Genomic DNA, 49,624 nt, shown 5'->3' with positions numbered 1-49,624 from the left:
GTGGAGGCGATGCGGACCGGCTTCTTCGACTCGCCCGAGGGCGAGCGCATCATCCGCGAGGACATGCCCCGCTTCATCGGCCTCACCTGGGGCTACGACGTCGCGGAGTACGTCCAGAAGGCTTGAGTCCGAGCCAAGACTACGTCTTGGCTCGGGTGAGGACGCGAGAGTGCAGCGTGTGTGCTACGCGCGACCGGTCTGCCGCGGCCGGCGAAGCCGGCGCGGCAGACGAAATGCGCGCGATGGGTTGCGACGCGATGACGGCCTCGGCTTCCTAGCGCCGGCGGACGACGGGCGGCTGGGGCTTCGATCGCTCGGAGAGGTAATCTTCCCAGTCGACCTCGGCGTGCCGCTTGTCGAAGTACCGGCGGAGCGTGTCGCGCTCGCCGACGGGCTCGAGCAGCGGCACGCCGTAGCCGCACGAGGACTGCACGCGCTCGATGGCGATGTCGATCAGCTGTCGCGTGTGCGGTCCGACCCGTTCGCCGAGCCGGGCGGCGAGCGCCGTGAACTCGGGCGTGTGGCGCGCAACCACGCGGCCGCGGCCGTAGATGCGCAGGATCAGGGGCTTCGAGTCGAAGCTGCAGAACATGACGGTGATGCGCCCGTGCTCGGCGACGTGGGTCGCCGTCTGGTTGCCGCTGCCAGGAAGGTCGACGTACGCCAGGCGGTCGGGAGCGAGCACCGCGATCGAATCGTAGCCCTTGGGCGACACGTTCGGGTGTGCGCCGTCGGTCGCGGTCGAGACGAAGAAGAGGAGCTGTCGCTCGATGAACGCGACGTGCTCCGGTTCGAGGCGGTCGAAGAAGGTGGCCATGGATCGCTCAGCCCGCCGTCGCGAGCTGCTTCGATATGAACGCGCGCATCCGGTCGATGCAACGGTCGGCCGGATCGCCCGGAAAATTCGCGAAGCTGTGACCGAGGCCGGGGAACACCTCCAGCTCCGCCGCACCGCCGGCGCGACGGTACGCGTCGACGAACCGCCGGCTCATGTCGAGTGTGACGTTCTCGTCGAGCTCGGGGTGCGCGAGCCAGATCGGCGGCAGCGTCTCGGCCTCGCCGTCCTCGACCACGCGGAGCGCGCTCGCGCGGTGCATCGTCGCCTCGTCGCCGAAGAACCCGTCATGCGCCTCGATCAGCCGGTCGGGTTGGAAGAACGGCTCGCGACGCGACTCCGGCGACTCGTCGCGCCGCCCGAGCAGGTATCGGTAGCGCGCCAGGGGATCGAGGATCGGCCACAGGGGCAGGGCGTACGCCACGTGCGCATCGACGCCGGCGGGCGCGTCGACCGGTGTCGCGCCGAAGTCCGCCGCCCGGGGCCGGAGCGCCGCCAGCATCGCAAGGTGGCCTCCGCTCGAGCCGCCGATGACGCCGACCCGATCCGGTCGCGCCCCGAGCTCGGCGGCGTGCGCCTTCGTCCACCGGATCCCCGCCACGACGTCCGCCACGGCGGCCGGGAAGGGGTGGGCGGGACCCATGCGGAAGTCGAGCGCGACCACGACCAGCCCCGACGCCGCGAGCGCGTGGTCTAAGTAGGCGTCGACGGTGCGGTCGAAGTACGACCAGGCGCCGCCGTGGACGTCGACCAGCGCGAACGAGGGCTCCGCCCTGGCCGGCCGGTAGATGCGCGCCAGCAGCGAGACGTCGCCGACGCGGGCGTAGGCGAGGTCCTGGAAAGTGACTTCGTAGCCCACCGGTTGCGCTGCTAGCGACTCGGCCCCGGACCCGTCAAGCTCGTGCTGGACGTGGCTTTGCGCCCCCCCGCTGGGCGCTAAAGGTCCGGCCCGAGTCGGCCGAGATTGGGGATGGAGCATATCGCATGGCGGAGTTGACGAGCGGGCAGCAGGCGCTTCTGCGCTTTCTCGTGCGCCAGAGCGTGGTGACCGCCGAGCACGCCGCCAAGGCCGAAGAGCTCTGCCGCAACGAGGGACTCGCGGTGCCGGAGGCCCTCGAGCGCCAGGGCGTCATGAACGACCGCGAGCTGGCCGAGCGGCTCGCCCCCGCCCTGCGACTGCGCCTGGTGGACCTCGTCGCCAGCACGCTCGATCCGACCGTCACCCGGCTCGTGAAGGAGAGCCTCGCGACGCGCTACGAGATCGTTCCGGTGCGCGTCGACGGCAACCGGCTCGACGTCGCGACGGCGAATCCGCTCGATCTCGAGGCCATCAAGGCCGTCGAGTTCGCGACCGGCAAGCGCGTCCAGTTCGTGCTCGCGAGTCGCACCGAGGTCCGCGACGCGATCGCGCACACCTACCGCCTGGAGGAGTCGCTCGAGCAGTTCCTCCAGAACGTTCCCGATCCCGAGATCGCCGTCTCGGAGCTGCAGGACGACGGGAAGGACATGCGCATGCTCGCCGCCGACGCCGAGCTGCCACCGGTCGTGAAGTTGACCGACCTCCTATTCGTCGAGGGCGTGAAGGCCGGCGCCAGCGACGTGCACGTCGAGCCCATGGCCGACGGCGTCGTGGTCCGCTACCGCATCGACGGCATCCTCGAGGAGGGGTTCCACTTCCCGAAGTGGGTACAGAACCCGCTCGTCGCGCGCCTGAAGGTGCTCGCGCGGATGGACATCACGGAGCGGCGCGTGCCCCAGGACGGCCGCATCCAGGTGCTCTACCAGAATCGGACGGTCGACTTCCGCGTCTCGACGCTGCCCATGCAGCACGGCGAGAAGGTCACGCTGCGCATCCTCGATGCCGCGCGCGCGCTCATCAGCCTCGATCGGCTCGGCTTCGCGCCGCAGGACCAGCAGCGCCTGCGCGAGGCGTCCTCGAAGCCGCAGGGCATGATCCTGGTCACGGGGCCGACGGGCAGCGGCAAGACGACGACCCTCTACGCGCTGATCCGCGCCATCCGCTCCACGACGACGAACATCATCACGATCGAGAACCCGGTCGAGTACCAGCTGAAGGGCATCAACCAGGTCGACATCAACGAGAAGCAGGGCCTGACGTTCGCGAGCGTCATCCGCTCGGTGCTGCGCCAGGATCCGGACGTCATCCTGGTCGGCGAGATCCGCGACCAGGAGACGGCCCGAGTCGCCTTCCAGGCCGCGCAGACGGGCCATCTCGTGCTCTCGACGCTGCACACGAACGACGCGGCGGCGACCATCACGCGGCTGCTCGACCTCGGCATCGAGCCGTACGTCATCGCGTCGTCGGTCAACCTGATCATGGCCCAGCGGCTCGCCCGCCGCGTCTGCCAGAGCTGTGCGCTCGGCTGCGACGCCTCGGACGAGCTGGCGGCGATGCTGCGCGTGCCGAAGCAGCACCCGGGCTACCGGCGCGGTGAGGGCTGCGGGGCCTGCCGGCACAGCGGCTACGCGAGCCGGGTCGGCATCTACGAGGTCGTGCCGATCGGCGGGACGATCGCGCGGATGATCGAGGCCGGCGCGCTCGAGAGCCAGGTGCGCCAGCAGGCGCGCGTCGAGGGGTACAGCACCCTCACGGACGACGCGATCCAGAAGCTGACGAGCGGCGTCACCACCAGCGAAGAGATCCTCCGCGTCGTGCAGATCGCCGCCAGCGAGTCGGTGTGCCGCGCCTGCCAGAAGACGTTCCCCGAAGGGCAGTCGAAGTGTCCCCACTGCGGCGCCGCGGCCGGCGCGCCCGAGACCACCACGAGCCCGCCCGCGCCGACGGCCGCGTCCGTCGTCGTGGAGGCCGTCCCGGTGCCCCTGGCGACGAGCCCGATGCGGACATTCAAGGCGCTCGTCGTCGACGACAACGCCGACATCCGCAACATCGTCCGTATCGTGCTGCAGTCGGCGAACCTCGGACTGCAGGTGGTCACGGCACAGGACGGCATCGAGGCCATCGAGCTGGCGGAGCAGCACCGGCCCGACGTCGTGGTCCTCGACGTCTCGATGCCGGTGATGGACGGCTTCGAAGTCTGCCGGCGGCTGCGCTCGGATGCGCGCACGGCATTCGTGCCGATCCTCATGCTGACGGCCAACGGCGACGAGATGCACGTGACCGCCGGCTTCGGCGCCGGCGCCGATGACTACGTCGTGAAGCCCTTCAAGCGCGAGGAGCTCGTCGCGCGCGTCCGCCGCATGCTGGAGCGCACCTTCGGCAAGGACTCCGTTCCGGCCGCACCGGCGGCCGCGTCCGTCGACGTCGCGACGCCCTCGGCCTAGTAGAGCCCTGCGCCGTCAGGCGGGGCAGAGACGCTTCACGGCCGCGACGAAGCGGCGCGCGTCGAGCGGCTTCAGGATGAACGCCGTCGCGCCGGCGCGCCGCGCCGCGTCCTCGACGTTCTCCATGATGCCCGTGAGCGCCAGGATGGGGATGCGTGCCGTTCGTTCGTGCTTGCGGATCAGCGCCGCGACCGACCAGCCGTCCATGCCGGGCATGCGGAGGTCGAGGACGATGACCGCGGGTCGGACCTTCTCGAGGAGCGAGATCGCTTCCTCGCCCGAGTTCGCGAGCGCGCGATCGAAGCCCGCCTGCTCGAGTACGGCGTCGCACATCTTGAGGACGTCGGCGTCGTCGTCGACGACCATGATGAGCGGCCGCTTGCTCGGTGGGGTGCGGCGGGCTGGGGGGGCCTGATCCATCGTCCGGGTGCCCATAGAATATCTCCAAAGGTTGTCCACCGAAAGCGAGGGGCGTATCGGAGCCGGGTGCCCCCGGACGCACGGCTCGCCGCCGCCTTCGCCGAGGAGGAGCTCGACGGCCTGCGCCTGGCCGTGCGCGTCCGGCTCGTCGGCTGCGCCGTCATCGCGGCGTGGACGCTGATCGAAAACCGCTACCCGGGCGCCTTCTACTACTTCGGCATCGCGGTCGCCTTCGCGCTCCTGGGGCTCGTGCCGCTCTGGCTCCGCCGGGCCGGCGTCGCCGGGAGCTGGCCGCTCTACGTCTTCCCGCTGCTCGACGTCGGCCTGTTCACGCTGGCGGTCCTGCTCCCGAACCCGCTCGAGCCGAACGACCTGCCGCCGCAGGTGCGCCTGCGCTTCGGCAACGAGCTGTATCTGTTCCTGCTCATCATGGCGACGGTCTTCTCATACCGCCCGCTCGCCGTGCTGTGGTGCGGGATTGCCGCCGCCCTCGTGTGGTCGATCGGTGTCCTGCGGCTGCTCGCCCTGCCGGGCTCGGTCGGCTACCTGCCGGCGGCGCGCCGGCGGGCGATGACCTCCGAGGAGGTCCTGGCCTTCGTCCTGGATCCGCATCGGGTGGACGTGGGCCTGTGGGGGCGTCTCGTGGTGCTGCTGCTCGTGCTCGCGGGCGGCCTCGCGATCGTGGTTCGGCGATCGCGCCGCCTGGTCGCCCGCCAGGTCGAGACCGAGCGGGCCCGCGCGAACCTGGCGCGCTACTTCTCGCCGAACCTGGTCGACGAGCTCGCGCTCTCGGACGACCCGCTGCGGACGACGCGGCAGCAGGACGTGGCGGTGCTGTTCGTCGACATCGTCGGCTTCACGGGCCTGGCATCGGCCGCCGCGCCCGACGCGGTGATCGGCCTCCTGCGCGACTTCCACCGGCGCATGGTGGCCGCCGTGTTCGCGCACGGCGGTACGGTGGACAAGTATCTCGGCGACGGTCTCATGGTGACGTTCGGGACGCCGCGACCCGCGGCCGACGCCGCGGCGCGCGCGCTCGCGTGCGCGCGGGCGATGCTCGACGCCGTGCACGCGTGGAGCCACGAGCGCAGCGCCCGCGGCGAAGCGCCGATCCGCGTCGGCATCGGGGCGCACTACGGCCCCGTCGTGCTGGGCGACATCGGCGATGAGCGCCACCTCGAGTTCGCCGTGGTGGGCGACACGGTGAACGTCGCGAGCCGGCTGCAGGAGCTCACGCGCACGCTCGGCGTGGCGATGGTGGCGAGCGACGCGCTGGTCGCGAGCGCGCGACGCGCCGGCGACGCGGCGACGGGCCTCGTCCCGCACGGCACCGTCGACGTGCGCGGCCGCGCCGGATCGCTCAGCGTGTGGGTGGCCCCAGCCCCCGGTTGAGGAACGCCGTCACCTGGGTGACGTAGCCGTCGGGATCGAGCTTGTACGACTGGCAGTGCGTTCCCCATCGGCCGTTCTGCCACCGCAGGGGATGGTCGGCGGGCGGGGCGGGTGTGATCCACGTCTCCGAGCGGGGCATCACCGAGGCGAGCGCCCAGCTCTCGGTCGGGGCGGCGATCGGATCGGCCTCGTTGTGGATCAGCAGGATCGGGCGCGGCGTCACGCGCCGGGCGGCTTCGACCGTCTTGCCGCGATCGAGCCCGACGCCGTGGACGTGCGCGGCGCTCCACAGGACGGGCCCCACGAGGAATTCCGGCAGGTTGCTCGACGCTCGCACGAAGCTCGGCGCGACGTCCCAGGCGTCGGCGAACACGCTGTCGGTCACGAGCACGCGCAGGCGCGAATCGCGCGCGGCCGCTTGCACGAGCGTCGCGCCGCCCATCGAGCAGCCGAGCCCCACGACCGGCAGGCCGGGTGCGATCCTGGCGAGCAGATCGACCGCCCCGACGACGTCGTACGCCTCGAGGTCGCCGAAGGTGACGCCCTCGGGCGTCGTGTCGGATTCGCCGTAGTTGCGCAGGTCGAAGGCGAGCACACCGAAGCCGTGGGCGGCGAGATCACGCGCCAGCGCAAGCCCGTTCTGGAAGGGCTGGGTGCGGTTGTCGTCGCCGCCGCCGTGTACGAGGATCATGGCGGCGCGGGCGTTCGCGACCGGCATCCACCAGCCGCGCAACGTGATCGGGCGGTCGGGCGGCGCGAACGTCACGGCTTCGTAGCGCAGGCCGTAGTCGGCCGGCGTCTCGGTCAGCGGCAGGTGCGCGGCGTTGGGGCGCATGCCGAACGGCGCCAGCAGCACGAAGGCGACGACGACGGCGACGGCGACCGCGCCCGCCCGCGCGCTCCACCTCAGCACGTGAGGACGACCTTCCCGACGTTCTGTCGCTCCTGCATGAAGCGATGCGCCTTGGCGGCGTCGACGAGCGGGAAGGTCTTTCCGACGATGGGCTTGATGCGGCCGGCGTCGTAGTCGGCGAGCAGCCCGATCATCTCCCGGCGCAGCATGCCCATGTGGTCCCAGAGATGGCCGAGGTTGACGCCGATGACGGCCTTGTTGTCGTTCATGAGCTTGATCGGGTGGAACCACGGGAGCTGCGCGACGGCGAGCAGCGCCCGCAGGCGCGACGGCGCCATGCCGCTCGACGCCTGCGAGAGGCCGAAGCAGACGAGCCGCCCGAGCGGCGCCAGGCAGCGATAGCTCTTGCGAAACGCGCCGATCGCGTCGAGCGCGATGTCGACGCCACGTCCGCCCGTCACGCGCTTCACGCCCTGCTCGAAGTCCTCGGTGCGGTAGTCGATGCAATGCGCGACACCCATCTCCTTCAAGGTGGCGTGCTTCGCCGCCGAGGCCGTCCCGATGACTTCGGCGCCGGCGATGCGACAGAGCTGGATCGCCGCCATGCCGACGCCGCCAGCGGCGGCGTGCACGAGGACGCGCTCGCCTTCCTTCACGTTGCCGAAGTAGCGCAGCATGAGGATCGCCGTGAGATAGTTCACCGGGATCGCCGCGGCCTCCTCGAACGCCATGGCGGCCGGCATCGAGAAGACCTGCGGCGCGGGCACCGCGATCGCATCGGCGTAGCCGCCGAAGCGCGTGAGAGCGAAGACGCGATCCCCGACCTTGGCGGTGTGCACGTCGGGGCCCGCCTGCTCGACGACGCCCGCGACCTCGTAGCCGACGACGCAGGGTGGCGGCGGTGCGTCCGGATACACGCCGAGCCGCGCCGCGACGTCCGCGAAGTTGATGCCGGCGGCGCGGACGCGAACCAGCACCTGGTCGGCTTTCGGGACCGGATCGGGACCCTCGCGAACCTCGAGAACCTCTGGCGGTCCGGGGCGCGGGATCCAGACCGCTCGCATTGGCGGGCCCTAGCGCGGCGCGCGGACGCGTGTCAATGCGCGGCCGGCGGACGGTTGCGCCCCGTGATCGGGTGTGGTCCGGTTCGGGCATGAATTTCGCCCTCATCAACGAGGCCATCGCCGGCGCGTTTCCCGAGCGCGAGTGCATCGTGACGCCGACGCGCCGTCTCACCTACGGCGAGGTCGCCGATCGCGTCCGCCGTCTCGCGAACCTGCTGCACGGGCGCGGGCTCGGCTGCCGCACCGAGCGCAGCTCGGTCGCCAATCACGAGTCGGGGCAGGATCATCTCGGCATCTACATGCTGAACTGCCCCGAGTACCTGGAGACGATGCTCGCCGCATACCGCGCCCGCGTGGCGCCGTTCAACGTGAACTACCGCTACGTCGACGAGGAGCTGCTCTACCTCTTGCACGACTCCGACTGTACGGCGCTCGTCTACCAGGCGCGCTACGCGCCGACCCTGGCGCGCCTGCGCGACCGGCTCCCGAAGCTGCGTTTGCTCCTGCAGGTGGCCGACGAGTCGGGGAACGCGCTCCTGCCCGGTGCGCTCGACTACGAGGCGGCGCTCGCGCAGTCGCCGTCCACGCCACCGCCGGTCGCGCCGTCGTCGGACGACCTCTACATCCTCTACACCGGAGGCACGACCGGTGCGCCGAAGGGCGTCCTGTGGCGCCAGGAGGACATCTACCACGCGGCCATGTCGGGCGGGCCGCCGGGAATGGACGGCGTCACCTCCTACGAGGCGATCGTCGAGCAGGCGCGCTCGAACGGCGGCTTCATGCGCGTCATGGCGACGCCGCCACTCATGCACGGCGCGGCACAGTGGGTGTCGTTCGGCGCGCTCAATCAGGGCGGCTGCGTCGTCCTGCAGGGCCGGCCCGAGAAGCTCGACCCCGCCGACGTCCTCGGCCTGGTCGAGCGCGAGCGCTGCAACATGATGACGCTGGTCGGCGACGCCTTCGCTCGCCCGATCCTCGATCACCTGAAGACGAAGGACTACGACCTCTCGCGCCTGTTCGTGATCGGCTCGGGCGGCGCGATCCTCTCGCCGCACTGGAAGCAGGCGCTGCTGGAGCGCGTGCCGCACGCCGTCGTCGTCGACGGCTTCGGTGCCTCCGAGACCGGCGCGCAGGGCTCGCAGGCGACGCGCGCGGGCGACCAGGCCCAGACCGGGCAGTTCGCCATGTCGACCACCGTCGTGCTGAAGGACGATCTCTCCGGGCTGCTCGAGCCCGGGAGCACCGAGACGGGATGGCTCGCCAAGCCCGGCCGCGTCCCGCTCGGCTACTACAAGGACGCCGCCAAGACGGCGAAGACGTTCCCGGTGATCGACGGCGTTCGCTACGCCGTGCCCGGCGACCACGCACAGGTGCGGCCCGACGGCACGCTCGTCGTCCTCGGGCGCGGCTCGGTGTGCATCAACTCGGGCGGCGAGAAGATCTACCCCGAGGAGGTCGAGCAGGTCCTGCGCAAACACCCCGGTGTCGCCGACGCCGTCGTGGTCGGCACCCCCGACGAGCGCTTCGGCGAGCAGGTGTCGGCGGTGGTGCAGCCGCGTGCGGGCGTGGCCATCGACGACGCGGAACTCACGAGCTTCGCCGCCCAGCATCTGGCGCGCTACAAGCTGCCGCGCACGATCGTGCTCGTCGACGAGATGGTGCGGAGCCCCTCCGGCAAGCCCGACTATCGCTGGGCCAAGTCGTACGCGACGGCGGCCAGGACGTAGCCCGCGCGGTTGTCTCGACCACGGCCGACCGTTACCGTCCCGCCGATGCCCGCCCGCAAGAATCCCGCCGACATCGTGCTGCGCGCGCGCCTGCGCGAGGTCGTCCACTTCCCCGATCTGACGGAGCGGCTCGCGCTGCGCCTCTCGTCGATCGCCGCCTACACCGCGCAGGCGCACTTCGGCATCTGGCACAAGAAGCTCGGCTCGCCGGACTTCACGAGGCCCGACGCCGTCTTCACGCCGCTCGTCCACGTGGAGCTCGAGGCGACCGACGTGCGCGTGAACCCGCGCGTGCCCTTCCACGTCCACGGCGAGACCTTCCTCGCCAAGACCGTCGGCGCCGACGGTGCGGTTCGCCACCTCGTGCGCGAGGGGCGGCACACCGTGCTGCGCCCCGACGGGACGGTGGTGGCGCGGGCTCGCCTGATGAACGTCTTCACGCGCTACGACGCCGATCCGGCGCGGCGGCGCGTGACGGAGCTGCCGGCCGAGATGGGCATCGGCACCGCGCCGTCGCGGGTCACGACGCTCCCCGAGATCGAGACGCTGGTGCCGGCGGACCGGGCGCCCGACTTCGTCGAGAACCGGACGAGCGCCTGGCACTACGGGCAGACCGATGCCAACCGCCACGTGAACGGGATCGAGTACCTGCGTGCGATGGAGCTGTACGTGGCGGACGTGCTCCACGGCGCCGGCCACGACCTGCGGCGCCTCTACTTCGCGCGCGCGCGGATCGTGTACCGCAAGCCCTGCTTCCGCGGCGAGGGCTACCGCCGGATGGCATGGTTCCGCGGCGAGGCTCCGCTCGCCGTCGCGGGCACGTTCATCAAGGCTGACGACCCGGCGGACGCGCGTCCCGCCGTCGCCGTCGAGCTGACCCTCGGCCAGCACGACGCCGCCTGAGAAAAGCCGGGCTTCTGCTGGAGAGTCGCGCGCGCAACCGATACCTTCGGGGGCCATGCATCGTCTCGTCCTCTTTGTCGTCCTCGTCCTCGCCCTCGCTCCGTCCCTCGACCTGCCCGCGCTGGCGAAGCCGGCCGCCTGTCCGGAGGGCCGCTTCCTGCTGCCCGACGGCGTGACGCTGCTTTCGGACTCGCCCGGGACCCGTCGTCAGGGTATTTCGCTCGGCGCCGGCACGATCGAGCTCGACGACGGCTGTGGCCCGACCGGCGCGAAGGTGAAGGCGACACGCCGGGCCACCCGGGTCCTGGCGCGATGGCGGACGTGCGGCGATCGCAAGCGCGTGGCGCTGAAGGGCGCGATCGCGTCGCCTGCATGCAGCACCCTCACCGGCAGGGTGAAGGCCCGCAAGACGCCCGCCATCACGTTCGAGGCCGTGCGCTCGACCTGTGGCGACGACTACGCCGACCTCGAGGCGGGGGAGAGCTGCGACCTCGCGAGCGACGAGCCCACGCTCGATCTGCTCGACGCCGCCCACGACGCCATCGCCGCCGGGGCCACCGACGTCCCGCTCAGCGCCGACGGGACGCTCCGCTTCGTTCGCACGACGACGGCGACGGGCGGCATCGACGAGATCGTCCGCGGATCGGTCACGCTGGCGCGCTGGGTGCACGACGGCGACACCACCACCAGCTGGGCCGACCAGGACGGCGACGGTACGCCCGAGGTCTCGATCGACGCGCAGCGGGCGCCGGTGCGGTCGGCGCTCATCCGCACCGACTTCGACGACGACGGAGTCGTCGACCGGACCGTGTCGCTCGCCCAGGTGGGCGCCGACGGCCTGCAGGTGGACGTCACCGTCACCGGCCAGAGCCCGGTCGGCTTCAGCGCGCCGCTCGTGCAGGCGGCGGGTGGACCCGGTGCCACCGACGCGGTTTCCGTCACGGGCGAGAACTGCACCTCGGACGAGCTCGCCAGCGCCGAGGACGCGCTGGTCGACAGCGTGATCGACGGCTTCAAGTGCCTGCGCCGCCTGGGCCTCGGCTGGGTGACCAAGCGGATCGAGGGGAAGATCGCGAAGGACGGGATCGTCTTTCGATGCGGGGCCAGCGGCGATTGCGCGCAGGTGGACCTGCTGGACGGCTTCACCGGCGGTCTCCTTCCGACCGCGATCGGCGTCAACCTGGGCGCGAGCTTCTTCACGGGCGCCGGAACCTGCAGCGATCCGTCGATGGTGCTCTTCCACGAGCTCCTTCACGTGGGCTTCGGCGAGGCGCACAGCCCGACCCTCGACCGCGAGACGTTCGAAGGGCTGGCGACCGACCGCGTCTACTCGTGCACCGATCTCTGCTACCGCCCGGGCCAGGCGACGAAAAACGAGTGCGCTACCTGTCTCAACGTCGACCGCTGCGATCCGAAGTGCGACCGATACGCCGACCTCGGGACCGACCCGCCCTGCGTCGGCTCGATCACGATCACGTCGGCGACCTGTCCGGCGACGTCGTGCACGTGCTGCGCCATGTGCCCGCCCGGGGCGAAGCTGACGGAAACCCTCACCGGCGAGGCGAACGGACCGGAAGGAACGTACGTGCGAGTGAACGTCTCGTCGCTGCTCGGCGGGCAGCTCACGTGCAGTTCGTGGAGCAGCGCGCCGTGTCCCAGCGCCGATGCGGGTCTGCTCTGCTGCCAGCGGCAGACCGGCGAGCCCCCGACGACCACGTTCGTCGGGACGCTCCCACTTACGCTGAACAACTGCGTCTGCCCGCTGTTCCCGCCGACGGAGGTGGGCTCGCTCACGGCCCAGCTCGTCGATCTGAACAACCAGGCCTTCAAGGAGGCGACCAGCCCGATCGTCTGTCCGTGACCGGCTACGGATTCGCCGGCGACGGCTCGACGAGCCGCCAGCGCAGCGGGCTCGCGCCGGGAGCGTCGATGACGTCGTCGACGCGCAGCTCGATCACACGCTGGGCGCACGGGAACGTCCGCGCGCGCTCCGGATCCCAGTCGATCGTCGCCGTCCCCGTCATCTGCAGGACGTCGCCGTTCTCGAAGTCGACGAACAGGGCGCCGGCGTGCGGATACGCCTCGATGTTGCCGAGCGACATGAACATCATGTTGCCCTGGTAGTCGGGCCAGAGGAGCGTCCGCTCGTCGATCGTGCGGACGAAACCGGGCCGGCCTCCGCGATGCGAGACGTCCGTGCCCGCATCGGGGCTGGCCGTCGCCAGGAAGAACGTGTCCGCCCGCTCGATGCGGGTGCGTTGCGCGGCCGAGAGGGTGGCGGTGCGCGTCACGCGCGACGCGTCTGACTGAGCCTCGGAGACCCCGACCGGCTCGCGCACCTGGATGTACTTGGGACAGTTCCCGAGGGCCTGCACGACCGCGACCTCGATGCTGCCGCCAGGCGCGATGGTCGCGGTGCCGTTCACCCGATAGCGGCGTCGCGTGACGAGATCGATGGCGAGCAGGCCCACCTGCGCGTTCGCGCGCAGGTTCTCGCCGAGCGGGTCGCCGGGCGCCGGCGCCGCGTCGATGCGCACCGTGCGCGGATCGACGGTCGTGACGAAGCCCGGCGGGCCGACGAGCTGTGAGGCCCACGGGCGTGCCGCGGCGTCGAGCGAGCCGACGTAGAGCGAGTAGCGCTGCGCGAGAAAGTGCGCGGCGGCGGGCGGAACCTCGTCGTCGATGCCGCGCCCGACCTTCTCGGCGCCGTAGCGGACCCCGACCCGCTCCTGCACCGCGATCTCGCCTGGGTGAAAGCGTTTCGTCATGAGGCGACTCCTCGTACCCCGCGCGCTGGAGCAGATGGAAGCCCCGGCTCACGTTGGCGTCGCGTTCAAGGGCGGGCAGGGGGAACGTCCACCGCGACACCGGCGGCCTCGTTGACGTAGTTGATGAAGACGTCGAGCGCGACGGCGGCGATGAGCTCGGCGATCTCGGCGTCGCGGCACCCGGCGTCACGCACGCGCGCAAACGTGGCGTCCGTCACGTCCCCGTGGCCCATGGCGAGGGCCGCTGCGAAGTCGAGGGCGGCCGCCGTCGTCCCCTCCTCGGGTAACCGCCCTCCTCGGGTAACCGGTACCCACATCGGCATCCGGGAGCCCCGCCGTCGCTCGGGGGGTCGATCAGTGCAGTGGGTACTCCAAAGCCAACTCACTGATTTCTCGAGTGTGCTGACAGCGAAATATCGTTGCACAACGATTAGTCGTCTTGACCTCAGGGTGGTTCTACGCCAAACGTCGGCGCGGTGAGGCCCGAGTCCCTCCAGACGGTCAGCGTCGCCGTCGCACAGGAGCGGCAGTTGGACGTCGTGCTCGAGCGCATCGTCAAGGTGCTCGCCGCGCAGGAGGGCGTCGCCCTGGCTCGGGTCTGGCTCATCGACGACGGGGACGTCTGCGCGGCGTGCCGGATGCGTCCCGAGTGCCCGGATCAGACACGATGCCTTCACCTCGCCGCCAGCGCCGGCAACCCGTTCGACCCGACCCAGCGATGGGATCGGCTCGACGGCGACTTCCGGCGCTTCCCGCTCGGTGTCCGCAAGGTCGGGAAGGTGGGCGCGACCGGCACCGGGATCCTGCTCCACGACATGTCGGAGCGCTCGACCTGGATCGCGCACCCGGACTGGGCGCGCCGTGAGGGGATCCGGAGCTTCGCCGCGCAGCCGCTGGTCTTCCGGAGCGAGGTCGTCGGCGTGTTGGCGGTCTTCAGCCGCTCGCGGGTCGACGCGGCGGCGTTCGCGTGGCTGCGCGCCTTCGCCGACCACGCCGCGGTGGCGATCGCGAACGCGCGCGCGTTCGAGGAGATCCTGCACCTGCGGGCTCGGCTCGAGGTCGAGAACGCCTGCCTGCGCGAGGACGCGAAGGGGGCGCTCGGCGGGGGCGACATCGTGGGGACGAGCCCGGCGCTCTCGAAGGTCCTCGCGCAGGTCGACCTGGTCGCGCCCGCGGACGCGACCGTGCTCGTGCTCGGCGAGTCCGGCAGCGGCAAGGAGCTGGTTGCGCATCGCGTGCACGAGCGGAGCCGCCGTGCCGCGGGGCCCTTCATCAGGGTCAATTGCGCCGCCATCCCGCGCGATCTCTTCGAGATCGAGTTCTTCGGCCACGCGAAGGGCGCCTTCACGGGCGCCGTGAAGGACCGGGTAGGCCGCTTCGAGGCCGCCGACGGCGGCACCATCTTCCTCGACGAGATCGGCGAGATCCCGCTCGAGCTGCAGGGAAAGCTGCTCCGCGTGCTGCAGGAGGGCGAGCTCGAGCGCGTGGGCGAGGCACGCAGCCGGCGCGTCGACGTGCGCGTCGTCGCGGCGACCAACCGCCACCTCGCCCGCGACGTCGCCGCCGGCCGCTTTCGCGAGGATCTCTACTTCCGGCTGAGCGTGTTCCCGATCGTGGTGCCGCCGCTGCGCGATCGTCCGGCCGACGTGGCGCCGCTCGCCGAGCACTTCCTGCGGGGTGCGTGTGCGCGCCTGGGCCGCCCGGCGCTCCGGTTCTCGGCCCGCGACCTCAGGGCGCTCGAACGCTACCCGTGGCCCGGCAACGTCAGGGAGCTGGCGAGCGTGGTCGAGCGGGCGGCGATCCTCGGCCGCGACGGCCGACCCCGTATCGAGCTCGACCCCGCTGCGCCGCGACCCGCATCGTCCGGCCCACCGTCACCGGACGAGGAGGTCATCATCCCGGCCGCGGAGTGGCGGCGCCGCGAGCGGGCGAACGTCGCGGCGGCGCTGCGGCGCGCGGGCGGACGCATCTACGGTCCAGGCGGCGCGGCGGAGCTGCTCGGCGTCCCGCCGACGACGCTCGTCTCACGCGTGAAGGCGCTCGGGCTCGGCAAGCCGGCCGGCTGACCGGCTCACTTGTCGAACAGGGTCGAGAGCGTCTGGTGCTCCTTGAAGAGCGCGGCCCAGATCTCGCGCCAGGTGTCCTGCTCGACGAGCCCCGGCACCGTGCGCCGCAGGTCGTGGAACACGTCCTCCTTGGCAGTGCCGCTCGACGCGTCGGTCGCGTGGATCAGGCGGTCGGCGACGGCGACGATGGTCGTCGTGTCGAAGCCGTACGCCGGCGAGAGCGAATCGGTGTGCAGGGCCACGGCGTCGACGAGGTCGTCCGGCATGCCCCAGAGCTGCAGCAGCCAGCCGCCCACCGTAGCGTGGTTGCAGCTGAGCGCCGACAGCTCGGCCTCGGCCGCGCCGCCTTCCTCGGCCGCGTCCTCGAGCAGCTCCCAGTAGGTGTCGCCGAGGCGGATGCCGAGCACGAGCTTGCCGACGTCGTGCAGGAGACCGGCCGTGAACGCACCCGCCTCGTCGCCATTGGTGCGCTCGGCCAGCATCTTGGCCGCGGCGGCGACCATCGAGGAGTGTACCCAGAGCCGCTTGCGGAAGCGCCGGATCGTCGGCGTCGATCCCTCGAGCGCGCCCCAGACGCTGAGGCCGAGGACCAGCTCGCGCACGCGCGCGAAGCCGAGGAGCGTCACCGCCTGGTGAATGCTCGAGACCCGGTTCCGCACGGCGAAGAGCGCGCCGTTCGCGATCCGCAGCAGGCGTGCCGCCAGCGCCTGGTCGCGCTGGATCAGCTTGGCGAGGTCGTTCAGGTTCGCGTTGTCCCGATTGACCGTCGTGAGCGTACGCCGCGCGATCTCGGGCGCCGAGGGGAGCTTCTCCACCGCCATCAGCTCCCGATAGAACTTCTCGAGCGTGGGCGAGCGAGACGGGGCATCCCAGACGCGACGGCGCTGGGTGCCCTCGGTGGCCCCGAGGGACGACATCACGGGTCAGCTCAGCAACCGCCATGCCACCGGCTGCGGTCGGCGGCGTGGCGTTCTCGATGGAGAAAGCGTCAGGAAAGTAACGTTCGCTGTCGCGATGGGCACCTCCGCGAATTGACTGGGGCACCCCGGATGCGCTTTCAGGCGTGCATGGGGACGTCGCTGTGGCTCGCGATTCTGCTCGCCGCGGCCGTGCCGGCGGCGGCGTACCACGACCCCGCCACCGACTGCTTCGCGTACTTCGACGGCGAGGGGATCGGCGGACCGGGCGACGCCACGATCGCGTGCACCGACGGCGACCCGACCTGCGATGCGGACGGGGCCGCCAACGGATCGTGTGCCTTCGACGTCCGGATCTGCGTCACCTATCGCGATCTCGCCGAATGCCGGCCGCGCAAGGTGCACACGCTGCGTGCCCATCCGAGCCGCTATCACGTGACGCCGCCGCGGCTCCCGGCGTCGCGCGGCGCGTGCAGCGAGACGACGCGCGTCGTCGTGCCGCTGAAGGCGCACGGGCGTCGCCCCGGCCGAGCGAGGATAGTGATGCTCGCCCGCGCCAAGGGCCCCTCGCCGCGGACCGATCGGGACCGCCTCGACTACAGGTGTCTTCCGGCCGCTTGCGAGGGAAGCCCGGCGGGCGCCTTCCCCTGCAGCCAGACCGAGCGCGAGCCGTGAAGCTGCGTTGACACGCATCGCGCCGCAGCATAGCGCGCCATTGTGCGCTGCGTCGCCTGCGACGCCGATCTGATTCCTGGCAAGGCGTTCTGCCCGATGTGCGGGACGCCCGCGGTCCTGCGCTGCCACAACTGCGGGGGCGCGCTCGAGCCGCAGTTCCGGTTCTGCCCGCAGTGCGGACAGGCGGTGAGGCCGGCCGCCGCGGACGCCGCGCCGCCCCTGCCTGCCGCGCCCGCGCTACCGACGGCCGCCGTCGAGGGCGAGCGCAAGCAGGTGACGGTGCTGTTCTGCGATCTCGTGGGGTCGACCGCGATCGCCGAGCGTCTCGACCCCGAGGAGTATCGCGAGATCATAGAGCGCTATCTCGAGCGGGTCTTTCCCGAGGTCTACCGCTTCGCCGGCATCGTCAACACGCTCGCGGGCGATGGGCTCATGGCGCTCTTCGGCGCGCCGGTCGCGCACGAGGACGACCCGCGGCGCGCCATCCGCGCCGCGCTCGCGATCCGCGAAACGCTCGGCGGGCTCGCGGAGACGGTTCGCGGCGAGCGCGGCATCGAGCTGCAGGCGCGCATCGGCATCCACACCGGACCGGTCGTCGTCGGCACCGTCGGCAACAGCTTCAAGATGGACTACACGGCGATCGGCGACACGACGAACCTGGCCGCGCGGCTGCAGACGCTCGCCAAGCCGGGCAGCATCCTGGTGAGCGAGGCGACCTACCGTCTGGTGCGCGGCTTCTTCGTGGTCGAGCCCACCGGTCCGCTCGACGTGAGGGGCAAGAGCGAGCCCGTCACGGCCTACGAGGTGCTGGGCCGCACCGCCACCACGTCGCCGATGATCCGCGCCGCCGAGCGCGGCCTCACGCCGTTCGTCGGGCGGCACGCCGAGCTCGACCGGCTCGACGCCGCTTACGAACAGCTCGCGACGCGCGCGCTCCAGGTGGTCGCGATCGTGGGCGACGCGGGCATGGGGAAGTCGCGTCTCGTCTACGAGTTCCGGCGCCGGCTCGGCGATCGTCCCGTCGTGTTCCTCGAGGGCCGCTGCTCCTCGATGAACCAGATCGTGCCCTACTACCCGATCCTCTCGATGCTCCGGAACTTCTTCGGGCTCGTGAACGACGACACCGCAGACGCGGCGCATGAGAAGCTCGCGACCAAGGTCGGCCTCGAGTACGGGCACATCGAGCGCATGTTCCCGCTCCTGTCGCAGTTCTTGTCCCTACCCGGTGGCGCCCAGACCGATCTCCCCGGCGAGGCGTTCAAGCGGGAGGTGTCCGACGCGGTCGCGCAGATCGTGCTCGGACAGAGCCACCGGGCCCCGGTCGTCCTCGCGGTCGAGGACCTCCATTGGATCGACGAGCCGTCGCGCGAGCTGCTGGGCGTGCTCTTGAAGCGCCTGGCCAGCGCCCGCGTGCTCCTGCTGGTCACGCACCGGCCGGACGGCGAGCAGGCGAAATGGCGCGTTCCGGCGGCGGTCGAGAAGCTCCACCTCGCGCGGCTCGACTCGGGCGAGATCGTCGAGATCATCCGGGCCGTGGCGGGCGGGCCGCTCCCGAGCGAGCTCGAGACGGTGCTGGTCGGCAAGGCCGCGGGCAGTCCGTTCTTCGCCGAGGAGCTGGTGCGGGGTCTGGTGGAGGAGGGACACCTCCAGAAGAACGGCGCCGGCGTGCACCTCGTGCGCCCTCTCGCGGAGGTCCCCATTCCAGGCACCATCCACGAGGTCGTGGCGGCGCGGCTCGACCGCCTGGGTCCGCAGGCCAAGCGCGTGATCCAGGTGGCGTCGGTGCTGGGACGCCAGTTCCGCAGCGCGCATCTGGCGGACCTCCTCGCCGACGAGAACATCGACGTCGCGCGCGAGCTCGAGGATCTGGCACGCCGCGGCGTACTCCACCGCAAGGGTTCGGCCGGCGGCGACGAGCTGCGCTTCGGCGAGAGCCTCACGCAGGAGATCGCCTACGAGGGCCTGCTGATGCGCCAGCGGCGGCAGCTGCACGAGCGCGTGGCGCGCTATCTCGACGGCCAGCCGGGCGCCGGGCCGGAGCGTGCGGCGCTGCTCGCGCACCACTGGTCGCGCACCGACCACCGCGGCCATGCGGCCGAGGCGTTCCTGCAGGCGGCGCGCGCCGCCGAGAGCGTGCCGTCGTATGCCGCCGCGGCCGACTTCTACCGGCGCGGATGGGAAGCCGCCGAGGCGGCGTATGGCGAGCTGCAGGACGATCGGTTCCTGCGCCTGGCGCTCGAAGCCACCGGAAGCCTCTCGCGCCTCGTCGTGGCTTTCGGTCTGCCGCTGGTCGACGAAGCGGCGCGCGCGGCCGTCCGCGGGCGCGAGCTCGCCGAGCACTTCCACGACACGGAGTCGCTCGCGGCCTTCTACTACATGCTCGGCGTCATGACGATGACGCGCGACGGGCGCGAGTTCGCGCGCGGCCTCGCGCTCGCCGAGCGCGGGCTCGAGATCGCCGAGAAGAAGGGCCTCCGCCTCGCGGCCGCGCGCATCGTACGCGGCATCTGCATCAACTACGTCATCGACGGCCGTTTCGAGCAGGCGCGCGCTCGTCTCGATCCGATGCTCGCCGCCATGGAGGCGAACGAGGATCCCGAGCGTCCCGGTGACCTCTACCTGAGCGCCCGCTGGGTGAAAGACGTCCTGCTCTACGCGAGCGACGATCTCGCCGGTGCGCTCCGGCACGTGGGCGAGACGCTCGTTCTGGGCGAGCGGGTGCAGAACCGGACCATCCGCTGCGCGAGCACGTCGATCCTGGGCGTCATCCACTGCCTGCGGGGCGAGTACGCGAAGGCGAAGCAGTTTGCCGACGAGAGCCTCGCCATCGGCGAGGAGATCGGGAACCTGAACGTGTTCCCGGCCGTCGCGTCGGTGGCGCTGATCGCGCGCGTCGAGCTCGGCGAGTCGGTCGATGCGGCCTACTACGTCGACTGCATCGAGAAGGGCCTCGCCGCGGCCGGCTTCATGCAGCTGAACGTCCGCTTCGTCGCGGAGGCGCTGCTCGCCGTCGGTGACGTCGCGCGGGCGGAGGCGCACGCCGAGTCGCTCTACGGCGTCGTCGGTGGCCGTCTCCGGCAGGCGTTCGTCGCGGTCGCGTTCGGCGACGTCATGCAGCGGCTCGGCCGCCTCGATCGGGCCGAGGCGGCGTACCGGGACGGGCTCGCGATCGCCGAGGCGATCGGCGCGCGCTCGGTCGTGGTCGGAACGATCCTCGGCCTGGCGGAGATCGCCGTGCGGCGGGGCGAGCTTCCGGACGAGGCGCAGGTCGCGCGCGCCTTCGCGCTCTGCGACGAGGTCGGGCTGGGACGCTACCGGCCGCGCCTCGAACGGCTTCCCGCGTCGCCCGGCCTGGTCGCCGCGCCCGCTTGACCCCGTTACTAGATGGGTGGCCGCTGGACGCGGTGCGCGGGCGAGTCCTGCTCGAGGGCGTGCGCGACGCGGAGGACGAGCCCGTCGGCGCCGTGTGGCCCGATGATCTGGAGCCCCAGCGGAAGCCCGCGGTCCATTCCCATCGGGATCGACACGGCGGGCAGCCCGACCATGTTGATCGCGGCGGTGTACGGCACGACGCGGAAGACGTGTGACCCGCCGTCCTCGTCGATGCGTGGGGCGGGGCACGGCGCCGTCGGCGTCACGAGCACGTCCACGTCGCGGAAGGCCGCGGTGTAGTCGTGCGCCACCCACTGGCGATCGCGCACGGCACGCGCCCACACTCCCGCGTCGGTGGGCGGATCGACCATGAGGCGCTCGACCTCGGGCGAGAACACACGTGGGCGATCGCCGATCAGCTCGCGCGTCTGGTTGCCGCCCTCGATGGCGAAGACGGCGAACGTCACGCCGAAGAGGAGGTCGTGATGCGGCATGCGGACCTCCGCGATCGCCGCCCCGAGCGCCTGCAGCCGGTCGAGCGCGCCGTCGTAGGCCGCGTGCACGGCAGGATCGGGGGCGGGCATGAGATCGGGACTCGTTCCCACCCGCAGCCCGCGCACGCCGCGCTCGAGGTCGGCGAGCAGATCGGGTGGATCTCCGGCGCGCGCGTACGCGTACTCCGGATCGAAGCCCGCGAGCGCCTGCGCCGCGATCGCCGCGTCGCGCACCGTGCGGGCGATCGGGCCGGGCACCGAGAACGACACGTTGCCGTTCCCGAACTGGCCGCGATTGCTGATGAGCCCGAGCGTGGGCTTCAACCCCACGACGCCGCAGAACGCGGCCGGGATGCGGATCGAGCCGCCGCCGTCGGTGCCGACCTGCCAGGTGCCGAGCTCGGCCGCGGTCGCGGCCGCCGCGCCGCCGCTCGATCCGCCGGGCACGTGCTCGCGGCGCCACGGGTTCCGCGTCGGGCCGAAGAAGTGGTTGTTGGTCGTGATGCCCATCCCGAACTCGTGCGTCGCCGTCTTGCCGAGGAGCACGGCGCCCGCTTCGCGCAGCCGCGCCGGCACGGCGCCGTCGCGGTTCGGGACGTAGTCGCGGAAGATACCGGACCCGTACGTCGTGCGCAGACCCGCCGTGTCGATCAGGTCCTTCACTCCGACCGGGATGCCATGGAGCGGCCCGCGATGGCGGCCCGCGGCGATCTCACGCTCCGCCTCGCGCGCGGCGACGAGCGCGACGTCCGCGCGAACCCGGGTCGTGAACGAGTTGAGCTCCGGGTCGATCGCGTCGACGCGAGCCAGGGCGGCTTCGCACAGCTCCACCGGCGACAGAGAGCCGCGCCGCAGGAGGTCCGCGGCCTCGGCGAGCGTCAGGCGGGTGAGCCTCGCGTCGGGCACGGGAAGGGTATCTACTCCTTCGCGGGCATGGAGGGCAGCCCCCGATCGTGGCCGTGCGCGGCTTCGTACTGACACCGACCTACCGGGTGATCGGCGGGCGACCGCACGTGCACCTGTATGCGGTGCTCGAGTCGGGCGAGCCGGCGCTGGTCGTCGACACGCGGGTGCGGCCGTACTTCTTCGTCCGCACGAGCGATCGGGCGAAGATGCGCGGCGCGCTCCCCGACCGCACGTGCGTCGACACGTCGCTCACCACGTTCGAAGGTGCCCCCGTCGATCGGGTCGAGGTCGACGCGCCGGCGGACGTACCGGTCCTGCGGCGCCGCCTCGCCGCCGCCGGCGTGCCGACGTTCGAGGCCGACGTGCGCTTCGCGTACCGCTACCTCATCGATCGCGGCATCCGCGGCGCCTTCTCGGTCGAGGGCCCGTTCGAGCGGCGGGCGGGCGTGGGGCGCGTCTACCACGATCCCGAGATCGTCCCGGCCGACTGGACGCCGGCGCTGCGGGTGCTCTCATTCGACATCGAGACGAGCCTCGACGGGCGGCAGCTCTACTCGATCGCCACCAGTGGCACGGGCGGCGACCGGGTGTTCATGGTCGGCAAGGGGCCGATCGCGGGTGCCGAGGTCGTGCCCGACGAGCGGCAGCTCCTCGAGCGCTTCGTCGCGCACGTGCGCGAGGCCGACCCGGACGTTCTCACCGGCTGGAGCGTCGTCGAGTTCGATCTCTCGACCTTGCAGCGCCACGCCCGCCGTCTGGGCGTCCGGCTGGCGCTCGGGCGCAACGAGGATGAGGTCGACATCCAGCGCGACCAGAGCTTCACACGCGAGCCCCGGGCGACGCTGTGCGGGCGTGTCGTGCTCGACGGCCTGGCGCTCCTGCGCAGCTCGTACATCCGGCTCGAGGACTATCGCCTCGACACCGCGGCGCAGGCGATCCTCGGCAAGGGCAAGCTGATCACCGGCGACGATCGCGGCGCGGAGATCGAAGCGGCCTACCGCGACGATCCGGCGAAGCTCGCGGCCTACAATCTGGTCGATGCCCAGCTCGTGCTCGAGATCCTCGCCAGGACGAAGCTGGTCGAGCTGACGGTCCAGCGCAGCCGCATGACCGGGATGCAGCTCGACCGCGTGAGCGCGCAGATCGCCGCCATCGACTCGCTCTACCTGGGCGCGCTGCGCTCGCGCGGGCGCGTGGCGCCGTCGGTCGACGTCGAAGCGGCGGGCGACTTCCAGATCACGGGCGGACTCGTGATGGATTCGGCGCCCGGGCTCTACCGCCACATCCTCGTGTTCGACTTCACGAGCCTGTACCCGAGCCTGATCCGCACCTTCAACATCGATCCGCTCTCGCACACCGCCGCCCGCCTGGCGGGCGCCGGCGTCGTGCGGTCCCCGAGCGGCGCCACGTTCGCCCGCGAGGAGGGCATCCTCCCCGCCCTCGTGGCGCGCCTGTGGACCGAGCGTGCGGCGGCGAAGCGGGCCGGCGACCCGATCGCCTCGCAGGCGACGAAGATCCTCATGAATTCCCTCTTCGGCGTGCTGGGCGCGCCCGCGTCGCGGCTCTTCTCGCCGGCGGTCGCGAACGCGATCACGGTGGCGGGCCAGCACGTGATCCGCCTCGCGGCCGGCGCCGTCGCCGCGCGCGGGCATCGCGTCATCTACGGCGACACCGACTCCCTCTTCGTCGACGTCGGCGCGGCTTCCGGCGCCGAGGCGCGCGCGGCGGGCGAGCGCCTGCGCGCCGAGATCGAGCGCCACGTCGGCGCCGCGCTCGAGCGCGAGTTCGCGTGCACGAGCCACCTCTCCCTCGCGTTCCAGAAGGTCTACGAGCGCTTCTTCATGCCCGAGGTGCGGGGCAGCGGGGCGGGAAGCAAGAAGCGTTACGCGGGCCTGGTCGGCGACGAGCTCGACATCGTCGGGCTCGAGGCCGTGCGGCGCGACTGGAGCCCCGTCGCGCGCCGCTTCCAGCGCGAGTTGCTCGGTCGCCTGTTGCGCGACGAGCCGGCGCACGATTTCGTGCGCGAGTTCGTCGACGCGCTCCGCGCCGGACGCTTCGACGACGAGCTGGCGTATCGGAAGGCCGTCCGAAAGGCCGTGGCGGACTACACCAAGACGACGCCACCGCACGTGAAGGCCGCGCGCAAGGCGGGCATCACCGGACGGCGGCTCGTCCGCTACGTCATGACCAAGGCCGGGCCCGAGCCGGTGGGACGCACGACCGCGGCGCCCGACCACGAGCACTACGTCGAGCACCAGCTTCGGCCGATCGCCGAGGCGATCCTGCGCTTCGTGCCCGGTCCCGACTTCGACGCGCTGATCGGCGCGCGCAAGCAGCTGTCCTTGTTCTGAGTCGGCGCCGCACGCGGCGCCGGGTCAGCCGGCGATGAGACCCGCGAGCTCGGACTGGGCCTCGGCGGCCAGCGTGGCGAGCGTCGCGCCGAGCTCCGGGTTCACCTTGCCGGAGTCGAGCCCCCTGGCGAGCTTGGTCGCGAACTGCTTCAGCTGCTTGGTCGCCTTCTTCAGCCGCCGGGTCTTCACCGGATCGGCGACGAGGTTGCCCGCCCGCGTGACGAGCGCTGCGAGCTTGCGCGCGAGCTTCTTGCCGCCGAGGTCCGTCTCCGACGCGGTGCCGACCGACTGGCTCATCGTGTCGACGCGGCAGCGGACGGCGTCGATACCGATGGCGGTGTCGAAGCAGGTGAGCGGCGGCTCGGTCGTCGACGTCGTCGGCGGCACCGCCGTCGAGCTGGTGGTCGTGCTGGCGACGCTCGTCGACGACGTGGTCGGTGGCGCGGTCGACGTGCTGGTCGAGGTGCTCGTCGACGTGGAGGTGGAAGTCGACGTCGACGACGATGTGCTCGTCGTAGACCCCGCGGTGCTCGTGGTCGTCGAGGTGGTCGTGGGGGACGTCGACGTCGAGGTGGACGTGCTCGACGACGTCGAGGTCGACGAGGACGAGGTGGTGACCGGGACCGTCGACGTCGTCGTCGAGGTCGTGGCACCGACGATCGTGGTCGACGAGGTCGAGGTGGTGGTGCTCGTGGACGTCGAGGACGAAGTGGTCGTCGACGTCGACGAAGAGGTCGACGAGCTCGAAGTGGACGTCGACGAGGAGGTCGACGTCGAGGTGCTGGACGACGTCGAGGTGGACGAAGTCGATGTCGATGTCGACGAGGTGGTGGACGTCGTCGTCGATGTGGTGGCGCCGGGCAGCGAGGTCGACGTGGTCGAGCTGCTGCTGGTCGAAGTCGACGAGCTCGAAGACGTCGACGAGGACGACGACGTCGAGCTGCTCGTCGTGGTGGAAGAGGTCGTCGACGTGCTCGTGGTCGTGGTCGTCGTCGTGGTCGTGCAATTGACGCCGCAGCACGGCAACGTGAGGTTCTGCGTCGGGGTCGCGGCCGGTGTCACGACCGCGCCGCCCAGGACGTTCGGGGCGGTGGTGCGCCACTCGAACAGGTTCGCCGCGGTCGCCGTCAGGTGGCCCGCCACGGTGAGCCCGGTGCTGGCGCTGAAGAAGATCGTTCCCGCCGGATCGCCGCCCGGGCCGGTGGCGATCACGTCACCGGCGGGCGTCACGTTGATCTGGCAGGCGTCGATCTCGATCGATCCCCCGAGGGCGTCGGGATGATTCGTGGGATCGATGGGGGCCGTCGTTCGCGCGCGGGCCGCCACCGTGACGAGCCCGCCGGCGAAGACCGTCAAGTCGCCCCCGAAGTTGTCGGCGGTGAGATCGATCTCGGCGTTGAGATTGACGTTGGCGTTGGCGTCGAAATCGATGCCGTCGCTCGATCCGAACCCGACGCTCTGCGCGAAGATGGGACCGTTCTGCGTGATGTCGGTCAGGGCGTCGACGCTGTACGTTCCGCCGTCGCCGTCCGGGGACGCGCCGTTCACCTCGATCCGGCCGGCGGTGGTGACGCTCGCCCCATTGCTGGAGATCGAGATGTCGCCGCCGGCGCCGCCGTCCATGTCGTCGCCGGAGCCGTTGGCGAGGATGTCCCCGTTCATGGTGACGACCCCGCCGGCGATCACGGTGAGGAAGCCGCCGTCGCCGACGCCCGAGGCCTGCATGTCGACCACGCCGTCGACGGTCGTCGTGACGTCGGTTCCCGCCGTGATGTCGACGCTGCAGCTGCTGCAATCGCCGCCCTTGGCGACGAGCTGGGTGTTGACGTGGACGGAGCCGAGGGTCGCCTCGATCTCGATCGCGCCGCCGCCGCCCTGCGCGTTGCCGAGCGATCGGATACCCTCGCTCGGGTCGCCGGTGACGGTCACGTTGCCGGTCGCCGACGTCATGGTGATGGACCCGCCGAAGCCCAGCAGGTTCGTCGCGTTGGCGATGAGCGTCCCGTCGATCGACAGATTCCCCTGCGAGGTCAGCACGATCGCGCCGCCGCCGAAGTTCCCGCTGACGTCGATGCGCGACTTGCTGGTGCCCTGGCTCTGGATGTCGATGGTGGTGTCGGACGCCAGGGCGACGGTGACGGTGCCGTCGTTGCCGGGGGCGACGATCCGGGCGCCGGGCTGGAAGGTCACGGCTGCCGCATGGATCTGGAACGTGCCCATGCCGCTCACGGTGATCGTCCGGCTGTTGTTGATCTGGAAGGGGCGGTTCCCGAGGTCGTAGACGCCCACCGGGATGGTCACGCTGCTCGCGATGACGCAGGAGTTGTCGGCTGGCGCCGGCACCTGGCACGGGAGCTGGGCCGCAGCCGGGGCTGCGGCGGCGGTGACGACCAGGGTGGCGAGGAGAATCAGGCGGGAGAACATGCGGTTCTGGTGGCGTTCGGCGAGGAAACGATCGCGGCAGCTTCCCGCAGCGCCGACACTTCTGTCAATAAGACTTTGGGGTGGCGGCCGTGCAGCTATGCGCGATGCGAGGGTCGGATCTACGGCACGATGACGATCTTGCCGTAGGTCTGTCTTGATCCGAGGGCCTCCAGCGCGTCGGCGACGTGCTCGAGGCGAAATCGCTTCCAGATCACGGGGCGAATCGCGCCGGCCTCGAACATCCGGAACAGGGCTTCGAACACCTGCGGAACCCGCTCCGGCTCGTTCAAGGCGTAGGCGCCCCAGTGCAGGCCGATGACGGCGATGTTCTTGAGCAGGATCCGGTTCGCCTTGATCTCGGGGATCCGGCCGCCCGCGAACCCGATCACCAGCAGCCGGCCGCTCCAGGCGATGCACTTGAGCGAATGGTCGAGGACGTCGCCGCCGACCGAATCGTAGATGACGTCGGCGCCGCGGCCGTCGGTCGCGGCCTTCACCCGCTCCGGCCAGTCGGGGGCACGGTAGTCGATGCACACGTCGGCGCCCGCTTCGCGTGCGATCGCGAGCTTCGCCTCGCCACCGGCGGTCGCGAGCACGCGCGCGCCGAGCGCCTTGCCGATCTGCACCGCGGCCAGCCCCACGCCGCCCGCCGCCGCGTGCACCAGGAGCCGCTCGCCGGCGCGGAGCTGCGCCCGCAGCACGAGCGCGGCCCACGAGGTGGGGTACACGATCGGGAACGCGGCGCCCTCCTCGAACGACATGTCGTCGGGCATGCGCCACGCCGAGCGCGCGGCGACGACGGCGCGTTCGGCGAACGCCCCGAGCGAAACCGACGCGAGGACGCGATCGCCGATGCGGAAGCCGTCGGCCTGCGAGCCGACGGCGCTGACGACGCCCGCCAGCTCGGCGCCGGGCACGAACGGCAGGGGCGGCTTCACCTGGTAGCGACCCTGCGCCATCAGGATGTCGAAGAAGTTGCAGCCGGCCGCCTTCACGTCGACCGCGAGGCCGCCCGCGAACAGCTCGGGCTCGGGCGCCTCCGCCACACGGAGGTCGCGCGGCTCCATCAGCCGATCGACGACGATCGCGCGCATCGGGTCGCGCTAGGAGAGGTACGCGTCGAAGCCGCGCTGCATGCCGGCGGTCGCGAGCACGGTCCACTGGAACGCGTGGCGCACGAGCGCCTGCTGCTCGCGGGTCTGGACGAACGGTGCGAGGGCGCGCTCGGCGTTGTCGCCGTGCTCCTCCTCGGCTTCGACGTGGATGCGGTAGAACTCGAGTGCGTCGTCGGAGATGTCGTAGTGCACGAGCGCCTTCAGGATCACCTCGGCGCCGTTCGGGCGTCCCGGGACCTGCAGCTCGAGCCCGAGACCGAACGAGCCGAGTCCCTCCGCGAACGAAGACCGGCAGAAGTGGCCGAGGACGGTCGCGCCGCCGATCGTCGACGGCAGCGGCAGGTGGTCGCGCGCGTCGTTCTCACTGATGCCGAGACCGCGCAGGAACTTCACGTACAGGTCGCGGTGGTCGGCCTCCTTCAGATATCCGAGCTCGCCGGCGAGGTTCTGCGCCACCAGGCGCGCGCTGTCCCGCTCGATGACGGTCGGCGCGTGCGCGAGCCACGCGGTCAGCGCCGGAATGCCGGCACCGACGAAGTGGTACATGTCCTTCGCCCACAGATGGAGTTGCGCGCGCGTGAGCTTGCCGCCCATGAGCGCCATGAAGAAGCGGCCGGCGCCGGGCTGGTTCTGCTTGAACGCGATGCACTCGTCGAGGAACTCGCGCGGCGACAGCGCGCGCTCGGTCATGAAGGTCATGGAGTGGTTCTAGCCCTCTCGCGTCCGGCTCCTCAAGGGCTCGCGCGATCGCCCAGGCGAGGGCCATGCGCACCTTGCGCGGCTGCGCGAGTCCTGCAACCAGATCGTCGATGATCGGGCCCGCACCCGCGATTCATGCGGCGATCCCGGCCGCCCCGCGGCATGCGGGTTGCTCTAGTACAGGCGCGATGCGCGCGTCCCTTCGTGCCGCCGCCGCGCTTCTCGTGGCGGCCGCCGTACCGCTCGTGGTGTCGACCGCGAGCGCCCAGGACCTCTACTATCTGCGGACCGGGACGCTGCTCTCACCCGAGGCGCCGCCGCCGGGTGCGGCCACGGCGCTGCTCTCGACCAAGATCCCCGCCGGCGAGAACGCGCTGCTCGCCACCTTCACCTCGGCGATGTTCGCCGCCGACGTCGTGCTGAGCGACGCGCGCGCGGTGGTCTTCCTCGGCACCGGCCGTCCGGGCATGGACGGCTGCGCGCGCGTCACCGCGACGCTCGGACGCCTCGCGGGCGCCGCTCAGGCGACGGTCGCGAGCGGGACCATCGTCACCACCATTCGTCCGCGCCGTCGCGTGATCGACGCGATCGTCGTGCCCCTCGCGGTGAGCGACGCCACCCTCGCGGCGCCGGGCGATCGCGTCGTACTCCAGGTGCGCGTCACCAACGAGTGCGGGGGCGAGCGCAACGTCTCGGTCATGTACGACTCGGTCGGGCGCCCGAGTCGCGTCGAGCTGCTGGTCAACGGGGCCACCACGACCACGACGACCACCACGACCCTCGACGCGACGACCTCGACCACGACGACGCTGCCGCCCAGCTGCCTCGTGACCGCGACCGAGCTCGGCGCCGTGCGCTGCCGTCTGGAAGCGATGGACGGCATCCTGCGCGGCACGTCGCCGGCCGATCTCGGCGGCGCGCGGTTCCGCGATCGCCTCGAGCGGCGGGTGGAGCGGGCGCTCGCGCTCGCGCGCGCGGCCGAGCTGCTCGCGCCGACCAAGCGGCGCCTCAAGCGGGCCCGCAAACAGCTCGCGCGCTTCGCCCAGCTGGTCGACAAGGGACGCGGCGACGGCCGCGTCGCGACCGAGGTCGGAGGAACCTTGTCGTCGCTCGCGCAGGGCGCGACCAGCGGCCTCGACGCGCTCCTCGCGAGCCAGTGATGGCGTCCGGTCGCACGATCCGAGTCGTCGCGACCGCGCTCGTGCTCACCCTCGGCGCGGCGGCGCACGCCGCGGACGACCTGTCGCTCTACCTCGTCCGCGGGCCGGCGCTGGAGCCGGGCGCGCCCACCGCCTCGCAGCCGCAGGAGGACAGCCAGACGGCCTCCGAGGGCGAGACGGTCACGTTCGGCCCGTTCGACGCGGAGCCCGCCGCCGAGCCGGGACGAGTGAACAAGGGGCCGATCTCGTTCGCGCTCTTCCTCGCGACGGGCGCCTCGGGCATGCCCGGCTGCGCGGAAGTCGTCGTGCGGCTCTCGAAGGTGCCGGCGACGGGGATGCCCGTGACGCTCGCCACCGCCGACTTCGTGACTTCGCTCGTCCCGAAGAACCAGCTCGTCGATCCGATCGCCGGCCTCGTCCCCGTGAACCTCGACGTCGCGGCGCGGAAGCTCGGGATCGGGGATCACCTCGCCTTCAGCGTCGCGGTGACGAACCACTGCACCGACGGCGGGCACAGCGTGCGCCTCCTCTACGACGGCGCCACGCGCCCGAGCCGGATCGCGTTCACGGACGACTGCATCGGCGTCGACAACCCCGATCAGAGCGACATCGACGACGACGGAATGGGCGATGCCTGCGACGTCTGCCCCGAGATCGCGGACGGCGGGCAGGTGGATTCCGACGGCGACGGCATCGGCGACGCGTGCGACGACTGCCCGACCGTCGCCAACGCCGATCAGGACGACGCCGACGGCGACGGGATCGGCACGGCCTGCGACGCCTGCCCGACCGACAGCGGCGAGTCCGGCGAGGCCGGCGGCTGCCCCTGCGCGTCGGCGGATTGCGACGACGACGACCCGTGCACCGTCGACGCCTGCACCGAAGGCCTCGGCTGCACGCACGAGAAGGACGGCGGGCTCGACCTGGTCGAATGCCGACTCCTGTTCCTCCGCGACCTCCTGGTCGCGGCGCCCGACGTCGACGGCAAGGTGAAGCAGCCCGGATCGCCGGCGAGAAAGGCCCTCAAGCTGGCCGGCCGCGCGCTCCTGCGCGCCGTCCGAGCGAATCGCCATCGCGCCACCGCGTATGCCCGGCGTCTCCAAGACCTGGAGCGCCGGCTCCAGCTCTTCGTGCAGCGGATCGAGGAGGCGACGCGAGCCGGTCGCGTGCCGCGCACGCTCCACGACCGGCTGCTGATCCTGGCCGGCGAGGCGATCGACGCGACCCGCGACGCCGGACCCTGAGGGGAAGCGGTCGCTACAAACGCTGCGGCCACCGACCCTTGGGGGCCGGTGGCCGCATGAGGACGAAGGCACACGGGACGGCTGCCACGCTCGAACCCGTCAAAGTGACTCCGAAGAGGACCGCCGATCCCTCCGAGGTCCAAGAAGCGTGCCGCGCGCGCGAATCCGAGCGGGGGGCCCGCAGGAGCGACGCCAGGATGGCGGCGCCTGGTCGGTCGCCGTGTCGAGCGCGCTTGTCTCGCGACGAAAATGTGCAGACCGGCCCTGTTCGGCGGCAAGCTTTCGACGTTTCGACGGGTCCGGCGGCCTGCGGTGTGAGAGGGGTGTCACGCCCGCGTCGCTGTGGACGACCCCCGGTTCGCTTGTTACAGGGGTGACCTTCCGGGGATGGCGTTGTTCATGGCGTCGGCCGCAATTCCGCGGCCCCGATGAGGAGGAGCTTCATGCGGAAGGTTTCGATCCTGGCCCTCGCCGCGCTCGCGAGCGCGTGCGCCAACGCAACCGTCAACAAGCAAGGCGTCCGCGCAACCGGCGAAGCGCCGGAGTCGACGCGGGTCGACGTGGTGCGCATCCCCTACGATCCCTCGCAGCCCTACTACGTGGTGACGGTCGAGCCGTTCACGTTCGATGCCGACGGCACACCGGCTGGGGACGTGCCCCAGGCGCCCGGCCGGCGGTACGGCTGGGGACCCTGGGGCTGGGGCCTTCTCCCGGAGGGCCCGAGGGCGCAGGCCTACAACCCGCCGCCGCAGGGCGCGAGCGCGCAGATGGGAACGGCGATCGCGAACCAGCTCGTCACCGCGCTCGGCAACGTCGGCAACATCCACATCGTCGACTACGACTACTACTACGATCGCCGCAACAAGCCGTCCTCGATGCTGAAGCGCGGTGAGGTCGGACCCTTCGTCATTCGCGGATCGGTCACGGAGTTCAACGAGATCGCCGAAGCGACGGGCTCGAGCACGGGTGGCTCGGCCGGCGCGATCGGCGCGGCGCTTGGCATCGCCGGCGCGATCGCGGGCAACACCCCCGCCGCCGCCACCGGCGCCGCGCTTGCGGTGGCGAACCCCACCTACGACAACACGGTTGCACGCCGCACCGGGTCGGTCGCGATGGATCTGAAGTTGGTCCAGCCGGGCAGCGGCCGCATCGCGGCGACGGTGGTCGCGAACGGCAGCTTCACCAGCGAGTCCGCGGCGAGCGGCTTCTCGGTGTTCGGCATCGGGAAGGCGAGCAACGCCTTCGCCGCAAGCGCGCTCGGTCAAGCGAACCGGGCCGCGATGAACTCGGCCACCACGCAGATCGCGGAGCGCCTGCGGAGTCTGCGCTAGGGCAACGGTCGACAGGTGACCCGGAAGAGCGCGCTTCGGTCGCCTTCGCCGCCGAGGAGATAGCCCGTGCCGTCGGCCGTGTAGCCGACAGCCTCGCCGAGGCCGGGGCCGACGGTCGGGACTTTGATCGGGCGCGTGGCGAGCACGTCGGCCAGCCGCGACGCGCCCGGACGGCGGAACTCCCACACGAAGCGATAGGTGCGCAGGAGCACGCGGTCGCCGTCAGGGTGGACGCTGGCCGCCGTCGTGAGCGCGTCGAGCTCGGGCGGCGCGTCGACGGCCTCGAGCCGGACGGCGGTCCCGAACGCGCGCGGGCGGAGGCCCTCCACGCGGTAGAGGTCGCCGAGCGAGAAGAGGGTCTTCGTCACCACGTACACCTCGGCGCTGCGCGGATCGACGAGCAGCGCCTCCACGTCGTGCGTGTCGTCCGCGTACGCGAACGGCAGCGACGTTGCGGTGAGCGGGCGACCGCGCAGCTCGTCGGGCTCCTCGACCCGCAAGATCTGCACGCGCTTGCGGCCGTGCAGGTTGTCGCCCGTGTCGGCGAGGTAGATGCAGGAGCGAGGTGAGGCCGCGGCGCACGGACCCGTGGCGATGTCCTCGGGATCGACGGCGCTCGCGCCGCGCAGCGGGAAGGACGCGACGAGCGTCCCGTTCTCGCGGATGGCGTACAGCGCGAGCTCGTGTCCCGAATCGTTGTGCGCCCAGTAGACGCCGGCGTGTCGCCGGCTCGCCGCAAGCCCCGAGAGCTCCGGCAGGACGGCGGGGAGACGCCCCATCTCCTGCGGATGCTCGTCGTACGCGTCGCACGCGCCAGCCGCGGCCGCGGACGGCAGCGCGAGCAGCACGAGACACGCGGCGACGCTCCCGGTCCATCGGCGCACGCGCGTCAGCGTCCACCCTTGCCGGCGCCGTGACGCCCGCGGATCGCTTCCAGCGCGCCACCGCGCCGCCACATGTAGCAGGAGTCCGGGAGCGCCGTGAGCCCCGGATGACGCGGCGTCGTGCGGACCTTGTCGTGCCAGGCGTCGGGGTGCGCGGCCCGACACTGGACGAGCGCTGGCGGCAGCATCGCGAACGCATCTCGCCACGGCGCCGCATCGGCACCGTCGCCGAGGCGCGAGGCGAGCTCGCTCATCGCGCCACGCGCGAGCCCCATGCCGACGAGCGATGCCAGGAGCGCGGTGCGGTCGGTCCAGGCCTCGCCCGCGAAGCGATCGGCCGTGCGGCGTCGCTCGGCGCCGCGCGCGCCGACCAGCGTGCCCGGCCAGAGATCGGCCGTCACGGCGGCCGCGAGCTCGTGGTGGAGCGCGAAGCGCTCGGGTGCGAGGACCTGCGGCCCGCGATCGTTCCAGTGGAGATCGCCCAGGCGCACCGCGACGTCGACGCGCCCACCCTCCCGCTCGTGGCCGTCGAAGACGAGGTCGCGACGAAAGAGCGGACCCGGCGGAGCGGCCGCGGCGTTGCTGCGGGCGGCGAGACCGGCGCGTAGCGCGGCGTCCATGAAGAGCGCGAGCGTGACCAGGTGCGAGCATCCGAGCGGACCGCCGATGCGGTCGCGCACCGCCTGCGAGAGGCCGCGGCCGAGCGACGTCGTGGTCCCGAGCGCGGCCAAGCGATCGATCGGGTCCCGGCAGCTTTCGCCGGCGGTCTCGGGCGAAGCCTCGAACGCGACGGTGGGCTGCATCGGCGTCCAGCGCTCGATCGTGCCGGTGGCCGGCTCGACCACCCAGGCGAGCTCCATGTGGTGGATGATGCCCATCCCTTGCATGCTGCCCCCGACCGGGAGGAAGCCGCGCGTGCGGAGGTCCAGCAGCGAACCCTGCGCCTCGAGCTTTCCGTCGTTCCGGCGGCGCACGAGGGCGCTCTGGGCGCGCGTGTGGACCGGCTCGCCGTCGAGATCGAGACGCATCGTCTCTCTCGTCTAAGCTGCGGCGGCCGTGCTCGGCAACCGTCAGCGGTAGTCGTGTCCTTCGGGGAGCTCCGGGACCGCGTCGAGCCGCCGCAGCGACGCGACGCGCACGTGCGTCACGCCGTCGCGATGCTCGAGCTGGCCCGCCACCTCCACGAGCGGGGAAGTGTTGAGCAGCACGCGCCAGCGCTCGTAGGTGGGCGGCGTGAGAAAGGCGTTCGCCGTGCCCGTCTCGTCCTCGAGCGTGAGGAAGCACATCCCCTTCGCCGTGCCGGGTCGCTGGCGGACGATCACGTGACCGGCGACGCGCACCCGCGCGCCGTCGCGGACGCGCGCGAGGTCGCACGTCGCGACCACGCCTTCGGCGCGCAGCCGATCGCGGAGGTACGCCATGACGTGCGGGCCCGTCGTGAGGCCCGTCGTCGCGTAGTCGGCGGCCGTCTCCTCGAAGGGGGACATGGGCGGAAGCGGAGACCCGGAGCGTTCCGGTCGCGTGCGGGCGAGGAGCGAGGTCGGATCGCGCTCGACCGCCGACGCCTGCCAGAGGGCTTCGCGCCGGGAGAGGCCGAAGGGCGCGAGCGCGCCCGCGTGCGCGAGCGCATCCAGCTCGTCGCGTTCGAGGAGCGCGCGCCGGGCGAGGTCGCCCACCGACGTGCAGGGCCGCGCCGCGACGATCCGCTCGGCGGCGGCGGCGCGGAGGCCCTTCACGTAGCGCAGGCCGAGCCGCACGGCGCCGGACTCGATCGTGCACCGCCACGCCGAGCGCTCGGCGTCGATCGGCAGGAAGCGCACGCCGTGCCGCTCGCCGTCCTTCACGAGCGTCGCCGGGTGGTAGAAGCCCATCGGCCACGCGTTGAGCAGCGCGCAGTAGAACGCGGCCGGGTGGTGCGCCTTCAGGTACGCCGACGCGTAGGCGAGCAGCGCGAAGCTCGCCGCGTGCGATTCGGGGAAGCCGTAGAGCGCGAACGACGTGATGCCGCGCACGATGTCGTCCTGCGTCGTGCCGGCGATGCCGTGTGCGGTCATGCCGGCGCGCAGGCGCGCCTCGATCGCCTGCATGCGCGCTTCCGAGCGCTTGAAGCCCATCGCGCGACGGAGCTCCTCGGCCTCGCCGCCCGTGAAGCCGGCGACGGCCATCGCCATGCGCAGGAGCTGCTCCTGGAAGAGCGGCACGCCGAGCGTGCGCGCGAGAATGGGCTCGAGCGCGGGATGCGCGTACGTCACGGCCTCGCGCCCCGCACGCCGGCGCAGATAGGGATGCACCATCTGTCCCACGATGGGGCCGGGACGGATGATCGCGACCTCGACGACGAGGTCGTAGAAGTGATCGGGCTTCATGCGCGGCAGGGTCGCCATCTGTGCGCGGCTCTCGACCTGGAAGACGCCGATCGTGTCGGCGCGCTGGAGCATGGCATAGACCTTCGGATCGTCGGGGGGCAGGTGCGCGAGGTCGACCTCCACGCCCTCGTGCTCGCGCACGAGCGGGATCGCCTCCTCGAGCGCCGCCATCATGCCGAGGCCGAGGAGGTCGACCTTGATGAGCCCGAGGTCGGCGCAGTCGTCCTTGTCCCACTGGATCACGTGCCGGCCGGCCATCGCGGCCGGCTCGAGCGGCACGACGTCGTCGAGCCTGCCGGCGGCGATCACCATGCCGCCGGTGTGCTGGCCGAGGTGACGCGGCAGACTCTGGATCTGCCGGACGAGCTCGACCAGGAGCGCGATGCGCGGCGCCGCGGGATCGACGCCGCCGTTGCGGAGCTGGGCCGCCAGCTCGTCGTGCTGGTCGTGCCAGCCGTGCGCGCGCAGGAGCTTGGCCAGCCGATCGACCTGATCGAGCCCCAGGCCGAGCGCCTTGCCCACCTCGCGCACGGCGCTGCGCGTGCGATAGCTGACGACGGTCGCCGTCATGGCGGCGCCGCGCTCGCCGTAGCGGCGGTAGACGTACTGGATCACCTCTTCCCGGCGATCGCCGGAGGGCAGATCGAGGTCGATGTCCGGCCATTCGCCGCGCTCCTCGGAGAGGAAGCGCTCGAAGAGCAGGTCCATCGCCACGGCGTCGACGGCGGTGATGCCGAGCGCGTAGCAGACGGCGCTGTTCGCCGCCGATCCGCGCCCCTGACACAGGATGCCGCGCTCGCGGCAGAAGCGGACGATGTCCCAGACGATGAGGAAGTAGCCGGCGAGGTCGAGCTTGGCGACGACGGCGAGCTCGTGCTCGAGCTGGCGGCGGATGCGCGGCGTGACGGGCCGCCAGCGCTCACGCGCGCCCGCGAACGTGAGCTCGCGCAGGAAGCCCTGCGGCGTCTCGCCGGGCGGCAGCGGATAGTCGGGGAAGCGATAGGGCAGGTCGGCGAGCGTGAAGGCGCAGCGCTCGGCGATGCGGCGGCTCTCGCGGATCCACGCCGGCGTGTCGCGGAAGAGCGCCGCCATCTCGGCGGCGGACTTCAGGTGTCGTTCGGCGTTCGCGAGCAGCCGGCGCCCGGCCGCGTCCACCGTCGTGCCGAGGCGGATGCAGATGAGGACGTCGAGGAGCGGGCGATCCCGTGGCGTCGCGTGCCGCACGTCGTTGGTCGCCACGACGGGAACGCGGTGTGTCTCGGCCAGGTCCGCCAGCCGGCGTGCGAAGCGAGCGCCTGCGCGGTCACGATGATGGTGCACGTCGACGGCGAGGCGGTCGGGGAAGATGCCGGCGAGACGATGCAAGTTCGCCGGCGCCGTCGCCGGATCGGCGAGCACGCCGTCCTCGCCGCCCGCGAGACAGGCGAGCCCGGCCGCGTGCTCCTCGACCTGCGTCCAGTCGACCCGCGCGTCGCCCTTGGGACGGCCGAGCGCGCCCGCGGTGAGCAGGCGGCAGAGGTTGCGATAGCCCACGGCGCTCTCGACCAGGAGATGCAGCACGCCGGCGCCGGCGACCGGCACGTCGGCGCCAACGATCGCGCGTACACCGGCGCGCCTGGCCGCCTGGAAGAAGCGCGGCGCCCCGTAGACGCCCCCGCAGTCGGCGAGCGCGATCGCGTCGTAGCCGAGCGCGGCCGCGCGAAGGGCGAGATCCTCGGGCAGCGACGCACCCGCCAGGAAGCTGAACGCGCTCCGGCAGCGCAGCTCGACGTAGTCAGAGCCGGGCATGGCCGGGCCACGGCGCGAGCGGATCTCCTGCTACTTCGCGATCGGGCGACGCGCTTGGCGGTACACGCGCAGGACTTGGAATGTGTCCGTAGTGCGCCGGTAGTAGATCCGCAACGGATGGACGGGCCAGCTCCTGATGACTTGCTCCGACCGAAGCCGTTGCTCCGGTCCGTCGAACTCTCCGCGCGCGAGTCGATGCACGACACGAAAGACGCCCTCGGCCATGCTCATCGCCGCACCGAGGTTGCTTGCCGCAACATGCGCGACGAACGCCTGACGATCCTCGATCGCTTGCGGAGGGTAGACGATTCTCAGCGACGCAACGGAGCGATGATGCGCCGCTGGACGTCGGGATCGTCCACTCCGCCTCCATGCTCGAGTGTGGTGAGGGCAAGCTCGATGCCTGCATCCTCCTCGGGCGTGAGGGGCGGGATGTCGTCGACCGACTCGACGACGTAGCGTCCTGCAGGAAGTCGCCGAAGCTCCTCGGGGAGATCAGCGCCGTTCCATCGGACGATCGTCGCCATGCGGTGACCATAGCCGCCTCGGCGTCGAGTGGCCAGAGGGACGGATGCTCAGTCGTGGGCATGATTGATCGACATGGTGAGAGTCAGTCGTACGCCCCATCGACGAACCACTCCCCCGATCGGCGATCGCGGAAGCAGCGGTAGATCCCGCCGTCGGTGAGCTCGAGATCGTAGTAGTCGCGCACGACGGGCGCGTCGTCCCACCATTCGGCGGTGACGCGCCAGGGGCCCGCGGCGCCGACGACGCGACCGCCGAGCCCCGCACCGCGCACGAAGCTCGGCGCGTCGCGCTCGGTGAACACCTGGAGCGGCTGCGGCGGACGGAGCGCGCGGATGACGAGGCGGCACGACGACTCCGCCGTGCGGTCCGGTAGCGTCGCGGACGGCAGCGTGAACGGCGCCACGGCCGCGTCGCCCGGGCGGTGCGAGTCGACGACGACGGGCGTGCCCACGCCCTCCGTGCCGCACATCGCGCCCAGCCGCGCGAGCGTGGTCGCGAGCCGCTCGGGCGACGGCCCCGCCGGGGCGAAGAGACCGAGCTGTGTGGCGCGCACGAGCGCCGGCGTGGCGACGATCGTGAGCTTCACGATCGCCGCGCGCGGCGGGTGCGCTTCGAGCTCGACGCGCAGACAGCCGAGGAGCGTCTTCACGTCGCGGGTGGGCGCGGCGAGCGGGATCGTGCGCGCATCGCGGCTCCGGTCGTCCAGCTCGAGCGCGAGACCGAGCCGCGCGCAGCCGATGCCCGCGAGGCCGAGCCGCTCGACGGCGCGCAGGACGAGGCCGTGCAGCACGAACAGGAGCGGCTCCAGGTTGTCGATCGCGTGCTCGAGCACGACCGACTCCTCGACGTCGCCGGCGATCGCCGCCGGCATGAGGGGGCGCTCGTCCTCGCCACGCGCGGCGCGGATGAGCGGCACGCCCGGCGGTCCGAGCCGCGTGGCGACCTCGCCCGTCGGGAGGAGTGCGAGCTCGCCGAGCGTGCGGATGCCCCAGCGCGCGAGCGTCACGGCGACGTCGGGGGCGGGGTCGAGGCAGGCGAGCGGCAACGGCGCCAGGAATCCCCGCTCGCTGCCGGCGGGCACGACCTCGGTGCCGTGACCGTGACGGGCGGCGAGCCGCGCCACCGTCATGCTCGACGCCACCGCAGCGCGCGCCTCGAGCCCCACGCGCGCCGCGCGCGCGACGAGCGCCGTCGCGAGCCCGGCTTCGGTGCCGGCGAGATGGGTCGATCCCTCGGCGTCGAGGAAGACCGTGGCGTCCGCGGCGACCTCGATGCGCTGCGCGAGCGATGCGGCGACGTCGACGAGCGCGTGCGCGGCCGATGCCTCGGCCGCGGCGTCGCGCCGGCGGACGATCAGCTGAGCAAGAAGTGCACGAGCCTGTGCAGCGGTGTGCTTCGCGGGACGGATGCCGAGCGCGCGGGCGCTCGCCGAGGCGGCGACGACGCGCGCGTGTGGTCCGGGGGCGTCGGTGAGGACGAGGGGACGGGCTGCACAATCGGGATCAGCGCGGCAAAGGGCGGCCACGGGAAGATCGGGCACGACGAGGCAGGCGATGCGGGGCATGGCCGGCGGCGATCACGCACAGGCGGCTTGCCTCAGGGTGAGCGCGCGGCCGGGAATGCCGATGCGGTTTCGGGTGACGGTGAGCGCGGCGGTGATGCCGGCGAGAAGGGTCGGGCGTCCGGTATCGCGATGCCACTCGGCACGCCGGGTGGTGATCTCGAGCCCGAGCGCCGCGTGCGCGCCGGCCTGACGATGCGAGGTGAGCACCAGCAGCGTCGTGCGCGTGCGCTCGGCGGCGCGCACGAGCCGCGGCCAGGGAGTGGAGGGGTGGGCGGCTTCGGCGAGGTCGAGGACGACCAGGCCGAAGCCGCCCGCGCCGAGGAGGCACTCGGCGGCTGGTGGGACGTCGTGCTCGGACCGGGGTCTGACCCAGAGCACGCGGGCAAGGACGAGGCCGGTGGTGGTGGCGGCCTCGGGGTCGAGGGAGTTGGCGGGATCGATCCAGGCGACGACCTCTCCGGCCTGCGTCGCCCGCGCCGCGATGGCGCAGGCGAGCCCCGTTCGGCCGGTGCTCCGCCGCCCGGCGAGCTCGGTCATGCGTCCACGTGGGATGCCGCCGCCCGTCGCAGCGTCGAGCGCCGCGATGCCCGTGGGAAGGAGGGGGTGGCCGCCCCGGGGCGAGGCACCTAATCGGATGTCCCCGGGACGGCCGAGCCGGTCGAGAAGGGCGGCGGCGGACATGGATCCTGTTTCGCTCTTTTTTCGCCTCGATGTCAAGGGGCGAGTGATCCTTACTTGACCCCCTCCCTGTGCTACCTCGACACCCCGATGCGGCGGCGATGGTGGGGATGGCTCGGGCTGCTCGTGGGCATCGCCGCCCTCGGGCTCGGGCTGCGCGCCTTCTGGATCGAGCCGGCGTCGCTTCGCGTGGAGCGCTACGTGCTGCCGCTCGAACGCTGGCCGTCTCGATTGAACGGTCTCCGCATCGCCGTGCTCGCCGATCTGCACGTGGGCTCGCCGTGGAACGGCATCGACAAGCTGCGGCGCATCGTCGACGAGACGAACGCCGCCGGCGCGGACCTCGTGCTCCTCGCGGGCGACTACGTGATCAAGGGCATTCCAGGCGGCACCTTCGTTCCGCCCGAGGAGACGGCTGCCGTCCTGCGCGGGCTGCACGCACCGCTCGGCGTGTACGCCGTGCTCGGCAACCACGACTGGTGGTTCGACGTCGGACGCGTGCAGCGCGCGCTCGCCGGCGCCGGCATCACGACCCTCGAGGACCAGGCGATCCCGATCGACGGCCCGCACGGCCGCTTCTGGCTCGCCGGCGTGAGCGACTTCTGGGAGGGACGTCACGACGTGCACGGCGCGCTCGCCGAGGTGACCGACGACGCGCCCGTCGTCGCCTTCACGCACAATCCCGACGTCTTTCCGCGCATGCCGGAGCGCCTCGCGCTCACGATCGCCGGCCACACGCACGGCGGTCAGGTGTGCCTGCCGCTCGTCGGCCGCTTGATCGTGCCGTCGCGCTACGGGCAGCGCTACGCGATCGGCCACGTCGTCGAGGACGGCCGGCACCTCTTCGTCACCCCCGGGCTCGGGACGAGCATCGTGCCGGTTCGCTTCCGCGTGCCGCCGGAGATCTCCGTCGTCGAGCTGCGCGCCGCGCCGTAGCTACGGCACGAGCCGCGCGGCGTTCTCGCCGAGGATCGCGCGCAGCGCGCGGTCGCTGAGCCCGAGCTGCCGGATGCCGTTCGCCGACTCCGCAATGGTGCACGAGGTGTTCGGGCAACGAAGAAGCGCCGGATCGCGCTCGCGAGCCGGTCCGGCATGATGTGGCAGTGCGTATCGACGAGCATCGCGGGGCACGGTGCAGGCGCCGCGGAACCGGGTCAACGGGCGAGCCCGTGTCACGCCGCGGGCTTCCCGTTCGTCTTCCGGTCTGAGAGAAGCCGACCATGCGACTCCTGCTGTGGATCCTGGGACTCGGGAACGTCGGGAACGGATGCTGGATGCTCGCGAATCCGGAGGGCTGGTACCGGAACCTGCCGGCCCGCGTCCCCGACACGGGTCCTTTGAACCTCCACTTCGTGCGCGACATCGGGTGTGCGTACACCGCCGTCGGGGTCGGCATGTGCGTCGCCGCCGAGGTTCCGGCCGCGCGCCGCGGCGTGCTCTACGGCGCGACGTTCTTCTACGTCGCCCACGCGCTGCTGCACGTGGCGGACATCACGGCCGGGAGGCTGCCCGCAGACCACTGGCTCGTCGATCTGCCCGGCGTCTTCGCGCCGGCGATCCTGCTGGCCATTCTCTGCCTGCCGAGGTTCCATCGCGCATGAGACGGAAGGAGCATCGCTGATGGCACGCGTCGCGGGCGTGCCGCCCGAGCGGGCCGGCCTCCTCACGCGGATCTTCTACCGCGTGGCGCGCCGGATGGTCGGAAAGGTCCCGGAGCCGATGACCATCTCCGCGCACAACCCGCAGATCTTCCAGGCGAGCGGCGCCTACGAGTTCTTCCTCGGCCGCGCGAGCCGTGTGCCGCAGCGCCTGAAGACGCTCGCGAGCATCAAAGCCGCGATGCTCATCGGCTGTCCCTTTTGAATCGACATCGGCTCTGCCGTCGGCAGAGCGGCCGGACTCACCGAAGAGCAGCTCCACGACGTTCCTCGCTTCGAGGAGAGCCCGCACTTCTCGGACGTCGACAAGCTCGTGCTCCGGCTCGCGGTCGCGTTGAGTCGGACGCCCGCCGACGTGCCGGAGGACCTCTTCGCGGCGCTCCGGCAGCATTTCGACGACGCGCAGATGGTCGAGATCAGTGCGGCGATCGCGTGGGAGAACTATCGCTCGCGCTACAATCGCGTGTTCGACGTCGGGGCCCAGGGCTTCTCGGAGGGGGCGTTCTGCCCGTTACCCGAGCGCCATCGCGAGTGACGCGTCAGGCGCTCCAGCTCGACGTCACGTGCTCGAGCCACCACGCGGGCGCGGCCGAGATGAGCGTGTCGATGTTGCTGTAGTCGCGCCACAGGGCGATCTTCCCGTCGCGCAACACCTGCACCGACACGAACGGCAGCGGGACCACGTGATCGGGCGCAAAGCACCAGTCCTCGGTGTGCTCGGTCACGACCGTCGCCTCGTCGGCCACCATGCGGTGCACGTGGTGGACGTGCTTCGGCACGCGACCGAGGCCGATCTCGAGCTTGCGCATGATCGCGGCCGGCCCCACCACCTTGGCCGCCGGGATCGGCACGTCGTCGTATTCGGCGTCGTCGGTGAAGAACGCGCCGATCTTGGCGAACTCGTGCGCGTACAGCGTATCCCAGAAGCGACGCACGAGAGCCAGATTCTGATCGCGGGTCGACATGCGACCTCGCTAGCGCGGCGCGCGCCCCCCGCGCAAGCCGCTCAGTGCGTCCGGCACTCCGCGATCCGCCGCGACAGGAACTCGCGCTCGGCGCCGTTCTCGGCGAGCGCCAGCGCGCGCTCGTACTCCTCACGTGCTTCGGCACGGCGCCCGAGGCGTCGCAGCAGATCGGCGCGGGACGCGGGCAGCAGGTGATACTCGCGGAGCTGGGGGACGTCGCGGAGGCGGTCGAGGATGGCGAGGCCGGCTTCCGGACCGTCGGCCATCGCGACCGCGACGGCGCGGTTCAGCTCGACGACCGGCGACGGCTGGAGGCGCACGAGCAGATCGTACAGCCCGACGATGCGTCGCCAGTCCGTGTCCTGGACGCGCTGCGCGCGCGCGTGCTCCGCCACGATCGCTGCCTGGACCGCGTACGGCCCGGGCGGCGAGGCGCGGAGCGCGCTCGCGCCGAGCGCCAGCCCCTCGTCGATCCGGGCGCGATCCCAGCGCGAGCGATCCTGGTCCTCGAGCAGGACCAGCGACCCGTCGGCCGCGGTGCGCGCGGCGCGGCGCGCGTCGTGGAGGAGCATCAGGGCGAGCAGACCCCGCGGCTCCGACTCGGCCGGGAGGAGCTCGCAGACGAGCCGCGCGAGACGGATGGCCTCGTGGCAGAGGTCGGCGCGCACGAGCGCGTCGCCGGCCGTCGCTGCGTAGCCCTCGTTGAAGACGAGGTAGATCACCGTCATGACGGCGCCGAGCCGCTCGGGCAGCGCGTCGGGCGGCGGGACCTCGTAGGGAATGCGCGCTTCGGCGATCTTCCGCTTCGCGCGCACGAGGCGCTGCGCCATGGTCGGCGACGGGACCAGGAAGGCGCGCGCGATCTCGTCGGTCGAGAGCCCGCACAGCGTGCGCAGCGAGAGCGCCGTCTGCACTTCCGGCGCGAGCGCCGGATGGCAGCACGTGAAGATCAGGCGGAGCCGCTCGTCCGGGATGGCGACGTCGCTCACGGCGAGGTCCGCGTGCGTTTCGGAGATGTGGCCGAGCTCGGTGCGGATGGCCTCGAAGCGACCCGTGCGCCGGAGCACGTCGATGGCGCGATTGCGGGCGGTGGAGATGACCCAGGCGCGCGGGTTGGTCGGTGCGCCCTCGCGCGGCCAGCGCTCGAGCGCGGCGGCGAAGGCGTCCTGGACCGCCTCCTCGGCGACGTGGAAGTCGCCGAGGAGCCGGATGACGGTCGCGAGCACGCGCCCCCACTCCTCGCGATAGAAGCGTTCGATGTCGGCCGTCTCCATCGTGGCGCCGCCATGGCATGTAGCTCACTCCCAGACCCGTCGCACCTCACAGGCGGTGTTGCCGGCCACGAGCCGCTTTGCCCACGCTATGGCCTCGTCTCTCATCGTCACCAGGTACCTCATGAGGCCGGCTCCCACACCGCGCGCACTTCGACGCTCCCGAACGGGTTCGGCACGCGCTTGGCCCACGCGACGGCCTCGTCCATGGAGGCGCATTCGATGAGGTAGTAGCCGCCGATCAACTCCTTCGCCTCGGCGTAGGGGCCGTCGGTCACGACGTGTGCGCCGTCGGAGTGGAGCCGGACGGTCTTCGCGTCACGGCTCGGGCCGAGCGCGTTGCACCCGAGGAACTTGCCCTGCGCGGTGAGGTCGCGCTCGAACGTGCCGTGACGGGCGACCACCGCTTCCTGCTGGGCCGCCGGCAGGCTCTGCCAGGCGAGCTCGTCGCTGATCAGCATGAGCAGGAACTTCATGACGGCACCTCGATCTCCGCGATGGGGCGGATCTCGATCGAGCCGCTGCGTGCGGTCGGGATGCGCGACGCGATGGCGATCGCGTCGTCGAGATTGCGCGCGTCGACGACGTAGAAGCCACCGAGCTGCTCTCTCGTCTCTGCGAAGGGGCCGTCGGTCACGAGGGTCTTGCCCGATCGCACGCGCACCGTCGTGGCGCACGTCGTGGGTGCGAGGGCGTCGCAGGTCTCGTACTTGCCGGCGCGCCGGAGGTCGGCGTCGAGCTCGGCGTGCCCCCGCATGACCGCCGCCTGCTCCGCTTCACTGAGCGCGTCCCATTCGGCGTGGTTCGAGTAGATGAGCAGCATGTAGCGCATGATCCCCCCTCCCTCGGAGACGAACGACCGTTCCGCGATTCGACGGCTTCCGACGACGGCGTGACCGCACGGCCTCGAGCACGACGAGCAGCGTCACGAGGATCGTTCCACAGGCCATCCCCGTGAGGAGCCACAAAAGCGGCGTGCGCAGCGCGTCCATCCATGCCTCGACCAGACCGGGCGCCAGCGGGTCGATGTAGGCGGGCGGCATGACGTGCCTCGCTTTCTCAGGGCAGGGGCGGTGGGACGCGGAGCGGGCGCACCTCGACCGTGCCCCACTCGCCCGCAGGGCAGGCCTTCGCGATCTCCAGCGCCTCGGCCGCCGTGTTGCACTCGACGATGATGTAGCCGCCGACCAGCTCCTTCGCGTCGATGAAGGGGCCGTCCGTCACGGTCAGCTTGCCGCCGCGCCGGCGCACCCGGAACCCCTCGGCGTCGGTGCGAAGCGGCTCGCCGACGGGCCGGTGGCCGCGGGCCGCGACCTCCTCCCTCCATGCGCTCATGCGCTTGTAGGCCTCGAGCCACTGCTCGTCGCGCCAGTCGCGCGACACCTCGCCGTCGAGCATCAGCAGCATGAATCGCTTCATCAAGATCCTCCACTCATGGGACGAACGGCATGGGCCCGGATCGACAGCCCCTCAGCGCAGCTTCTCGGGGTGGTGGACCTGCACGACCACGAGACGATCCGGAATGGCAAGGATCGACGGCGTGCCTCCCGCGGGTGAAGTTGCTACCTTCGATCGGGTGAGCACGAACGCGTTCGCGCCCTTCCAGGCCAAGATGGAGGCCGCCGGCGAGCCGGCCGTCGCGATCCGGATCTTCCGTCACTACTACGAGCTGCTGCGCGCCGGACAGCAGGGGAAGGTCTCCGCCGCCGAGATCGATCCGGTGACGGAGGTGCCCGACGCATCGGCGCTCGCGCGCTACGCCGACGCGGGCCGGGCGGCGCTCGCGAAAGCGGTCGTCGTGAAGCTGAACGGCGGCCTCGGGACGAGCATGGGGATGACGAGGGCGAAGTCGCTCCTGCCCGCCAAGCAGGGCCTCTCGTTCCTCGACGTCATCGTCCGCCAGACGCTGCACCTCCGGCGCACGTTCGGCGCGCGGCTGCCGCTGGTGCTCATGAACAGCTTTCGTACGCGCGAGGATTCGCTCGGCGTCCTGGCCCGCTACCCGGACCTCGCGACGGATCTCCCGGACGACTTCCTCCAGCACAAGGTACCGCGCATCCTCGCCAGCGACGGAACGCCGGTCGCGTGGCCAGCGGACCCCGAGCACGAGTGGTGTCCACCGGGCCACGGGGACATCTACGCGGCGCTCCTGACGTCCGGTCTCCTCGACGCGCTGCTCGCGCGCGGCTTCGAGTACATGTTCGTCTCGAACTCGGACAACCTGGGAGCCGTCCTCGACGTCGACATCCTCGGCTACGTCGCCGCCGAGCGCGTGCCGTTCCTGATGGAGGTGATCGATCGCACCGAGGCGGACCGCAAGGGCGGCCACCTCGCGCGCTTGAAGGATGGACGCCTCATGCTGCGCGAGATCGCGCAGTGTCCAGAGACCGAGACGAACGAGTTCCAGGACACCACGCGCCACAAGTTCTTCAACGCGAACAACCTGTGGGTGAACCTCCGCACGCTGAAGGACGTGCTCGACCGCACGGGCGGCGTGCTCGGCCTGCCGATGATCACGAACGAGAAGCCGGTCGACCCGGCCGATCCCGCGTCGCCGAAGGTGATCCAGCTCGAGACGGCCATGGGCGCGGCGATCTCGGTGTTCGAGGGCGCGCGCGCGGTGCGGGTGTCGCGGGCGCGTTTCGTCCCCGTGAAGACGACCGGCGACCTTCTCGTCCTGTGGTCCGACGTCTACGACCTCACGGACGACTATCGCGTCGTGCTGTCACCCAGGCGCCGCGGCCCGAGCCCGCTCGTCGATCTCGACGGCGCTTTCTATCGTCGCGTGCAGGACCTGGAGGCGCGCTTTCCGCACGGCGCGCCGTCGCTGGTCGGCGCCACGCGCCTGCGCGTGCGCGGCGACGTCCGCTTCGGCCGCGACGTGGTCGTGACGGGCGACGTCGCGATCGCGCACCCGGGTCCCGGGCCGCTCGCGATCGCCGACGGCACGCGCCTCGGCGCCTGACGCGTCGTCTCAGTCGGAGTTCGCGTTGACGAGCGTACTCGTGTTCTTCTTGGCCTTGCTGTAGGTCGCGCTCCAGCACTCGTTGTTGCTCGCCTGGAGCTGCACGACGATGGGGAGCGTCAGGGGGAACGCGCCGAAGCCAAGCTCGGCCCCCTTGCCCTTGGCGTTGACCTTGGCCTTGCCGGCCTCGCCGGAGACGAGGGCGACCTCGTCCAGGGCACCGTTCTTGTCGCGGTAGTTGAACCCCTTCTTGCTCGCCTTCCAGCACGGCTTGCCGCCGCACGTGACGCCGCCGGGAACCTCGAGGTGGGTCACGAGGTGCTCCCCGCCCTGATCGTAGACGCAGAGCGCGTAGCGCGTGTCCGTCAGCGGATCGCCGAAGTCGGTCTTGGCGCTCGCGTCGCCCTTGCCCCAGCGCCACTCGAGCACGTCCTTCGTGTCGGGCGACTTGTTCTTGGCGGCGAGGCGCGCCTTCCCGCGGCCCGGCGCGCGGCAGGTCGTGCTCGGCACGCGCCCGCACAGCGGGCCGGCGCCGGCCGGCAGATCGATCAAGACGAGCACGAGGCCGAGGCAGTCGTCGACCGGGTCCTGACCATCGAGATTCAGGGCGTAGGTGCCGGGCGCGCCGAACAGCGACGTCACGTCGAAGTCGTGGATGTCCCACAGGCTGCCGTTGGGCGACCGGTTGCCGGCGCCGAGCGGCACCGTCGTCCCGTCCCAGTGGGTCTCGTCGTCGGGGACGGTGAGGCTCCCGGAGCCGGACATGAACGTGAGATCGCTGTCCTCGAAGTCCTGCCCGTCGGCGACGTGGAGCTGCGCGTGCACCGTGCCGCCGTTGTAGGTGATGGTCGCGAGCAGGGCGTGCCAGCCGTCGTCCTCGCCCGGGAACTGCTCGGGGTTGTTCGAATCGTTGCCCTCGAAGAAGATCAGGTCGCGGTTGTTGGCCCGGTTGCCGTCGTCGAAGATGACGACGAGCGACGCGCCGTTCGCGTCGTGCCCCGGCTTCGAGGCGAGACCCGAGACCGTGTACGCGCCGTCGCCCGTCACGAACGGCGTCACGTCGGCGCGGAACGCCCGGCTGGCGCCGTCGCCCCAGCAGTTCGTCGGAGCGTCGCCCAGCGACACGCCCGTCACGGCGTTGCCGTTGAACGAGATGCTCTCGTTGTCGTAGATGCCGTCACCCCCGGCGTCGAGCCCGTCGACGCCGTGCCAGTAGAGGTAGGCCCTCTTGACCGTCCCGGTGACGCCACTGATCGTGATGGACGCATCGTCCGAGCCGATGGCGCCGACACCCGCCGACGTCCAGTCGACGCCGAACTCGCCGCGCGCGAAGGCGACGGGTGTCGCCCGCGCGGTCGATGCAGCGAGCGAGGCAAGGCACGTGAGGCCGAGCAGGAGCAACATGGGGCGCATCGTTCATTCCTCCAGCGTGGGGTGGATAGAAAGGGCCGTTGCATGACAGACCCCGGGCGCCGCGGCAAGACGCCTGGCGCGGTCGACGTCCGGTTCATCGCGGGATCTAAGGCGCGCGCGGGATCTCACCTCCCGCCGCCGGCGGCCGCATCGTCGCCGAGACGGAAGAGGACGCGGCACGACTCCGGGTCCAAGCTCGACGGTGTGGTGCTCGAGGACACCCGCGACTGGTTCGCCCAGGACGACGACGGCAACGTGTGGTACTTCGGGGAGAACACGACGCTCGTCGATCGCGGCTTGCCCGTCGATCTGTCCGGCACGTGGACGGCGGGTATCGACGGGGCGCAGGCGGGCATCGTCATGGAAGCGCATCCGGCGCTCGGCGACTTCTACCGCCAGGAGTTCCTGCTCGGCGAAGCCGAGGATCTCGCGGAGGTCACGGGGCTCGACGAATCCGTCACCGTCCCGTTTGGGGCATTCGACCACTGTCTCAAGACGACGGAGTCGGCTCCGATCGCGCCGGGGGACGTTTCGGACAAATTCTACGTCGCCGGCGTCGGGAACCTGTTGACGGTCGAACCCAACGGGGACAGGTCCGAGCTGGTGCAGATCACCAAGGAGGTCCCATGATGCGCAGCGCTCTCATGGTGGCGTGGATCGTGCTCGTTGCCGGTGTTTCCACCTGGTCGCACGCCGCCTCGCCGACGTTCAGCCATCCACTCGACATCACCAATCCGCTCCATCCCTTCCCGCCCGGCGCCGTGAAGGTCTTCGCGGGCTCGAAGGACAAGGCGAAAACCGTGATCGTCGACATCTACAAGTCGGAGACGAGGACGTTTCAGCTCGCCGGCGCCGACGTTCCCTGCCACGTCCTTCAGGAGACGGAGTTCCAGGGCGGCCAGCTGAGCGAGATCTCCCAGAACTTCTTCGCCCAGGCCGACGACGGCGCCGTGTACTACTTCGGCGAGGTGGTCGACGAGTACGAGAACGGCATCGTCACCGCCCACGAGGGAAGCTGGCTCGTCGGCGGGCCGACGACGCCGGGCGATCCGGCCGAGACGGCGAACGCGTCGATGCCGGGCCTTTTCATGCCGCCGAATCCCGCCGTCGGCGACACGTACAAGCCCGAGGACCTCCTGCCCGTGGTGGACGAGACGGACACCGTGAAGGCGGTGGGCAAGGCGGTCGGTGTTCCGGCCGGCCGGTTCGCCAACGCGATCCAGGTGCTCGAGACGAGCCAGCTGCCAGGCGCGCCCGAGACGAAGTGGTACGCGCCGGGCATCGGGGTCCTCAAGGGCAAGACGCAGGGCGAACGATTCGCCCTCATCGCCAGTACGTTCGGAACCCCCTGAGTCGGAATGCCGTGAGTCGCGCCTGATCTCTACGGAACGCGAACCGCCCGGACGAAGTCGCCGAACTCCTTCGCGTCGCTGTCGACGTTGCCGTTGGAGAAGTTGACGTTCCAGGCGTGCGCCAGGTTCGCGACGTCGGTGCTCGCCGACCAGTAGTCGAGGGGCCGCGTCGG

44 protein-coding genes are annotated in these 49,624 nt (G+C 71.4%); 19 read left to right on the top strand and 25 right to left on the bottom strand.

Annotated elements, in window-relative coordinates; genetic code table 11:
- Positions 1-274: 274 nt before the first annotated feature.
- The gene (locus VMS22_04780) at positions 275-817 is read right to left on the bottom strand and encodes a pyridoxamine 5'-phosphate oxidase family protein (GenBank protein HXJ33335.1); all 543 of its coding nucleotides are present in this window, start codon (positions 815-817) and stop codon (positions 275-277) included.
- A 7-nt stretch (positions 818-824) separates the two neighbouring features.
- Positions 825-1,694: an alpha/beta hydrolase gene (locus VMS22_04775; GenBank protein ID HXJ33334.1), complete on the bottom strand. Its 870-nt coding sequence runs from the start codon at positions 1,692-1,694 to the stop codon at positions 825-827.
- Between the two features lie 125 nt (positions 1,695-1,819).
- Between VMS22_04775 and VMS22_04770 the strand changes: the two genes are divergently transcribed.
- Positions 1,820-4,138 carry an ATPase, T2SS/T4P/T4SS family gene (locus VMS22_04770; GenBank protein ID HXJ33333.1) on the top strand — a complete coding sequence of 773 codons (2,319 nt, stop codon included), beginning with the start codon at positions 1,820-1,822 and terminating at the stop codon, positions 4,136-4,138.
- 15 nt (positions 4,139-4,153) lie between these two features.
- On the opposite strand, the gene VMS22_04765 is transcribed toward VMS22_04770, so the two are convergent.
- Positions 4,154-4,558, bottom strand: coding sequence for a response regulator (locus VMS22_04765; GenBank protein HXJ33332.1), 405 nt, complete (start codon positions 4,556-4,558; stop codon positions 4,154-4,156).
- 66 nt (positions 4,559-4,624) lie between these two features.
- Between VMS22_04765 and VMS22_04760 the strand changes: the two genes are divergently transcribed.
- Entirely contained in the window at positions 4,625-5,950 is a 1,326-nt protein-coding gene (locus VMS22_04760) for an adenylate/guanylate cyclase domain-containing protein (GenBank protein ID HXJ33331.1), read from the top strand.
- Here the strand turns inward: VMS22_04760 and VMS22_04755 are convergent.
- On the bottom strand, positions 5,919-6,863 hold the full coding sequence (locus VMS22_04755; protein HXJ33330.1) for an alpha/beta fold hydrolase: 945 nt from the start codon (positions 6,861-6,863) through the stop codon (positions 5,919-5,921). The two genes, VMS22_04760 and VMS22_04755, sit on opposite strands and share 32 nt — an antisense overlap.
- On the bottom strand, positions 6,857-7,867 hold the full coding sequence (locus VMS22_04750; protein HXJ33329.1) for a zinc-binding dehydrogenase: 1,011 nt from the start codon (positions 7,865-7,867) through the stop codon (positions 6,857-6,859). Before VMS22_04750 ends, VMS22_04755 begins: the two co-directional genes overlap by 7 nt.
- Positions 7,868-7,956: 89 nt before the next feature.
- Between VMS22_04750 and VMS22_04745 the strand changes: the two genes are divergently transcribed.
- From VMS22_04745 to VMS22_04735, 3 genes are read left to right on the top strand one after another with little or no spacing between them, the layout of a single operon-like run.
- Positions 7,957-9,594 carry an acyl-CoA synthetase gene (locus VMS22_04745; protein HXJ33328.1) on the top strand — a complete coding sequence of 546 codons (1,638 nt, stop codon included), beginning with the start codon at positions 7,957-7,959 and terminating at the stop codon, positions 9,592-9,594.
- 45 nt (positions 9,595-9,639) lie between these two features.
- Positions 9,640-10,497: a hypothetical protein gene (locus VMS22_04740; protein ID HXJ33327.1), complete on the top strand. Its 858-nt coding sequence runs from the start codon at positions 9,640-9,642 to the stop codon at positions 10,495-10,497.
- Between the two features lie 55 nt (positions 10,498-10,552).
- Positions 10,553-12,358 (top strand): hypothetical protein, encoded by a 1,806-nt coding sequence (locus VMS22_04735; protein HXJ33326.1) that lies wholly within the window; start codon positions 10,553-10,555, stop codon positions 12,356-12,358.
- Between the two features lie 4 nt (positions 12,359-12,362).
- On the opposite strand, the gene VMS22_04730 is transcribed toward VMS22_04735, so the two are convergent.
- Entirely contained in the window at positions 12,363-13,265 is a 903-nt protein-coding gene (locus VMS22_04730; protein HXJ33325.1) for a pyridoxamine 5'-phosphate oxidase family protein, read from the bottom strand.
- 65 nt (positions 13,266-13,330) lie between these two features.
- Positions 13,331-13,588: a hypothetical protein gene (locus tag VMS22_04725; protein ID HXJ33324.1), complete on the bottom strand. Its 258-nt coding sequence runs from the start codon at positions 13,586-13,588 to the stop codon at positions 13,331-13,333.
- A 153-nt stretch (positions 13,589-13,741) separates the two neighbouring features.
- Between VMS22_04725 and VMS22_04720 the strand changes: the two genes are divergently transcribed.
- Entirely contained in the window at positions 13,742-15,331 is a 1,590-nt protein-coding gene (locus VMS22_04720; protein HXJ33323.1) for a sigma 54-interacting transcriptional regulator, read from the top strand.
- A 5-nt stretch (positions 15,332-15,336) separates the two neighbouring features.
- Here VMS22_04720 and VMS22_04715 read toward each other — a convergent pair whose 3' ends face one another.
- Positions 15,337-16,248, bottom strand: a complete 912-nt coding sequence (locus VMS22_04715; GenBank protein ID HXJ33322.1) for an HDOD domain-containing protein — start codon at positions 16,246-16,248, stop codon at positions 15,337-15,339.
- A 150-nt stretch (positions 16,249-16,398) separates the two neighbouring features.
- Here VMS22_04715 and VMS22_04710 point away from each other — a divergent pair, with 150 nt between their 5' ends.
- Positions 16,399-16,923, top strand: coding sequence for a hypothetical protein (locus VMS22_04710; protein ID HXJ33321.1), 525 nt, complete (start codon positions 16,399-16,401; stop codon positions 16,921-16,923).
- A 42-nt stretch (positions 16,924-16,965) separates the two neighbouring features.
- Positions 16,966-20,295, top strand: a complete 3,330-nt coding sequence (locus VMS22_04705; GenBank protein ID HXJ33320.1) for an adenylate/guanylate cyclase domain-containing protein — start codon at positions 16,966-16,968, stop codon at positions 20,293-20,295.
- A gap of 8 nt (positions 20,296-20,303) precedes the next feature.
- Here VMS22_04705 and VMS22_04700 read toward each other — a convergent pair whose 3' ends face one another.
- Positions 20,304-21,695, bottom strand: a complete 1,392-nt coding sequence (locus VMS22_04700; GenBank protein ID HXJ33319.1) for an amidase — start codon at positions 21,693-21,695, stop codon at positions 20,304-20,306.
- Between the two features lie 47 nt (positions 21,696-21,742).
- On the opposite strand from VMS22_04700, the gene VMS22_04695 reads away from it, so the two are divergent.
- Complete coding sequence (locus VMS22_04695) at positions 21,743-24,046, top strand: DNA polymerase II (protein ID HXJ33318.1); 2,304 nt, start codon at positions 21,743-21,745, stop codon at positions 24,044-24,046.
- Between the two features lie 24 nt (positions 24,047-24,070).
- Here VMS22_04695 and VMS22_04690 read toward each other — a convergent pair whose 3' ends face one another.
- From VMS22_04690 to VMS22_04680, 3 genes are all read right to left on the bottom strand, one after another.
- A complete protein-coding gene (locus VMS22_04690; protein ID HXJ33317.1) occupies positions 24,071-26,470 on the bottom strand; it encodes a hypothetical protein in 2,400 nt (799 codons plus the stop codon).
- A gap of 119 nt (positions 26,471-26,589) precedes the next feature.
- Positions 26,590-27,564 carry an NADPH:quinone oxidoreductase family protein gene (locus tag VMS22_04685; protein HXJ33316.1) on the bottom strand — a complete coding sequence of 325 codons (975 nt, stop codon included), beginning with the start codon at positions 27,562-27,564 and terminating at the stop codon, positions 26,590-26,592.
- 9 nt (positions 27,565-27,573) lie between these two features.
- Complete coding sequence (locus VMS22_04680) at positions 27,574-28,284, bottom strand: iron-containing redox enzyme family protein (GenBank protein HXJ33315.1); 711 nt, start codon at positions 28,282-28,284, stop codon at positions 27,574-27,576.
- A 188-nt stretch (positions 28,285-28,472) separates the two neighbouring features.
- Here VMS22_04680 and VMS22_04675 point away from each other — a divergent pair, with 188 nt between their 5' ends.
- The 3 genes from VMS22_04675 (at position 28,473) to VMS22_04665 (ending at position 32,019) form a co-directional block, all read left to right on the top strand.
- Positions 28,473-29,444: a hypothetical protein gene (locus tag VMS22_04675; GenBank protein HXJ33314.1), complete on the top strand. Its 972-nt coding sequence runs from the start codon at positions 28,473-28,475 to the stop codon at positions 29,442-29,444.
- Positions 29,444-30,688, top strand: a complete 1,245-nt coding sequence (locus VMS22_04670) for a thrombospondin type 3 repeat-containing protein (GenBank protein HXJ33313.1) — start codon at positions 29,444-29,446, stop codon at positions 30,686-30,688. The genes VMS22_04675 and VMS22_04670 overlap by 1 nt, the downstream gene beginning before the upstream one ends.
- Positions 30,689-31,131: 443 nt before the next feature.
- Positions 31,132-32,019 (top strand): hypothetical protein, encoded by an 888-nt coding sequence (locus VMS22_04665; GenBank protein HXJ33312.1) that lies wholly within the window; start codon positions 31,132-31,134, stop codon positions 32,017-32,019.
- On the opposite strand, the gene VMS22_04660 is transcribed toward VMS22_04665, so the two are convergent.
- The 6 genes from VMS22_04660 to VMS22_04635 all read right to left on the bottom strand — a co-directional run bounded on the left by VMS22_04660 (position 32,016) and on the right by VMS22_04635 (position 39,830).
- Positions 32,016-32,903: a hypothetical protein gene (locus VMS22_04660; GenBank protein HXJ33311.1), complete on the bottom strand. Its 888-nt coding sequence runs from the start codon at positions 32,901-32,903 to the stop codon at positions 32,016-32,018. The two genes, VMS22_04665 and VMS22_04660, sit on opposite strands and share 4 nt — an antisense overlap.
- A 5-nt stretch (positions 32,904-32,908) precedes the next feature.
- Positions 32,909-33,931, bottom strand: coding sequence for a DUF2889 domain-containing protein (locus VMS22_04655; GenBank protein ID HXJ33310.1), 1,023 nt, complete (start codon positions 33,929-33,931; stop codon positions 32,909-32,911).
- Between the two features lie 42 nt (positions 33,932-33,973).
- Entirely contained in the window at positions 33,974-37,057 is a 3,084-nt protein-coding gene (locus VMS22_04650) for an error-prone DNA polymerase (GenBank protein HXJ33309.1), read from the bottom strand.
- Positions 37,058-37,368: 311 nt separating this feature from the next.
- Complete coding sequence (locus tag VMS22_04645) at positions 37,369-37,584, bottom strand: hypothetical protein (protein HXJ33308.1); 216 nt, start codon at positions 37,582-37,584, stop codon at positions 37,369-37,371.
- 83 nt (positions 37,585-37,667) lie between these two features.
- Positions 37,668-39,149: a DNA polymerase Y family protein gene (locus VMS22_04640; protein HXJ33307.1), complete on the bottom strand. Its 1,482-nt coding sequence runs from the start codon at positions 39,147-39,149 to the stop codon at positions 37,668-37,670.
- Positions 39,150-39,161: 12 nt separating this feature from the next.
- The gene (locus VMS22_04635; protein ID HXJ33306.1) at positions 39,162-39,830 is read right to left on the bottom strand and encodes a hypothetical protein; all 669 of its coding nucleotides are present in this window, start codon (positions 39,828-39,830) and stop codon (positions 39,162-39,164) included.
- Between the two features lie 54 nt (positions 39,831-39,884).
- On the opposite strand from VMS22_04635, the gene VMS22_04630 reads away from it, so the two are divergent.
- Positions 39,885-40,763 carry a metallophosphoesterase gene (locus tag VMS22_04630; GenBank protein ID HXJ33305.1) on the top strand — a complete coding sequence of 293 codons (879 nt, stop codon included), beginning with the start codon at positions 39,885-39,887 and terminating at the stop codon, positions 40,761-40,763.
- On the opposite strand, the gene VMS22_04625 is transcribed toward VMS22_04630, so the two are convergent.
- Entirely contained in the window at positions 40,764-41,003 is a 240-nt protein-coding gene (locus VMS22_04625) for a hypothetical protein (GenBank protein HXJ33304.1), read from the bottom strand.
- 44 nt (positions 41,004-41,047) lie between these two features.
- On the opposite strand from VMS22_04625, the gene VMS22_04620 reads away from it, so the two are divergent.
- The 3 genes from VMS22_04620 (at position 41,048) to VMS22_04610 (ending at position 42,020) form a co-directional block, all read left to right on the top strand.
- Positions 41,048-41,428: a hypothetical protein gene (locus tag VMS22_04620; GenBank protein HXJ33303.1), complete on the top strand. Its 381-nt coding sequence runs from the start codon at positions 41,048-41,050 to the stop codon at positions 41,426-41,428.
- Positions 41,429-41,447: 19 nt separating this feature from the next.
- Positions 41,448-41,690 (top strand): hypothetical protein, encoded by a 243-nt coding sequence (locus VMS22_04615; GenBank protein HXJ33302.1) that lies wholly within the window; start codon positions 41,448-41,450, stop codon positions 41,688-41,690.
- Positions 41,691-41,798: 108 nt separating this feature from the next.
- Positions 41,799-42,020 carry a hypothetical protein gene (locus VMS22_04610; protein ID HXJ33301.1) on the top strand — a complete coding sequence of 74 codons (222 nt, stop codon included), beginning with the start codon at positions 41,799-41,801 and terminating at the stop codon, positions 42,018-42,020.
- A 4-nt stretch (positions 42,021-42,024) separates the two neighbouring features.
- Here the strand turns inward: VMS22_04610 and VMS22_04605 are convergent, their stop codons facing one another.
- The 5 genes from VMS22_04605 to VMS22_04585 form a co-directional block, all read right to left on the bottom strand.
- A complete protein-coding gene (locus VMS22_04605; GenBank protein ID HXJ33300.1) occupies positions 42,025-42,450 on the bottom strand; it encodes a nuclear transport factor 2 family protein in 426 nt (141 codons plus the stop codon).
- A 41-nt stretch (positions 42,451-42,491) separates the two neighbouring features.
- On the bottom strand, positions 42,492-43,724 hold the full coding sequence (locus tag VMS22_04600; protein ID HXJ33299.1) for an RNA polymerase sigma factor: 1,233 nt from the start codon (positions 43,722-43,724) through the stop codon (positions 42,492-42,494).
- Between the two features lie 119 nt (positions 43,725-43,843).
- A complete protein-coding gene (locus tag VMS22_04595; GenBank protein ID HXJ33298.1) occupies positions 43,844-44,197 on the bottom strand; it encodes a YciI family protein in 354 nt (117 codons plus the stop codon).
- Positions 44,194-44,553 (bottom strand): YciI family protein, encoded by a 360-nt coding sequence (locus tag VMS22_04590; GenBank protein HXJ33297.1) that lies wholly within the window; start codon positions 44,551-44,553, stop codon positions 44,194-44,196. The genes VMS22_04595 and VMS22_04590 overlap by 4 nt, the downstream gene beginning before the upstream one ends.
- A 227-nt stretch (positions 44,554-44,780) precedes the next feature.
- Complete coding sequence (locus tag VMS22_04585; GenBank protein ID HXJ33296.1) at positions 44,781-45,140, bottom strand: YciI family protein; 360 nt, start codon at positions 45,138-45,140, stop codon at positions 44,781-44,783.
- A 157-nt stretch (positions 45,141-45,297) separates the two neighbouring features.
- Between VMS22_04585 and VMS22_04580 the strand changes: the two genes are divergently transcribed.
- Complete coding sequence (locus tag VMS22_04580; protein HXJ33295.1) at positions 45,298-46,686, top strand: UTP--glucose-1-phosphate uridylyltransferase; 1,389 nt, start codon at positions 45,298-45,300, stop codon at positions 46,684-46,686.
- Positions 46,687-46,695: 9 nt separating this feature from the next.
- Here VMS22_04580 and VMS22_04575 read toward each other — a convergent pair whose 3' ends face one another.
- Positions 46,696-48,099, bottom strand: coding sequence for a hypothetical protein (locus tag VMS22_04575; protein HXJ33294.1), 1,404 nt, complete (start codon positions 48,097-48,099; stop codon positions 46,696-46,698).
- Positions 48,100-48,303: 204 nt separating this feature from the next.
- On the opposite strand from VMS22_04575, the gene VMS22_04570 reads away from it, so the two are divergent.
- Complete coding sequence (locus VMS22_04570; protein HXJ33293.1) at positions 48,304-48,729, top strand: hypothetical protein; 426 nt, start codon at positions 48,304-48,306, stop codon at positions 48,727-48,729.
- Positions 48,729-49,451: a hypothetical protein gene (locus VMS22_04565; GenBank protein HXJ33292.1), complete on the top strand. Its 723-nt coding sequence runs from the start codon at positions 48,729-48,731 to the stop codon at positions 49,449-49,451. Before VMS22_04570 ends, VMS22_04565 begins: the two co-directional genes overlap by 1 nt.
- Positions 49,452-49,624 lie beyond the last annotated feature (173 nt).

The sequence above is a fragment of the Candidatus Eisenbacteria bacterium genome, from assembly GCA_035577985.1.
Lineage (GTDB): Bacteria > Desulfobacterota > Binatia > DP-6 > DP-6 > DATJZY01.
This window is presented reverse-complemented; position numbering and strand designations above follow the sequence as displayed.

Coding starts and splice junctions, on each gene's coding strand:
- VMS22_04565 (HXJ33292.1), top strand. CDS start 48,729: ATGCGCAGCGCTCTCATGGTGGCGTGGATCGTGCTCGTTGCCGGTGTT.
- VMS22_04615 (HXJ33302.1), top strand. CDS start 41,448: ATGGCACGCGTCGCGGGCGTGCCGCCCGAGCGGGCCGGCCTCCTCACG.
- VMS22_04765 (HXJ33332.1), bottom strand. CDS start 4,558: ATGGATCAGGCCCCCCCAGCCCGCCGCACCCCACCGAGCAAGCGGCCG.
- VMS22_04665 (HXJ33312.1), top strand. CDS start 31,132: ATGCGGAAGGTTTCGATCCTGGCCCTCGCCGCGCTCGCGAGCGCGTGC.
- VMS22_04730 (HXJ33325.1), bottom strand. CDS start 13,265: ATGACGAAACGCTTTCACCCAGGCGAGATCGCGGTGCAGGAGCGGGTC.
- VMS22_04710 (HXJ33321.1), top strand. CDS start 16,399: ATGGGGACGTCGCTGTGGCTCGCGATTCTGCTCGCCGCGGCCGTGCCG.
- VMS22_04640 (HXJ33307.1), bottom strand. CDS start 39,149: ATGCCCCGCATCGCCTGCCTCGTCGTGCCCGATCTTCCCGTGGCCGCC.
- VMS22_04605 (HXJ33300.1), bottom strand. CDS start 42,450: ATGTCGACCCGCGATCAGAATCTGGCTCTCGTGCGTCGCTTCTGGGAT.
- VMS22_04595 (HXJ33298.1), bottom strand. CDS start 44,197: ATGAAGTTCCTGCTCATGCTGATCAGCGACGAGCTCGCCTGGCAGAGC.
- VMS22_04655 (HXJ33310.1), bottom strand. CDS start 33,931: ATGCGTCTCGATCTCGACGGCGAGCCGGTCCACACGCGCGCCCAGAGC.
- VMS22_04680 (HXJ33315.1), bottom strand. CDS start 28,284: ATGACCTTCATGACCGAGCGCGCGCTGTCGCCGCGCGAGTTCCTCGAC.
- VMS22_04645 (HXJ33308.1), bottom strand. CDS start 37,584: ATGGCGACGATCGTCCGATGGAACGGCGCTGATCTCCCCGAGGAGCTT.
- VMS22_04780 (HXJ33335.1), bottom strand. CDS start 817: ATGGCCACCTTCTTCGACCGCCTCGAACCGGAGCACGTCGCGTTCATC.
- VMS22_04590 (HXJ33297.1), bottom strand. CDS start 44,553: ATGCGCTACATGCTGCTCATCTACTCGAACCACGCCGAATGGGACGCG.
- VMS22_04585 (HXJ33296.1), bottom strand. CDS start 45,140: ATGAAGCGATTCATGCTGCTGATGCTCGACGGCGAGGTGTCGCGCGAC.
- VMS22_04670 (HXJ33313.1), top strand. CDS start 29,444: ATGGCGTCCGGTCGCACGATCCGAGTCGTCGCGACCGCGCTCGTGCTC.
- VMS22_04675 (HXJ33314.1), top strand. CDS start 28,473: ATGCGCGCGTCCCTTCGTGCCGCCGCCGCGCTTCTCGTGGCGGCCGCC.
- VMS22_04735 (HXJ33326.1), top strand. CDS start 10,553: ATGCATCGTCTCGTCCTCTTTGTCGTCCTCGTCCTCGCCCTCGCTCCG.
- VMS22_04620 (HXJ33303.1), top strand. CDS start 41,048: ATGCGACTCCTGCTGTGGATCCTGGGACTCGGGAACGTCGGGAACGGA.
- VMS22_04650 (HXJ33309.1), bottom strand. CDS start 37,057: ATGCCCGGCTCTGACTACGTCGAGCTGCGCTGCCGGAGCGCGTTCAGC.
- VMS22_04575 (HXJ33294.1), bottom strand. CDS start 48,099: ATGCGCCCCATGTTGCTCCTGCTCGGCCTCACGTGCCTTGCCTCGCTC.
- VMS22_04725 (HXJ33324.1), bottom strand. CDS start 13,588: ATGCCGATGTGGGTACCGGTTACCCGAGGAGGGCGGTTACCCGAGGAG.
- VMS22_04685 (HXJ33316.1), bottom strand. CDS start 27,564: ATGCGCGCGATCGTCGTCGATCGGCTGATGGAGCCGCGCGACCTCCGT.
- VMS22_04600 (HXJ33299.1), bottom strand. CDS start 43,724: ATGGAGACGGCCGACATCGAACGCTTCTATCGCGAGGAGTGGGGGCGC.
- VMS22_04635 (HXJ33306.1), bottom strand. CDS start 39,830: ATGTCCGCCGCCGCCCTTCTCGACCGGCTCGGCCGTCCCGGGGACATC.
- VMS22_04740 (HXJ33327.1), top strand. CDS start 9,640: ATGCCCGCCCGCAAGAATCCCGCCGACATCGTGCTGCGCGCGCGCCTG.
- VMS22_04770 (HXJ33333.1), top strand. CDS start 1,820: ATGGCGGAGTTGACGAGCGGGCAGCAGGCGCTTCTGCGCTTTCTCGTG.
- VMS22_04715 (HXJ33322.1), bottom strand. CDS start 16,248: ATGTCGTCCCTCGGGGCCACCGAGGGCACCCAGCGCCGTCGCGTCTGG.
- VMS22_04750 (HXJ33329.1), bottom strand. CDS start 7,867: ATGCGAGCGGTCTGGATCCCGCGCCCCGGACCGCCAGAGGTTCTCGAG.
- VMS22_04745 (HXJ33328.1), top strand. CDS start 7,957: ATGAATTTCGCCCTCATCAACGAGGCCATCGCCGGCGCGTTTCCCGAG.
- VMS22_04690 (HXJ33317.1), bottom strand. CDS start 26,470: ATGTTCTCCCGCCTGATTCTCCTCGCCACCCTGGTCGTCACCGCCGCC.